This window comes from Tistrella arctica (assembly GCF_039630945.1).
Classification (GTDB): domain Bacteria; phylum Pseudomonadota; class Alphaproteobacteria; order Tistrellales; family Tistrellaceae; genus Tistrella; species Tistrella bauzanensis.
The window spans coordinates 115,344-173,014 of the sequence record NZ_JBBKTV010000008.1 but is presented as its reverse complement, the minus strand read 5'-3'; the positions used below and the strand labels follow the sequence as shown (position 1 = coordinate 173,014).

49 protein-coding genes (2 of these 49 cut by a window edge) are annotated in these 57,671 nt (G+C 66.8%); 30 read left to right on the top strand and 19 right to left on the bottom strand.

Translation table 11 applies throughout. The features are described 5' to 3' along the window. Window positions 1–478: the final stretch of a 3-hydroxyacyl-CoA dehydrogenase gene (locus tag WG924_RS19110; RefSeq protein ID WP_435369389.1), read on the top strand. Its footprint begins 1,100 nt before the window's first position; 478 of the gene's 1,578 nt are visible here — the last part of the coding sequence; its start codon lies off the left edge, out of view; it ends in the stop codon at window positions 476–478. A 60-nt stretch (window positions 479–538) separates the two neighbouring features. After that, window positions 539–1,744, top strand: coding sequence for a 3-oxoadipyl-CoA thiolase (locus WG924_RS19105; RefSeq protein ID WP_345934693.1), 1,206 nt, complete (start codon window positions 539–541; stop codon window positions 1,742–1,744). Window positions 1,745–1,777: 33 nt separating this feature from the next. Here WG924_RS19105 and WG924_RS19100 read toward each other — a convergent pair whose 3' ends face one another. Both WG924_RS19100 and WG924_RS19095 read right to left on the bottom strand, forming a co-directional pair. Continuing rightward, a complete protein-coding gene (locus WG924_RS19100; RefSeq protein WP_345934692.1) occupies window positions 1,778–2,026 on the bottom strand; it encodes a hypothetical protein in 249 nt (82 codons plus the stop codon). Between the two features lie 75 nt (window positions 2,027–2,101). Further along, window positions 2,102–3,358, bottom strand: a complete 1,257-nt coding sequence (locus WG924_RS19095; protein ID WP_345934691.1) for an MFS transporter — start codon at window positions 3,356–3,358, stop codon at window positions 2,102–2,104. Between the two features lie 403 nt (window positions 3,359–3,761). Between WG924_RS19095 and WG924_RS19090 the strand changes: the two genes are divergently transcribed. Together WG924_RS19090 and WG924_RS19085 are read left to right on the top strand one after the other, a co-directional pair. Then, a complete protein-coding gene (locus tag WG924_RS19090; RefSeq protein WP_345934690.1) occupies window positions 3,762–4,982 on the top strand; it encodes an OpgC family protein in 1,221 nt (406 codons plus the stop codon). Between the two features lie 8 nt (window positions 4,983–4,990). Then, window positions 4,991–5,974 (top strand): SGNH/GDSL hydrolase family protein, encoded by a 984-nt coding sequence (locus WG924_RS19085; RefSeq protein WP_345934689.1) that lies wholly within the window; start codon window positions 4,991–4,993, stop codon window positions 5,972–5,974. Here WG924_RS19085 and WG924_RS19080 read toward each other — a convergent pair. Then, complete coding sequence (locus tag WG924_RS19080; RefSeq protein WP_345934688.1) at window positions 5,896–6,870, bottom strand: LysR family transcriptional regulator; 975 nt, start codon at window positions 6,868–6,870, stop codon at window positions 5,896–5,898. The two genes, WG924_RS19085 and WG924_RS19080, sit on opposite strands and share 79 nt — an antisense overlap. Window positions 6,871–7,204: 334 nt before the next feature. Here WG924_RS19080 and WG924_RS19075 point away from each other — a divergent pair, with 334 nt between their 5' ends. Both WG924_RS19075 and WG924_RS19070 read left to right on the top strand, forming a co-directional pair. Continuing rightward, on the top strand, window positions 7,205–9,208 hold the full coding sequence (locus tag WG924_RS19075; RefSeq protein WP_345934687.1) for an autotransporter assembly complex protein TamA: 2,004 nt from the start codon (window positions 7,205–7,207) through the stop codon (window positions 9,206–9,208). A gap of 15 nt (window positions 9,209–9,223) precedes the next feature. Beyond that, on the top strand, window positions 9,224–14,023 hold the full coding sequence (locus WG924_RS19070) for a translocation/assembly module TamB domain-containing protein (RefSeq protein ID WP_345934686.1): 4,800 nt from the start codon (window positions 9,224–9,226) through the stop codon (window positions 14,021–14,023). Between the two features lie 21 nt (window positions 14,024–14,044). On the opposite strand, the gene WG924_RS19065 is transcribed toward WG924_RS19070, so the two are convergent. Continuing rightward, entirely contained in the window at window positions 14,045–14,617 is a 573-nt protein-coding gene (locus WG924_RS19065; protein WP_345934685.1) for an HD domain-containing protein, read from the bottom strand. Between the two features lie 241 nt (window positions 14,618–14,858). Next, window positions 14,859–15,923 carry an NAD(P)/FAD-dependent oxidoreductase gene (locus WG924_RS19060; protein ID WP_345934684.1) on the bottom strand — a complete coding sequence of 355 codons (1,065 nt, stop codon included), beginning with the start codon at window positions 15,921–15,923 and terminating at the stop codon, window positions 14,859–14,861. 115 nt (window positions 15,924–16,038) lie between these two features. Between WG924_RS19060 and WG924_RS19055 the strand changes: the two genes are divergently transcribed. Then, window positions 16,039–16,719 carry a DUF6134 family protein gene (locus WG924_RS19055; RefSeq protein WP_345934683.1) on the top strand — a complete coding sequence of 227 codons (681 nt, stop codon included), beginning with the start codon at window positions 16,039–16,041 and terminating at the stop codon, window positions 16,717–16,719. Between the two features lie 12 nt (window positions 16,720–16,731). Here the strand turns inward: WG924_RS19055 and WG924_RS19050 are convergent, their stop codons facing one another. The 6 genes from WG924_RS19050 to WG924_RS19025 form a co-directional block, all read right to left on the bottom strand. Further along, the gene (locus WG924_RS19050) at window positions 16,732–17,739 is read right to left on the bottom strand and encodes a magnesium transporter CorA family protein (protein WP_345934682.1); all 1,008 of its coding nucleotides are present in this window, start codon (window positions 17,737–17,739) and stop codon (window positions 16,732–16,734) included. A gap of 105 nt (window positions 17,740–17,844) precedes the next feature. Continuing rightward, the gene (locus tag WG924_RS19045) at window positions 17,845–18,342 is read right to left on the bottom strand and encodes a DUF3833 domain-containing protein (RefSeq protein WP_345934681.1); all 498 of its coding nucleotides are present in this window, start codon (window positions 18,340–18,342) and stop codon (window positions 17,845–17,847) included. Further along, window positions 18,339–19,025 (bottom strand): MFS transporter, encoded by a 687-nt coding sequence (locus tag WG924_RS19040; protein ID WP_345934680.1) that lies wholly within the window; start codon window positions 19,023–19,025, stop codon window positions 18,339–18,341. Before WG924_RS19040 ends, WG924_RS19045 begins: the two co-directional genes overlap by 4 nt. After that, entirely contained in the window at window positions 18,968–19,300 is a 333-nt protein-coding gene (locus WG924_RS19035; protein WP_345934679.1) for an MFS transporter, read from the bottom strand. The genes WG924_RS19040 and WG924_RS19035 overlap by 58 nt, the downstream gene beginning before the upstream one ends. A gap of 148 nt (window positions 19,301–19,448) precedes the next feature. Then, window positions 19,449–21,116 carry a cisplatin damage response ATP-dependent DNA ligase gene (locus WG924_RS19030; protein ID WP_345934678.1) on the bottom strand — a complete coding sequence of 556 codons (1,668 nt, stop codon included), beginning with the start codon at window positions 21,114–21,116 and terminating at the stop codon, window positions 19,449–19,451. Window positions 21,117–21,122: 6 nt separating this feature from the next. Next, window positions 21,123–22,259: a ligase-associated DNA damage response exonuclease gene (locus tag WG924_RS19025; protein ID WP_345934677.1), complete on the bottom strand. Its 1,137-nt coding sequence runs from the start codon at window positions 22,257–22,259 to the stop codon at window positions 21,123–21,125. A gap of 146 nt (window positions 22,260–22,405) precedes the next feature. Between WG924_RS19025 and WG924_RS19020 the strand changes: the two genes are divergently transcribed. The 6 genes from WG924_RS19020 (at window position 22,406) to WG924_RS18995 (ending at window position 30,546) form a co-directional block, all read left to right on the top strand. Beyond that, window positions 22,406–24,889: a ligase-associated DNA damage response DEXH box helicase gene (locus tag WG924_RS19020; protein WP_345934676.1), complete on the top strand. Its 2,484-nt coding sequence runs from the start codon at window positions 22,406–22,408 to the stop codon at window positions 24,887–24,889. 5 nt (window positions 24,890–24,894) lie between these two features. Next, window positions 24,895–25,695, top strand: a complete 801-nt coding sequence (gene pdeM / locus WG924_RS19015) for a ligase-associated DNA damage response endonuclease PdeM (protein WP_345934877.1) — start codon at window positions 24,895–24,897, stop codon at window positions 25,693–25,695. Window positions 25,696–25,816: 121 nt separating this feature from the next. Then, the gene (locus WG924_RS19010) at window positions 25,817–27,523 is read left to right on the top strand and encodes a UGSC family (seleno)protein (RefSeq protein WP_345934675.1); all 1,707 of its coding nucleotides are present in this window, start codon (window positions 25,817–25,819) and stop codon (window positions 27,521–27,523) included. 27 nt (window positions 27,524–27,550) lie between these two features. Next, complete coding sequence (locus tag WG924_RS19005) at window positions 27,551–28,645, top strand: TRAP transporter substrate-binding protein (RefSeq protein ID WP_345934674.1); 1,095 nt, start codon at window positions 27,551–27,553, stop codon at window positions 28,643–28,645. Window position 28,646: 1 nt separating this feature from the next. Beyond that, window positions 28,647–29,240, top strand: a complete 594-nt coding sequence (locus WG924_RS19000) for a TRAP transporter small permease subunit (protein ID WP_345934673.1) — start codon at window positions 28,647–28,649, stop codon at window positions 29,238–29,240. A gap of 31 nt (window positions 29,241–29,271) precedes the next feature. Beyond that, window positions 29,272–30,546 carry a TRAP transporter large permease gene (locus WG924_RS18995; protein ID WP_345934672.1) on the top strand — a complete coding sequence of 425 codons (1,275 nt, stop codon included), beginning with the start codon at window positions 29,272–29,274 and terminating at the stop codon, window positions 30,544–30,546. 86 nt (window positions 30,547–30,632) lie between these two features. On the opposite strand, the gene WG924_RS18990 is transcribed toward WG924_RS18995, so the two are convergent. Beyond that, window positions 30,633–32,165, bottom strand: coding sequence for a long-chain-fatty-acid--CoA ligase (locus tag WG924_RS18990; RefSeq protein ID WP_345934671.1), 1,533 nt, complete (start codon window positions 32,163–32,165; stop codon window positions 30,633–30,635). Window positions 32,166–32,595: 430 nt separating this feature from the next. Between WG924_RS18990 and WG924_RS18985 the strand changes: the two genes are divergently transcribed. Then, window positions 32,596–33,495, top strand: a complete 900-nt coding sequence (locus tag WG924_RS18985) for a helix-turn-helix transcriptional regulator (protein WP_345934670.1) — start codon at window positions 32,596–32,598, stop codon at window positions 33,493–33,495. Window positions 33,496–33,512: 17 nt separating this feature from the next. Here WG924_RS18985 and WG924_RS18980 read toward each other — a convergent pair whose 3' ends face one another. Further along, window positions 33,513–33,818 (bottom strand): hypothetical protein, encoded by a 306-nt coding sequence (locus WG924_RS18980; protein ID WP_345934669.1) that lies wholly within the window; start codon window positions 33,816–33,818, stop codon window positions 33,513–33,515. 279 nt (window positions 33,819–34,097) lie between these two features. Further along, window positions 34,098–34,628 carry a hypothetical protein gene (locus WG924_RS18975; RefSeq protein ID WP_345934667.1) on the bottom strand — a complete coding sequence of 177 codons (531 nt, stop codon included), beginning with the start codon at window positions 34,626–34,628 and terminating at the stop codon, window positions 34,098–34,100. Window positions 34,629–34,920: 292 nt separating this feature from the next. On the opposite strand from WG924_RS18975, the gene WG924_RS18970 reads away from it, so the two are divergent. From WG924_RS18970 to WG924_RS18945, 6 genes are all read left to right on the top strand, one after another. Continuing rightward, complete coding sequence (locus WG924_RS18970; RefSeq protein ID WP_345934666.1) at window positions 34,921–35,676, top strand: hypothetical protein; 756 nt, start codon at window positions 34,921–34,923, stop codon at window positions 35,674–35,676. Next, a complete protein-coding gene (locus WG924_RS18965; RefSeq protein WP_345934665.1) occupies window positions 35,660–36,496 on the top strand; it encodes a response regulator transcription factor in 837 nt (278 codons plus the stop codon). The genes WG924_RS18970 and WG924_RS18965 overlap by 17 nt, the downstream gene beginning before the upstream one ends. Before the next feature lie 13 nt (window positions 36,497–36,509). Further along, entirely contained in the window at window positions 36,510–38,012 is a 1,503-nt protein-coding gene (locus tag WG924_RS18960; RefSeq protein ID WP_345934664.1) for a sensor histidine kinase, read from the top strand. Between the two features lie 225 nt (window positions 38,013–38,237). Then, a complete protein-coding gene (locus tag WG924_RS18955; RefSeq protein ID WP_345934663.1) occupies window positions 38,238–38,696 on the top strand; it encodes a hypothetical protein in 459 nt (152 codons plus the stop codon). Between the two features lie 244 nt (window positions 38,697–38,940). Next, window positions 38,941–39,813 (top strand): glucosaminidase domain-containing protein, encoded by an 873-nt coding sequence (locus WG924_RS18950; protein ID WP_345934662.1) that lies wholly within the window; start codon window positions 38,941–38,943, stop codon window positions 39,811–39,813. Between the two features lie 17 nt (window positions 39,814–39,830). Continuing rightward, window positions 39,831–40,901, top strand: a complete 1,071-nt coding sequence (locus WG924_RS18945; protein WP_345934661.1) for an NUDIX hydrolase — start codon at window positions 39,831–39,833, stop codon at window positions 40,899–40,901. A 69-nt stretch (window positions 40,902–40,970) separates the two neighbouring features. Here the strand turns inward: WG924_RS18945 and WG924_RS18940 are convergent, their stop codons facing one another. Beyond that, window positions 40,971–43,097: an autotransporter family protein gene (locus WG924_RS18940; RefSeq protein ID WP_345934660.1), complete on the bottom strand. Its 2,127-nt coding sequence runs from the start codon at window positions 43,095–43,097 to the stop codon at window positions 40,971–40,973. Window positions 43,098–43,408: 311 nt separating this feature from the next. Between WG924_RS18940 and WG924_RS18935 the strand changes: the two genes are divergently transcribed. The 10 genes from WG924_RS18935 to WG924_RS18890 all read left to right on the top strand — a co-directional run bounded on the left by WG924_RS18935 (window position 43,409) and on the right by WG924_RS18890 (window position 54,666). Then, window positions 43,409–46,054 (top strand): ABC transporter transmembrane domain-containing protein, encoded by a 2,646-nt coding sequence (locus WG924_RS18935; protein ID WP_345934659.1) that lies wholly within the window; start codon window positions 43,409–43,411, stop codon window positions 46,052–46,054. Window positions 46,055–46,117: 63 nt separating this feature from the next. Then, window positions 46,118–46,618, top strand: coding sequence for a cyclic nucleotide-binding domain-containing protein (locus WG924_RS18930; protein ID WP_188580469.1), 501 nt, complete (start codon window positions 46,118–46,120; stop codon window positions 46,616–46,618). Window positions 46,619–46,953: 335 nt separating this feature from the next. Then, window positions 46,954–48,180 carry a 5-aminolevulinate synthase gene (gene hemA / locus WG924_RS18925; RefSeq protein WP_345934658.1) on the top strand — a complete coding sequence of 409 codons (1,227 nt, stop codon included), beginning with the start codon at window positions 46,954–46,956 and terminating at the stop codon, window positions 48,178–48,180. Between the two features lie 199 nt (window positions 48,181–48,379). Continuing rightward, complete coding sequence (locus WG924_RS18920; protein WP_345934657.1) at window positions 48,380–48,637, top strand: DUF6898 family protein; 258 nt, start codon at window positions 48,380–48,382, stop codon at window positions 48,635–48,637. A gap of 521 nt (window positions 48,638–49,158) precedes the next feature. Beyond that, window positions 49,159–50,073 (top strand): high-affinity branched-chain amino acid ABC transporter permease LivH, encoded by a 915-nt coding sequence (gene livH, locus WG924_RS18915; protein WP_188580462.1) that lies wholly within the window; start codon window positions 49,159–49,161, stop codon window positions 50,071–50,073. Then, a complete protein-coding gene (gene livM, locus WG924_RS18910; RefSeq protein WP_345934656.1) occupies window positions 50,073–51,395 on the top strand; it encodes a high-affinity branched-chain amino acid ABC transporter permease LivM in 1,323 nt (440 codons plus the stop codon). Before livH ends, livM begins: the two co-directional genes overlap by 1 nt. Before the next feature lie 19 nt (window positions 51,396–51,414). Further along, window positions 51,415–52,308 carry an ABC transporter ATP-binding protein gene (locus tag WG924_RS18905; protein WP_345934655.1) on the top strand — a complete coding sequence of 298 codons (894 nt, stop codon included), beginning with the start codon at window positions 51,415–51,417 and terminating at the stop codon, window positions 52,306–52,308. After that, on the top strand, window positions 52,308–53,018 hold the full coding sequence (locus WG924_RS18900; RefSeq protein WP_345934654.1) for an ABC transporter ATP-binding protein: 711 nt from the start codon (window positions 52,308–52,310) through the stop codon (window positions 53,016–53,018). The genes WG924_RS18905 and WG924_RS18900 overlap by 1 nt, the downstream gene beginning before the upstream one ends. 79 nt (window positions 53,019–53,097) lie before the next feature. Then, window positions 53,098–53,451, top strand: a complete 354-nt coding sequence (locus WG924_RS18895; protein WP_345934653.1) for a DUF6867 family protein — start codon at window positions 53,098–53,100, stop codon at window positions 53,449–53,451. A 99-nt stretch (window positions 53,452–53,550) separates the two neighbouring features. Next, on the top strand, window positions 53,551–54,666 hold the full coding sequence (locus WG924_RS18890; RefSeq protein WP_345934652.1) for a branched-chain amino acid ABC transporter substrate-binding protein: 1,116 nt from the start codon (window positions 53,551–53,553) through the stop codon (window positions 54,664–54,666). 123 nt (window positions 54,667–54,789) lie between these two features. Here the strand turns inward: WG924_RS18890 and WG924_RS18885 are convergent, their stop codons facing one another. From WG924_RS18885 to dusA, 4 genes are all read right to left on the bottom strand, one after another. Next, complete coding sequence (locus tag WG924_RS18885) at window positions 54,790–56,106, bottom strand: DUF1835 domain-containing protein (protein WP_345934651.1); 1,317 nt, start codon at window positions 56,104–56,106, stop codon at window positions 54,790–54,792. A gap of 168 nt (window positions 56,107–56,274) precedes the next feature. Continuing rightward, complete coding sequence (locus WG924_RS18880) at window positions 56,275–56,661, bottom strand: AzlD domain-containing protein (protein ID WP_345934650.1); 387 nt, start codon at window positions 56,659–56,661, stop codon at window positions 56,275–56,277. After that, window positions 56,658–57,383: an AzlC family ABC transporter permease gene (locus WG924_RS18875; protein WP_345934649.1), complete on the bottom strand. Its 726-nt coding sequence runs from the start codon at window positions 57,381–57,383 to the stop codon at window positions 56,658–56,660. The genes WG924_RS18880 and WG924_RS18875 overlap by 4 nt, the downstream gene beginning before the upstream one ends. Before the next feature lie 123 nt (window positions 57,384–57,506). Beyond that, a protein-coding gene (gene dusA, locus WG924_RS18870; RefSeq protein ID WP_345934648.1) for a tRNA dihydrouridine(20/20a) synthase DusA crosses the window boundary here: on the bottom strand, window positions 57,507–57,671 show its end. 861 nt of this gene lie beyond the right edge of the window; 165 of the gene's 1,026 nt are visible here — the last part of the coding sequence; its start codon lies beyond the right edge, outside the window; it ends in the stop codon at window positions 57,507–57,509.

Sequence of the window (57,671 nt, the reverse complement as noted above, 5' to 3'; positions counted from 1 at the left end):
GTTGGGCCAGGACTGCACCGGCGCCGCGCTGGCGCAGGATGTCGACCCGCGCCGGGCGATCGCGATCGACCCGATGTTCGGTGTCGGCCGGCGGTTGACCCTGATGACCTCTCCCGCCACCGATCCGGCGCTGGCCGAGGGCATGGCGGTGCGGCTGGGCGCCGGCGATGTCGCGGTCACCCGCATTCGCGACAGCGTGGGCTTCGTCGCCCAGCGCATCACCGCCCAGATCATCAATGTCGGCTGCGAGATTGCCCAGATGCGCATCGCAGCACCCGGCGATATCGATCCGGCGGTGGAAATGGGGCTGGGCTACCCCACCGGACCGCTGGCACTGGGCGACAGGTTGGGGCCGTTGCATGTGCTGGCGGTGCTGGAGGGTCTGTTCGGCGCCACCGGCGATCCGCGCTATCGGCCCAGCCCGTGGTTGTCGCGTCGCGCGCGGCTGGGCCTGTCGCTCACCCACGACGAAGCCTGACATTGTACAATCTGTCCCGCCGATCCCTCGTTCATTCCGCCAGCAGGAGCCATGCCCCCGATGTCCGATCAGGCCTTTATCTTCGACGGTGTGCGCAGCCCCTTCGGTCGCCAGGGCGGCGCGCTCGCCAATATCCGCCCCGATGATCTGCTGGGGCAGGTGATCCGGGCGCTGATCGCGCGCACCGGCATCGATCCGACCGCGATCGAGGATGTCGTCGCCGGCTGCGCCTGTCAGGCGGGCGAGGATGCGCGCAATGTCGCCCGCCATGGCGCGCTGCTGGCGGGGCTGCCGATCGAGGTGGCCGGCCAGACCGTCAACCGGCTGTGCGGCAGCGGCATGGCGGCGGTGATCGATGCCGCGCGCGCGATCCGGCTGGGCGATGGCGACCTGATGATCGCGGGCGGGGTGGAATCGATGACCCGAGCGCCCTTCGTGGTCGCCAAAGCGGAGCAGGCCTTCGGTCGTGATTTCAAGGTCTATGACAGCGCCATCGGCGCCCGGTTCCCCAACCCGAAGGTGATTGCCGCCTATGGTGGCGACACCATGCCCGAGACCGCCGACAATATCGCGCGTGATCTGGGCATCGGCCGCGAGGACAGCGACATCTTCGCGGCGCGCTCGCAGGCCGGGTATGAGACGGCGCGCGCGGCCGGCTTCTATGACGACGAGATCACCGTGATTTCGGTGGATCAGGGCCGCAAGGCGCCGCCGCGCGAAGTGGCGGCCGACGAACACCCCCGGCCGGCCAGCGATCTGGCAGCGCTCGGCAAGCTGCGGCCGTTGGCGGCGGATGGTGTGGTGACGGCCGGCAATGCGTCGGGCATCAATGATGGCGCGGGCGCGCTGCTGCTGGGGACCGAAGCCGCCGGCGGGCGTTTCGGGCTGACGCCGCGGGCGCGGATCATCTCGGCGGCGGTGGCCGGGGTGGCGCCGCGGGTGATGGGGCTGGGGCCGGTGCCGGCGATGCAGAAGGCGCTGGCGCGCGCCGGGCTGTCGACGGCCGATCTGGACGTGATCGAGATCAACGAGGCCTTCGCCACCCAGGTTCTGGGCTGCCTGAAGCAGATGGACATCGCCTTCGACGACAGCCGTGTGAACCCGAATGGCGGCGCGATCGCGATCGGCCACCCCTTGGGTGCCTCGGGCGCGCGGCTGACCCTGACGGCGCTGCGCGAGTTGGAGCGGCGTGGCGGGCGTTATGCCGCCGTGTCGATGTGCATCGGCATCGGCCAGGGCATCGCGCTGATCATGGAGCGTTGCTGACCGCTTGGGATCGTCCGTGGCCGCAAAGCGCGGTCAGCCACAGAGCATCGTGACCCAGTCCATCGAGATCAGGGCCGCATATCGGCCCCAGCCATAGAGGGCGATAGCGAGCACCAGCCCCAGCGCACCGGCCACGGCATAGGGCAGCCAGGCCGGTGCCGGTCCATCATCGGCCGGGGCATCATCGGCCGGCACACCATCGGCACGCGGCAAGCCATCGACAGCCGGGGACATGTCCGTCCGGCGGGTGATGGCGGCGAGGTGTGACGGTTGAGCACTCATGCCGGTCCCTCCGATGTCGGGCTGTGACGCGGGACGTGGTGACACGTTTGATCATACCCGGTTTCGGCCGGCGGTTCATGTGGCCTTTGCTGCCGCGTGAACCACCGGCCGGTCCGAAATCGGCAGATGGATGATCGCGGCCACCGCCGACAGCCCGGCCATGGCCATCCAGACGGCATCGTAAGACCCCAGAAGATCATAGATATAGCCGCCACCCCAGGCGCCCAGAAAGGCGCCGACCTGATGGCTGAGAAACACGATGCCATAGAGGGTGGAGAGATAGCGCGGGCCGAAGATCCGCGCGACCAGTGTGCTGGTGAGCGGAATGGTGCCGAGCCAGGTGAAGCCGAAACAGGCGGCAAAGGCCAGAATGACCGCCGGCGATGGCGGCAGCAGCACCACTGCCAGCACGAAAACCGTCCGCAGCGCATAGACCACGACCAGAACGTTCCGGCTGCGAAACCGGCTGCCCAGGCTGCCGATGATATAGGCGCCGGCGATGTTGCAGGCGCCGATCAGCCCCAGCGCCCAGGCGGCGACCCAGCCGGCGACGCCGACATCGCCCACATAGGCCGGTAGATGGGTGCCGATGAAGGTGATCTGGAAGCCGCAGACACCGAAACCCAGGCTCAACAGCCAGAAACTGCCGCTGCCGCGGGCCTCGGTCATCGCCTGCGACAGCGACACGGCACCGGCTGGCTGAGCCGGAGGAGGGCTGCCGGCGGTGGCGGTCAGACGATCGCGGCGGCGGCTGCCGTCGAGCGCGAAGCCAAAGGCGATCATGGTGCTCGCCACCAGCGCCAGCAGCAGGATGGCATCGCGCCAGCCGAAGGCGTCGAGCATGGCATAGGCCCCGGGCACAACCGCGAACATGCCGAGCGATCCGCCGGCGGTGACCAGCGCGAAGCATTGCGGGCGGCGTGCTTCCGGCACCACCCGGCCGACGGCGCCCAGAACCACCACGAAACTGGTTCCGGCAAGGCCGATGCCGACGGCAATTCCCAATGTGACCAGCAGCCCGGTCGGATCGGCGGTCGAGGCGGCGAACACCAGACCCGCCACATAAGCGACGGTGCCGGCCACGACCACGCGCGAGGGGCCGAAGCGATCGGCGATCATGCCGATGAACGGCTGGATCAGCCCGAACAACAGGTTCTGCAGCGCGATCGCAAAGCCGAAAACCTCGCGCCCGATGCCCAGTTCCTGAACCACCGGGGTCAGGAACACGCCGAAGGCCTGGCGGACGCCCATCGAGATGGTCACCACCAGGGCCGCCGCGATCAGCACCGTGCGGGCGGTATTGTCCAGCTTTGGCCTCGATGGTGTCGGCATCGTCGCCGGTGTCGATACTGGGGCGGTCGCGTCACGATCACCGGCCATTGCGTCCTCGCGTGTATCATTGGCTTGAATATTGCGCGTAAGTTGAAGTTTCCGGAGGGAAAAATCCCCGCCACACCGCCCCTTGGGAGAGCGTCGTGGCGGGGATGAAGTCAACCATACCGGGAACACAAGAAGAGCATAATGCCGAAACAGATCATGTTTCCAATGCATAATGAACATAATGATCATTACCGGATCGGCATGGATCCGCGGCCCTCGCGGGCGCTGTGACCACGGTCTGCCCCGGATTTGCCCCGGGCGATCCACAATATGCCCCTGTTCGTGATGATGGCCCGGGCGCTTCAATGGTGTTGCTGATAAAGCAGCGTGGCACAATCACCAAGGACACGGACCAATGGGCGCGATCAGGCGTGGGCGACTGGATGAGATCGATACGGTGCGGGGCCTTGCCCTGGCCACGATCTTTATCGACCACGTGCCGGGCAATCCTCTGGATCAGTTGACCATTCGCAATTTCGGTCTGTCGGACGCAACCGAGATGTTCGTGTTCCTGGCCGGTCTTGCCGCGGCTTTGGCCTATTTCCGCAAATTCACCACCGGTCAGCCGTGGACGGCCGCGGCCCGGGCCGCCAAGCGCGGCTTCGACCTCTATGTGGTGCATCTGTTCTGCATCGTGGTGGTGACCGCGATGGTGGCGCTGACCGCCAGCGTCACGCTGAACCCCGACAAGCTGGACTGGATCAATCTGGGCGCGGTTTTCAAGGATCCGGCGCAAGCGCTGATCGGCCTGGTCGCGCTGACCCACCAGCCCGGCTATTTCAATATTCTGCCGATGTATATCTGCTTCATGCTGATGCTGCCGGTGATGATGCTGATCGCGCGTGCCAGTGTCGGCGCGATGCTGGCCGCGTCGGCAACCGTCTGGGCCATCGCCAACATCACCGGCCTGAACGCGCCGCAATGGCCGAATGACGGCGGCTGGTTCTTCAATCCGCTGGCCTGGCAGTTCGTGTTCGCCATCGGCTTCACGGTCGGTGCCGGTATCATGGGCCGCGCCCAGATCGTGCCCTATCGCGCCTGGATCTGGTGGCTGGCGGTGGCCTGGCTGGTGGTGTCGCTGGCGATGAAGCTGGCCGCCTTCTATCCTGAGCCCGGCATGCTGCCGATCCCGTTCTTCCTGTATGGCCAGGACAAGACCTTCGCGACCCTGCCGCGCATCCTGCACATGCTGGCCATGGTCTATGTGGTCGCCTATTCGCCGCTGGGCGCGCGGCTGCGCAGCTTCGGCGCCGGCAACCCCTTCGCGATCATGGGCCGTCAGGGCCTGCCGGTCTTCGCCACCGGCTCGGTGCTGGCCGTGGGCGCGCAGCTCATCCGCGATCCGCTCGGTGGAGGCTGGATGCTGGATATGGTATTGGTGCTCTCCGGTCTCGTCGCACTGGTTGTTCTTGCCGGGAGCCTGGAATGGTTGAAGCGCCGTGCCGCCGCCAAGCCTGCCGTCACGCCCGCTGGCGCGCCGAAGGCCGGTCTGCCGCGCCCGGTTGCGTCACCCCAGCCCGCGACCATGCGGTCGCAGCCGGCGGCGACCCGCGGCCTTGGCCCCATCGGCGCCTGATATCCTTGATGGTTCAGCGTTCCCGACATCTGACCGCCGCCATGCTGGTTCTGGGCGTGGCGGCGGTCGTGCCTTTGGCAGCCGCCGCCGCCCAGACGGCGGCGCCATCCCAGACCCGGGAGCCGGTGCGACAGGAAGACGCGCGCCAGTTCGGCGACCGGTTGGACGGCCAGATCGCCGGCGTCTGCCCGGTGCCGGGCGATGGCCCGCCGATCGGCGGACCGGGCGATCGCGCGCCCTTGCCGCACACCCGCCAGCGTCTGGCCGAGGGCGGACCGCTGGTGATCCTGGCGATCGGGTCATCCTCCACCCAGGGCTATGGCGCGCCGCGGCCCGAGGCGAGCTATCCGTTCCGGTTGGAGCGCGATCTGGCGCGTCGCTATCCCGACAGCCGCATTCAGGTGATCAATGCCGGCGTCGGTGGCGAGATCGCGGCCGATCAGTTGGCGCGGCTGGACAAGCTTCTGGCCGGGAACCGGCCCGATCTGGTGATCTGGCAGGCCGGCACGAATGATGCGCTGCGTGCCGTCGATCGTGTGAGGTTCGCAGGCGAGGTGCGCGACGGGCTGGCGCGCATCCGCGCCCATGGCGCCGATGCGCTGCTGATGGATCTTCAGGTTTATCCCGGCGCCCGCGACCCTGAGACCTATGCGGCCTATGTGGCGTTGATGCGACGGCTGGCCACGGAAACGGCGACGCCGCTCTATTCCCGCTTCGATCTGATGACCGCATGGGAGAATGATCGTGCCCATCCGTCGCCCGACCTGTTGTTCACCGACCGGTTCCACCTGAACACCATCGGCTATGCCTGTATCGCCCGGGCGTTGGGATCGGCGATCGCCCACGCGGTTGATCGGGCACCGGCCGATCGGGCACCGGCTGATCGGACACCGGCTGATCGGACACCGGCAGATCAGGCCTCGGCTGCAGTGTCAGCGCCGACGTCGCCGGCCGGATCCGACCAGAGGATGGCGAGAGATGCCGCCAGATGATCGATGGCCGGGCTGAGCCGGCTGGACAGGGATGATCGCAGAACCCACACCGCGAGCGACAGGTTCAGGCCCGCGACATTCAACTGACGCAGGTCGTTCGCGGCGGCGCTCTGCGCCACCCGCCGCCCCGGCACCAGCCCCAGCCCCACGCCCCGCGCGATCAGCGATAGCTGGATATCGGGCCCCAGAACCTCGGCCGCGACGTTCAACCGGCCGCCCATCCGCTCCAGATGGCGCTGGATGACCATGTGATAGCCGCAGCCTTCCGGGTTCAGCACCCAGCTTGCCTTCATCAGCGCCTCGACCGGCAGCGGATGGGCGGCGTCGCCCGCCAGGCCATTCAGGATCAGCCCGGCTGGTGTCGCATGGGCGGCGGCGACGATCCACACCGGCTCGGTCCCGACCCGCACCGCCTGGAGATCCTGTGGCGGCTGGTCGTCCTGGTCGATCAGCACCACAGCGGCATCCAGGGCACCATCGCGAACCTGATCGATCAACTCGCCCGTCCAGCCGCTGCCGATCTGCAGCGCGACCATCGGAAAGGCGGTCCGCAGGTCGTCGATCGGCCGGGTGACGGCCAGATCGACCACCCCATGCGCGAAGCCCAGGCGCAGCCGGCCGGCGGTGCCGCCATCGCCGGCCCCCAGTGCTTTCAGGTCGTCGACGGCGTCCAGAATCCGGCGGCATTGTTCGATGGCATCGCGCCCGGCGGCGGTCAGCACCGGCGGCTTGCTGCGGCGGTCGAGCAGGATCAGGCCGAGTTCGGCTTCCAGCCGCTGGACCTGACGGGTGACTGCGGGCTGCGTCAGGTTGAGGCGCCGCGCCGCGCCATTGATCGATCCGGCCTCGGCCACCGCCAGGAATGTCGCGATTTCGCTGAGCTTGATACCGAGCACTGATGGTCCTCTGGAACGAGGGGGGCGCCCGTCCTGACACAAGCCGCCCCACCTATTACGACAGACAGATTGGGTATTATCATCGCTTGGCGCGAAATGTTCCAAGGCAAATGCGCCAAGGCGAATGCGCCAAGGCAAATGCGACTCTGGCAGGCGCGGTGGCCCGGAGCGGGCCGAATCCCAAATTCGTCACGAGCTTCTGCCGGGCCCCGCCTTGCGGTATTGTCGCGGGCGTGGCTAAGGTGGATGGGTCAAGGATGCTGCGACAGAGATGCCTGCCGCCATCCGCACCGGCCGATATCATATCCGCCCCCCGACCGGAGATCCCCCGAACGTGCCGATCCGCAAACCCGCCCTGGCCCCGATCGTGTCTGCCCTGCTTTGCGCGACGGTGCTCGCCGGCTGCGGAACCATCGACGGGGTCGGCAAAAGCCTTGGGCTGGTGGACGACGAGGTGCGGCAGACGGATGAAGGCGAACCGCTGTTCCAGGACGTGGGCGGCGTTGCCTACACCACCGACATCGTCGTCGAGGGGCTGGAACCCGAGGACGCCGCCGAGGAGCAGAAGCGGGCCGAGGCCCGCGCCGAGAAGCGCGCAGCCGAAGAGGCCGGCCGTACCCCGCCGGCTTCCGCCACCGGCAGCGAGCCGGGCGCGGACCCGCTGGCCGACGCGCCGCTGGATGAACTGCTGGGCGCGTTGTCGGAGCTGCGGCGGCTGGAAGAGCGCCCGCCGACCAGCCTGGCGGCTTTGCGCCGGCGCGGGCAGGGCGATGTCGAGCTGTTCCAGCGCGCGCTGCGGTCGCGAGGCTATTTCAGCGCCGATGTCCGGCTGCGCATCGATCGCGACGCCGAGCCGCCGGTTGCCCGGATCACGGTCAATCCCGGGCCGCGCTATCGGCTGGCGGACTGGAATATCGACTGGGCAGGCGGCCAACCACCGCAGGTTCCCGCCGACAAGATCGATCCGGAAGCGCTTGGCGTGCCGCTGGGGGCCGCCGCCGAGGCGGGCGAGGTGGTGAGCGGGGAACGGCGCCTGCTGACCGTGCTGGCAGCCAATGGCTATCCTTTTGCCCGCCAGACGAACCGGCGGGCGGTGGTCGATCATGACACCCGCGAGATGGCGGTGACGCTGTCGATCGATTCCGGCCCCTTCACCCGCTTCGGCCCGACCAGTGTCGAGGGCTTGGACGACGTGCTGCCATCGGTGGTCGAGGGCAAGCAGCCCTGGTCGGAAGGCGATACCTATGATGCCGGTGCGGTCGAGACCTATCGTGCCGATCTTCTGGCGACGGGGCTGTTTTCATCGGCGGTGATCAAGAGCCCCGAGCAGCCGACCGGCGACGGATCGCTGCCGATCAACCTGACCGTCGCCGAGGGGCCGCCGCGCAGCATCGGTGCCGGCGCGCGCTATTCAACCGACATCGGACCGGAGCTGCGCACCTTCTGGGAGCATCGCAACCTCACCGGCCGGGCCGATCGCCTGCGGGCCGAACTCGACGTCTCGCCGGTGCTTCAGGAAATCGAGGTCACCTATCGCCGGCCGCATCCGCGCTTCGACCGGTTCAATTTCGGCAGCATCCGCCTGTTGAATGAAGACACCGACGCCTTCCAGCAGACCGGTATCGAGACCCGGTTCGGTCAGGAACGGTCGCTGGGCGACGACTGGCGCGGCTCGGTGGCGCTGGCGCCGGAATACAAGATCATCGACGACGAGAAGGGGGAACGGACCAGCTATCTGCTGGGTCTGCCGGTCACCCTGTCACGCGACAAATCCGACAGCCTGCTGGATCCACGGCGCGGCTATCGGCTGTCGGCCGAAGTGACGCCCTATACCGGGGCGATCGAGGATACCGCGATCACCTTCCTGCGCACCGAGCTCAGCGGCTCGGTCTATGTGCCGCTTGACGATCTGGCACGTTGGGTGCTGGCCGGGCGGGCGCGGATCGGATCGATCGCCGGTGCGTCGCGTGGCACGCTGCCGGCCGACAAGCGGTTCTATTCCGGCGGCGGCGGGTCGGTGCGCGGCTATGGCTATCGGATGCTGGGGCCGCTGGATGGCGACGACGATCCGCTTGGCGGCCGCTCGGTCGCCGAGGCCGGTATCGAACTCAGGGTGCCGGTCACCGATGACATCGCGGTGGTCCCGTTCCTCGACGCCGGCCAGATTTCCGAAGAACCATGGCCCGATCTGTCGACCGATGTCCGGACCGGCGCCGGTCTTGGCCTGCGCTATTACACGCCGCTCGGTCCGTTCCGCTTCGATGTTGCCGTGCCGCTCGATCGCCGCGATGCCGACGACCCCTATCAGTTCTATATCAGTCTCGGACAGGCGTTCTGAGGCGGAGCGAGTTCATTGACCGATCATACCCCACCACCTCCTGCCAGCCCCGAGGCCGGCAAGCCGCACCCCGCATCCGGCCCCGACGGCCCCGCACCACAGAACCAGCCACCGGGCGACCGGAAGCCCGCGGCCGGCCGTGGCCGGCGGCGCCGGGGGCGTGTGCGCCGCGTCATCGGCATCGGCCTGCTCGGGCTTGGCGTGGTGCTGGTCGGCGGGGTCGCCGGCGGGCTGATCTGGGCCGACAGCGACAGTGGCCGCGAGACCATCGCTGTGCTTGCCCGTGACGGTATCGAGGCGGCGGGGCTGGGGCCGGTCGACCTGCCCGCCATCGAGGGCAGCCTGTTCGGGCGCCTGCATCTGCCAAGGCTGCGGATCGGCGATCCCGGCGATCCGTGGCTTGAGGCCGAGGACGTCACCCTGAACTGGCGGCCATCGGCGCTGCTCCAGGGGCGGGTGGAGATCCGCACGCTGAATGCCGGGCGCATCGCGGTGGCGCCGCCGCCCGATGACGGCACGCCACCGCCGCCGTCGGAACCCTTCGATCCGCGCAATCTGCGCCTGCCCGATGGCGGCATGCTGCCGCCGGTGTCGATCGACCTGCGCCAGTTGTCGATCGACCTTCTGGAACTGGACCCGAGGCTGACCGGGCTTTCGGCACCGGCGCTGCTGGGCGTCGACGGTGCCGCGCGCATCGGGCGCGGCGATCCGTCCTGGGCGCGGCTGGACGTCCATCGGCTGGACGAGCCGGGCGGGCGGGTTTCGGCGGCGGTTGAAATCGCCTTCGATACCGGCACGCTCGACATCGAGGCGGTTGCCGAGGAAGCGGCCGGCGGGCTGGTCGCCAGCATGGCGGGGCTGCCGGGCCAGCCGCCGGTGACGGCGCGGCTGGAAGGCCGGGGGCCGCTGGACGGCTGGACCGGACGGCTGACCGCGACGGCGGGAGAGCTGATCGACCTCGACACCACCATCGATCTGGCGTTGCGGCCCGATCCGTCGATCGCGATCGACGGCCGGCTGGACTGGTCGGGGATGGGCCGCGCGATGGCCGGGCTCGATCTGGCGCCGGATGCGGCGACCGAACCGCCCGCCGAAAGTGTTGCCGGCGCCGCGGTCGACGTGGTGGCGGATGCCGCCGCCGATGCGGTCGCGGAGGCCGCGGATCAGGTCGCGGCCGACGAGGCCGCACGCACGCCAGAGACGGCGGACGACAACATGGGTGGTGCGGAGCCGCCGCCGCCATTGGTGCTGGTTTCGGCTGATCCATGGCATTTCGCCCTGGCGGCCCGTCAGAATGCCGACGGGGTTGTCGCGGTCGACCGGCTGACGCTGTCGACCACCGGCGTGATGCTGGACGGCACCGCCGGCATCGCAACCGATACCGGCGCGGTTCAGGCCCAACTGACCGGTAGTGCCGCGCCGGGAGCACCGCTGCTGACCCTGGCGCGTCCGGCATCGATGAGCGCGCTGACACTGACGCTGGAGGCCGAAGGCACATGGCCGCAGATCGATGCCCGGCTTGCCGCCACGGCCGCGGCGCCGCGTCTGGCGGGGATCGGCGATGGCGGCCCCTTCGCGTCGGCCATGCGGTTGAACGCCAGCGTCTCGGGCCGCGCGCCTGATGATACGGCGCCGGCCGATCTGGATCTGGCGGTGGATCTGGACCTGGATGCGCCGCGCCCCGTGGCTCTGGGCCTGCCGCCGGAAGCCGCCGACGGCGTGCTGTCGTTAAGCGCGCGCGGCGATTTCGACGGTGCCGACAATCTGCTGACCATCGATGCGGCGATGTTGGATGTGGGCACGGCCAATCTCAGCGCCACCGGCTCCTATGATCTGACCCAAGGCACGGTCGACGGCCAACTGGGCCTGTCGGCCGAGACGCTGAGCCGGCTGGCCAGCCTGTCGGGCCTGCCCGAGCTTGCCGGCACATTGGGGGTGGAGGCCAAGGTCTCGGGCAACCCGACGACAGGCATGACCGCCGATATCAGCGCGACGGGCCGTTCGATGCGCCTCGGCATCCCGGCCGCGGATGCCACGCTGGGTGGCCGGGTTGATCTTGCGACCCGGGTGGTTGTGGGCGCTGACGGCGGCGTCGCGGCCGAAAATCTGTCGCTCGCCACCAATACGCTCAAGCTGGGCGGGCGGGCGGCGTTGGGGGCGCAGGGTGCGCTGGACGGCACCAGCCTGTCACTGGCTGTTGCCCGTCTGGCGCCGATCGCCGAGGCCACCGGTGCGCCGGTGGCCGGCCGGTTTGACGCCGACATCGATCTGTCGGGGTCGATGAACGACCCGGCAGCACGGATTGCCGCCACGCTCACCGACGGCCAGCTCGGCAGCATCGCGGTGCCGCGACTGGTGGTCGATCTGGACGGTCGCAATCTGCTGACCGCGCCCACCGGCCAGTTGGCGGTAACCGGCGACACCGCCGAGGGTCCGCTTGCCCTGCGCGCCAATGCCACGGCCGCCGATGGCGGCAAGCGGATCGATGTCAGCGACCTGTCGCTCGACTTCGCGGGCACCACGGTGCGCGGCGAGGCGGCGGTGACGCTGGCAACGGCCCTGGCGCGCGGCCGACTGGATGTGACGGCGCCAAGTCTGGCGCCGATCGGCCGGCTGGCCGGCCTCGATCTTGGTGGCAGCCTGGACCTCGATCTGCGCTTCGATGCGGATAATCGCGGCCGCCAGCGGGTCAGGGCGGACGGCACCGCCGATGACATCGCCCTCGGCCAGGGGGCCGGCACGGTCGCGGCCGTGGACCAACTGACCCTGACTGCCGATATGGTGCTGGCAGATGGCGCCCCGGCCGGCCGTGCCCGTATCGCCGCCACGCAGGTGACGGCGGGGCCGGTGACGCTTCAGACCGTCACCCTGACCGCCACCCCGCAGAGCAGGGCGGGGGGGCGTATGGCCACGGCATTCGATGTCGAGACCGCCGGCAATTTCCGCGGCCGGCTGCGCCTGGCGGCCGGCGGCAATATCGCCACCGACCCACAGGGTGCAATGGTCGTGACCCTGGATGACCTGGATGGTCAGGTGCTGGGCACCAGCCTGGGGCTTGGCGCACCGGCAACCGTTCAACTGGCCGAGGCGGCCCGGCTCGATCTGCCCGATCTCAGGATCGGCAAAGACGGGCGGGTTACCCTGCAGGCGGTGATGGCCGCCGACCGGATGACCGCCGAAGGCCGCCTGGACGACCTGCCGCTCGACCCGCTGCGCCGGTTCCAGGCGCCGATCGGCCAGGGTGGCAAGCTGTCGGGCAGCATCGACGTCGCCATGGGGCCGCGCGGCCGCGAAGGCCGGATTGCGCTCACCATTGCCGATCTTCCGGTCGATGCCGAGGTGGAGGGCATGCAGACGCCGGTCATTTCGGGCGATGCCGGTCTGACACTCGGCAACCGCAGCGCCGATCTGACCCTGAAGATCAACGGTCTGGGCGACCAGCCGTTGTCGGTCGAAGCCGATCTGCCGCTGGCGCCGTTCAGCAGCAGCGCGCCGACCGCGATTGCGCTCGATGACGACGGTCCGGTTTCGGGCCGTCTGCAATGGGCTGGCGATCTGGGCAAGCTTGCCCTGGCCGTGGGTGTGGACGGCCACCGGCTGGCCGGGCGGATCGATGCCGATATGTCGGTCGACGGTACGATGTCGGCGCCGGATGTGTCGGGCGGCATTCAACTGCGTGACGCCGCTTACGAAAACCTCGACATGGGCACCTTGATCACCGACATCCGCGGCGATATCGGCGTGGCGGGCCGGTGCTGCCTGTCGATCAGGATCGATGGCCGCGATGGCGGCAGCGGCACGGTGGGTGTGGACGGGACGTTGAATCTGACCGATCTGGCCGACCCGCAGATGGACATCAAGGTGAATGTCAATCAGGCCCGGCTGGTGCGGCGCGATGAGGCCGACGCCACGCTCGACGGGGCGCTGACCATGACCGGCGGTCTGGACGATGGCCGGCTGGACGGTACGCTGACCGTGCGTCAGGCCGAAATCCGGCTGCCGGAAAGCATGCCGCCATCTGTGCGCACGATCGAGGTGGTCGAGACGCGCGGCGGGCGCATCGTCGCCGATCCCGGCACCACAGCCGAACAGGAAGCCCGCGCCGGCGGGCTCAATCTTGCGGTCGAGGTGCGGGCGCCCGGGCGGATCTTCGTGCGTGGCCGTGGCCTCGATACCGAATGGGAAGGCACGCTGAACATCACCGGCACCAGCAATACGCCGATCATCAGGGGCACCTTGTCGGTGGTGCGCGGCGAGGCCGATGTCATCGGCCGCACGCTGACCTTCTCGAAGGGCGTCATCACCTTCGACGGCCTGGCCGATCCCGACCCGCGGCTGGATATCGAGGCGACGCTGGCCGGCTCGGACGTGACCGCCATCGTTCAGGTCACCGGGCGCGCATCGGAACCGGAACTGACCCTGACCTCGAACCCGGTGCTGCCGCAGGACGAGGTGCTGGCCCGCGCCTTCTTCGGCAAGCCCGGTGCCAAGCTGTCGGCGCTGGACGCGATCCGTGTCGGACAGGGATTGGCGACCCTGACCGGCGGCGGCGGTGGCGGCTTCGATCCGACCGGCTTCGCCCGCGACCTGTTCGGGCTGGATGTTCTGGATATCGGCGCCGCCGACAGTGGCGATGCCCCGTCGGTCAGGGCCGGCAAATATCTGAGCGACGACCTGTTCGTGGGCGTCGAGCAGGGCGCCGGGTCGAGCAAGGCGACGGTGGAACTGGAGGTGATGCCGAATATCAGCGTCGATACGGAAGTCGGCGGCGAGGGAGGCGCCTCGGCCGGTATCACCTGGAGTTATGACTACTGATGGCCAGTCGCGAAATGATGGTCAGTCGCGGCGGGCCGAGGCATCGACATGGCGCGCGAAGTGGCGGAAGCCCGGCACAGTCAGATTGCGCTGCTTCGCCCGGTCGCAATAGCGTCTGAGGCGGATGGCGGCGTCGGCATGGGGCCGGGCGCGGAAACGCGCGGCCTCGTCGATGGTCATCGCCCCGCCGCAGAGCACCAGAGCCATGCGGGCGGCCGGGGTGAGAGTCGCAGGGTATCCGGCTTCTGTGGTCGACAGGAAGCGTTTTGCCTGGACATGCAGGCGCACCGCGCCCGCAACTTCGGGCAGAAAATAGCTGGCAAGGAAATCACCACCGACGCGGGCATGATCCTCGTCGTCGGCGAAGCGGACGGCGTCTTCGGCAGCCCCCCTGATCAACTGCCCGACATCATGCAGCAATGCCGCGGTGATCAGGCTCGACGGCGCCCCATCGAGTTCGGCGATCGTCGCCGACTGAAGCGCATGGTCATAGACCGTCACCGGCTCCCCCAGATACAGATCATTGGCGCGCCGGCCATAGAGGCTGGTGACGAGATCGGACAGATCGGAGGACGGGGCGAACAGGACGGACATCGGCGGCAGCCATGAACGGGGGGGAGCGCCACTGCCATCATGCATCATTCCCGGGTGTGCCGCTGGCCGACACGGAGCAGAGAGATGCATCGGGCCCGGACCGTCCGGTGGCGCCTGAACCTCATTCTTATCCGTCCAACCCCCGGAAAAGAAATGAAGTCTTGGTGACAGGCGGCCGGTATGGACAAAGCTGATGGCCGCTTTGGCCGCTTTGGCCGCTTTGGCCGCTTTGGCCGCAGGATCAGCCGGCCAGTGCCAGCGCCGCCGCCCGGCCGCTGTCGACTGCGGCTTCGGCACGGCCACCGATGCACCAGTCGCCCGCGATGGCGAGCCCGGCCGCGCGATCGGCAAGACAGGGGATGCCGAGCGGCAGTTCCACCAGCGCGTGACGCCAGCGATGCGCCTGGGCGTGCAATGGCATGATCGTGGTGCCGGTCAGCCGCCCGATCTCGCCGGTCAGCAGACCGGCGACCACGCCGGCATCCCGTTCCAGATGCACCCGGCTCCAATGCGGGCTGGCGTGCACGACATAGGCCGGACTGTCGTGGTCATGGCCGGGCAGGGCGCGCTGGTCGCTGATCCAGGCGATCGCCGCATCATCGGGCCGCCAACGTGGCGCCGGCAGCGGCAGGGGCTGTGCCGTGGTCAGCATCAACGCCCAGCACGGCGCGACCAGGGTGCCGGCAATCCGCCGGCGCCAGCCTTCCGGCAGCACGGTGTCGATCAGCAGGTCGAGCGTCTGTTCCGGCGGTGTCGTGACGATCAGCCGCCGGCCGCGACCGATCACCGCGTCCTGGTCGTCGGTCAGAGTCCAGATGCCGGCATCGCGGCCGATGCGTGCCACCCGCACGGCGGGCCAGATCTCCAGCCCGTGGGCCAGGGCTTTGACAAGGGCGGTCATCGCCCCCACCCCCACCCAGCGGGGATACCCTCCTACCCAGCGGGGGTCCTGCGTGTCGTCGGCATCCAGCCGGCGAACGGCACCATCCGCTTCAGCCGCGACCATCCGCGCGATCAGGGCGGGGGAGCGTGCGGTCATGAACTGGGCGCCATGGTCGAAGCTGATCGTGCGACCATCGTCCAGAACCACGCGCCGGCTGGCCATCCGTCCGCCGATGCCGCGGCCCTTGTCGATGACGATGGCGTGCAGCCCCTGCGCGGCGGCGCTCTGTGCGGCAGCGATGCCGGCCAGCCCGGCGCCGATGATCAGCAGATCCGCGACGGCGTCATCGGCGCGGACGGCAACCGTCCGGTGATCTGCGGCAGGTGCCGGCGGCGGTGCGGGGGCGGGGGGGACTGGCGGCACGTCAATACTCCCTGATCGACACCACCGGGTGATCCGATGGCGGTCGCGCAAGGGTATATGGGATGATGATCCCGGCTTGCCAGCCGGGATGCCCCAGGCCACCAGGAGGCGGACCATGCCGTACACGCGCCGGAGGCCCGATCTGCCGATCACATCATGCGCGGCGGAGCCCGCATCGGAGGATGGCGTGCTGGCCTTCGACGTCTTTCGTGGAGCGGCGCCGATGGGGCGGCATGTCCTGCGCTTCACAAGCGGCTCCGACGGCGTGTTGATGGTGGATGTAGCGATCGATCTGGCGGTGTCGCTGGGGCCGATCACCGTGTTTCGCTATACCCATCGCAACCTGGAACGCTGGCGTGACGGCCGGCTGATCGCGATCGCGACCACCACCGACGACGACGGCACCCGCTTCACGGTCGACGGCCGGGCGGATGGCGACAGGTTCATCGTCGATGGCGGTGCCGGCCGGGTCGAGGCGCCGGCCGGAATTCTGCCCACCAGTTATTGGCATCCTGAAACCACGCAGCGCCGCCTGTGGCTCGACACCCAGCGCGGCCGGCTGATCACGCCGCAGATCGTGCCACTGGGGTCTGTCGAGCGGCCGGCGCCCGATGACGGCACCATCGATGCCCGTGGCTTCGCGGTCAGCGGCGATCTGACGATGACGCTCTGGTACCGGCGCCTTGAGCCGCGCTGGCTGGGCGTGGCCTTCGACGGCCGGGGTCGCGCGGTGACCTATCGCCTTGCCCGCGACACCGCGCCCTCGGCCGCATGGCTGGCGGCGGCCGGCATATGACGCGGCGTCGGGTCAGAGCCAGCCGCGCCGCTTGAACAACCAATAGGGCATGATTGCCGACCCCACCATCAGCATCAGCGCCAGCGGGTAGCCGATCGTCCATGACAGCTCGGGCATCACCTCGAAGTTCATGCCGTAGATGCTGGCGATCAGGGTTGGCGGCAGGAACACCACCGCCACGACCGAGAAGATCTTGATGATGCCGTTCTGCTCGATCTGGATCAGGCCCAGAGTGGCATCCAGCATGAAGGACAGCTTGTTGGCCAGATAGCTCGCATGGTCCGACAGCGAGACCACGTCGCGGGTGATGGTCTTGATCGCGGCAAGCCCGGTCTTGCTGGCACGACCGCGCAGATTGCGGCCGGCAAACCCCGCCAGCCGGCCGATCGATACCAGGCTTTCCCGAATTTTCGAGGTCAGATCCCCCATCCGGCCGATCGAGGCGATCATCGCCTCGTAATCCGGCGCGGGCCCGCGCGGTTTGCGCGACCGCGCGCCGCCCGGGGTGATGCCACGGGTGCGGTTGCCGGCGGCGAACACCGTCTGCGACACCTGATCGATTTCGGCGCCCACCACCTCCAGCACATCGGCCAGGCGGTCGACGATGGCTTCAAGCAAGCCGAACAACGCGCCCTCGGCGCTGGTCACCGCGCTGGGATGGCGGTCGATATGGGCTGCGAACGACCGGAAGGGCAGCGGATCGGTATGGCGCAGGGTCACCAGCCGGCCATGGGTCAGCACGAAGGTGACCGCGTTGGCGACCGGGCTGCCGGTCTCCACCGCGCTCAGCACCGTCGCGGTCATGTACAGCGCGCCGTCTTCCTCGTACAGCCGGCTCGACGCCTCGATCTCGCGCATTTCCTCGCGGGTCGGCATCTCGACGCCCAGCGCCAGATCGACACGTCTGATCTCGTCGATCGAGGGGTCGACCATGTCGACCCAGACCACGCGCTCATCGATCGGGCCGCCCTCGGGCGCGCGGCGCAGCGCCCCGGGCTCGGTGCTGTACAGATGGATCATGCGTCGTCTCCCGCCGTCTCCGGACGTGACCGGCAGCGTTTGCGGCCGGTCATCGGGGTTTAGGGGGCAGCGGCCGGGGTTGCAAATGAAAACTCGGCGTCGCCGTCAGTCGACCGTCGCGTCATTGGCCGGCGGTGGATCTTTCTGGAAGAAGATCGTTGCCGTGCCCAGTTCGATGCCGAATTTGGTCACCGTCGCCCGGTTCAGCAGCACGCCGTCTTCCGACAGGAACATCCAGTCGTCGAACCGCACCTCGACCTCGCGACCGCCGATCGCCAGATTCATGCGATAGGTCCAGTTCAAGACATTGCCATAGGCGGCGCCGCGCGCCTCTCCCAGAACGTCGCCGGCCCGGCCGACATAGCCGTTCGGACCGTCGGGGCGGATCGTCCAGACGCGGCGGTCGGTTTCGCCGTCGGTATAGCGGAAGCGCTCGTCCAGGATCAGGTCGGTGCCGCTCCAGGCGCCGTCGATATCGACAACGAACTGGCGGCGCAGAGTGCCGAAGCGATCCTCGAACATGCCCCAGGCACGGGTATGACCGGCGAAATATGTTTCCAGCCGGAAGTGCGGCGTGCCGTCGGCGAAGTCCTTGACGTTCATCTGACTGCATCCAGCGAGGGCGAAGAGGGCCGCGACCGCGACGACGGTGCCTCTGGCGTGGCGGAGGAGGCTGCGCATGATTTCGTTCCTGCGGAGGGTGTGGCGGTGGCGGTGGCGTGCCCGGCATGGCCGCCGGCCAGGGCGATGCGGCCGGCGATGCCGGTCTGGGTGGCGCGGTCCAGCGGGAAGCGCCGCACCAGAATGACGGCCAGGATCTTGAACGGCACCGGCAGCGCGCCATAGATCAGCGCCAGCGCCCAAAGACCTGGAACGGTCGCGCCGGCGGCGGCAGGTGCCGTGCTGATTGCGGGATTGAAGCCCGCGGCCTCAAGCAGCGGGAAGGCCAGCCCGACGCCCAGGGCAAGCGATGCCTTGGTGGCGAAACCCCACAGGGCGAAGAACAGCCCGGCCCGTTCCCGGCCACTGTCCAGCCGGTCCAGATCGATGACATCGGCCTGCATGGCATTGGGCAGGGCCAGATCGGCGCCGAGCGTCAGCCCGGTGACGATGCAGATCGCCAGGAACACCGGCAGATCGCCGGTTCCCAGCAGGGCCGCCGGCAGAAAGCCGGTCGCGGCCAGCAGCATCGCCAGACTCCAGGCCCGGTGCTTGCCGATCCGGGTGCTCAGCCACAGCCAGCCGGGCGCGCCCAGAATGCCGGCGGCGAAATAAACGAACAGCAATGGCCCGGCCAGATCCAGACCCGGTCGGCGGCGATGCCGACCACCGGATCGGTGATCATGTCCCAGGCGCGTGCCGCCAGCAGCACCATACCCACGGTGCCAAGGCCCAGCCCCAGCGTATCGGCATAATAGGTCGGCAGATAGATGTGGAGCGGCAGGGTCAGCGCCGCGAGCGGCAGCCCCGGCAACCCGAAGGCGGCCCGTATCGGCAGGCTGAGCCGTGGCTGGGCCGCCTTATGCGCATGCCGGCCGATTGTGCTGACGCCGTCGCTCAACCCCCGTCTCCCTCAACGCATCCATGGCGTCTGCCCGCAGCCCCAGGCCCCGGTGATCATGCCCGGATCGGCCGGGTGTTCTGAGGGTGGATACGCAAGGCTGGCCCGATCGGATCGGTGCCGGCCGTTCATGGGATGCGATCGGACGTCAGTCGCCGTGCGTGTCGGCCCCGACCATCAGGCGGGCGGCATCTTCCAGCCGGTCGGCCTCTGATGCCGGCTTGTCCCAGCGGATGCGGGCGATGCGCGGGAAGCGCAGGGCCAGCCCGGCCTTGTGCCGGGGGCTTGGCTGCACGCTGTCGAAGGCCACTTCCAGCACCAGACCGGCGGCGACCGCGCGCACCGGCCCGAAGCGATCGATGGTGTTGTCCCGCACCCACCGGTCCAGCGCGATCAGATCCTGATCGGTGACACCGGAACCGGCCTTGCCGACCGGCACCAGCACCGGCCCGTGCCAAACGCCGAAGGTATAGTCGCTATGGATCGACGATTGCAGGCTATGGCCGGGCTGGGCATGGCCGGGCTGGGCATGGTCGCGCTGGCCATGGCCGCGCTGAACATACATCAGCACGACATCCAGGGTCAGTGGCGCGCGCTTCCATTTGAACCACGGCCCTGTCGGCCGGCCGGCTGAATAGGGCGCATCGCGACGTTTCAGCATCACGCCTTCGATGGTGGCGGATGGTGGATCGCGGCGCAGTGCCGCCAGGGCCGGCCAGTCGTCGAAGGCGATCAGGGGCGACAGGTCGAACCGTGCCGCCGGATGTTCTGCGACCAGTGCCGCCAGCCGTGCGCGCCGGGCCGCGAAGCCCAGCGGCCGCAGATCCTCGCCCGCCACCGACAGCAGGTCATAGAGCCGCAGATGCGCCGGCAGCCGCTTCAGCAGCGTCGCACCGACCGTGCGCCGGTTGATCCGCGTCTGAAGGTCGCCGAAGGGGCGGGGCAGGCCATCCGCGGCCATGACGAGCAACTCGCCATCGACCACGGCATCGCCGAATGGCCATGCGGCGACCAGATCGGGAAAGCCGGCGCTGATATCGTCGCCTGAACGGGCATAGAGCCGGATGGCGCCACCCTCGGCCACCATCTGGGCGCGGATGCCGTCCCATTTCCATTCGGCCAGGAAATCCGCCGGATCCAGCCGCGCCAGATCACCCTCGTCAAGCGAGGTCGCCAGCATGACCGGTCGGAAATGCGGCAGGCCGGCCGGGTCGGGCCGGGGCGCGGTGCCGGCGGCCCAGGCGAACAGGGCCGCATAGGGTGGGGCTACGGCATGCCAGATCTCGTCGACTTCGGCCGGGTCCAGCCCGGCCCAGTCGGCGAAAGCGGCTTTGGCAAGCCCGGTCGAGACGCCGGTGCGCAGGCCGCCGGTCGCCAGCTTTAGCAGCACCCGGCGCCCGCCGGTGTCCAGGCCGTCCATCCAGCCGGCGATGTCGTCCATGGCGCGGGCGGCGCTGCCGGCCGCCATCAGCGTGTCGACGACCTGGGTCAGTGTCACACCGGGATCGTTGCGCAATCCCTCGACGTCGGGCATGGCGCGCAGCGGCTCCGGCCACATCAGGGCCGCGGTCTCGGCCAGGTCGCCGACATAGTCATAAGACAGCGCGAACAGCACCGGATCGGTGCGGGCACCGATCAATGCGCGGATCGCAGTTGGCCGCGCGGGCTTCAGTGTCAGCCTGCCTGCCAGCGCCGCCAGTGTCCAGCCACGATCGGGATCCGCCGTGCGGTCGAGATAGTCGCCGATCAGGCGGATCCTGGCGCCGCGCGACCGGGTGAAGGCCAGCCGATCGAGCAGTTCGGCAAAGTGGCGCATCCGGGGTCAGGCTCCGGCCGGCCCGGCGATCGGGGCATCGCCGCCGGGCGCGTCGCCATCCTCGTCGCCATAACCGACCAGACGCAGCGGCCGCGCGAAAATGCCCATGGTCCGCGCGGCATGGGCCAGCGCATCCTCGCGGCCATGGGTGATCCAGACTTCCTCGGGCCTGAGTTCGCCCAGCGTCATCAGCAATTCGTCCCAGTCGGCATGGTCGGAAATCACCAGCGGCAGTTCGACGTCGCGCTGACGGGCCCGCGCCCGCACGCCCATCCAGCCCGAGGCCATCGCCACCAGCGGGTCGGGCAGGTGCCGCGCCCAGCGCTCGGTTATGGCGCCCGGCGGCGCCAGAACCAGCGCGCCTTTCAGATCGCCGGCTGTGGCCCCTGACGCCGGCAGCAGCGTGCCCAGCGCCACGCCATGAGCCTCATACAAGGCCGAGATGTCGGCCAGCGCATCATGGATGTGGATCGGCCGGTCATAGCCGGCGTCGCGGATCATCCGGATCACCCGCTGGCATTTGCCCAGCGCATAGACCCCGACCAGATGCGCCCGCTCGGGAAACACGCTCAAACCGTGCAGCAGGCGGGCAATCTCGCGGGTTGCAGGCGGATGACGGAACACCGGCAGGGCGAAGGTCGCCTCGGTCACGAACAGATCGGCCGGCACCGGCTCGAAGGCCGCACAGGTCGGATCGGCACGACGCTTGTAATCGCCGGAGATCACCGCACGGCGGCCGCGATACTCGATCGCGACCTGCGCCGATCCCAGCACATGGCCGGCCGGCGCCAGAAACACGGTCACATCCCCCACCCGCAACCGCTGACCATAGGGCAGGGGTTGTCCGTGCACCGCCTCGGCGCCGAAGCGGCCGCGCATGATCGCCAGGGTCTCGGGCGTGGCCAGCACCGCGCCATGGCCGGGGCGGGCATGATCGGTATGGCCATGGGTGATGATCGCCCGCGGCTTTGCCCTGACCGGATCGATCCAGACATCCCCCGGCGGGCAGTACAGCCCGTGCGGCAGCGGCACCAGCCAGTCGATGCCGGCCCCGGCCGATGATGACGACAGGCCGGATGCGGGCAGGCCGGGCGCGGGCAGGCCGGGCGCGGGCATGGCGGGTGATGGCGCGGGACGGGCCATGGGCGGGCGGCTTTCGGCGATGACGGCACAGGCGACGGGGCGGGTGTCTCACGACATCCGGGCCGCCTGGAGAATCTGGGATCATCTGATCGCCGATCCAGCCCGGGGGCTCGCCTTCCGTCGCGGTCACGCCATACTATCCGGCCATGACCATCCGCGAACCCCGTCTGCCGGTGCCCCTGCAACCGGATGCCGACCTGCCGGCGCCGGCGCTTCTGCCCGATCGGGTGGCGGCGTGGTTCGCCGCGCGTGGCTGGCTGCCGCATCCGCATCAACTGCGCATGCTGGCCGCGGCCGAAGCCGGGCTGCCGGTGCTGCTGATCGCGCCGACCGGCGCCGGCAAGACACTCGCGGGCTTTCTGCCGGCGCTGGTGCGGTCGGCCGCCGGCGAGGGCGGCGGCCGGCTCGATACGCTGTATATCTCGCCGTTGAAGGCGCTGGCCGCCGACATCGCCCGAAATCTGGAGCAGCCGATCGCCGGGATGGGGCTGGCGCTGAACGTGGGTATCCGCACCGGCGACACCGATCAGCGCACCCGCGAACGACAGCGCAAGGCGCCACCGGAACTGCTGCTGACCACGCCTGAATCGCTGGCATTGATGCTGTCCTATGCCGACGCACCCCGGATCTTCGGGCGGCTGGCGACGGTGATCGTCGACGAGATCCATGCGATTTCGGGCACCAAGCGCGGCGATCTTCTGGCCCTGGGTCTGGCGCGGCTGAAAGCGCTGTCGCCTGGGCTTCGCGTCGTGGGTCTGTCGGCGACCGTGGCGGATGAAGAGGCGGTGCGCCGCTGGGTGGACGGGCGGGCGGTGGTGGTGCGCGGCCAGGAGGCCGCCCGCGCCGAGGTGACGATGCTCATCCCCGAAGATGAGCGCGTGCCCTGGGCGGGGCATCTGGCCCGCCATGCGATGGCCGGTGTGTATGAGGCGATCCGCGGCCACGGCACGACGCTGGTGTTCGTGAACACCCGCGCGCAGGCGGAGCTTGTGTTCCAGGAATTGTGGCGGCTGAACGATGACGGGCTGGCTATCGCCCTGCATCATGGCAGCCTGGCGGCGGAGCAGCGCCGCAAGGTGGAGGCGGCGATGGCCGCCGGCCGGCTGCGCGCCGTGGTCGCGACCTCGTCGCTGGATCTGGGCATCGACTGGGCGGCGGTGGATCTGGTGATGCAGATCGGCGCGCCCAAGGGCGTGTCGCGGCTGGTGCAGCGCATCGGCCGGGCCAATCACCGGCTGGATCTGGCGTCGAAGGCGATCCTGGTGCCGGCCAACCGGTTCGAGGTGCTGGAATGTCGTGCGGCCCTTGAAGCGGTGGCCGATGGCGAGCTGGATGGAGAGCCGCCGCGCAGCGGCGCGCTCGATGTTCTGGCCCAGCATATTCTGGGCCGCGCCTGCACGGCGCCGTTCGATGCCGTAGAGCTGTATGACGAGGTGCGCGGTGCTGCGCCCTATGCGGATCTTGCCCGCGCCGATTTCGATGCCGTGCTCGATTTCGTCGCGACCGGCGGCTATGCCCTCAGGGCCTATGAGCGGTTCCGCCGGATCGAACAGGACGAGGCCGGGCTGTGGCGGGTGTCGGGTCCGGTCGCGGCGCGGCAGTACCGGATGAATGTCGGCACGATCGTGGAACTGCCGATGCTGAATGTCCGGCTGACCAGGGCGGGCGGCAAGGGCTATGGCGGCCGGGTTCTGGGCCGGATCGAGGAATGGTTCGTCCAGGGGCTGGCGCCGGGCGACAGCTTCGTCTTCGCCGGCGAACTGCTGGTCTATGAGGCGCTGCGCGAGACCGATGTGATCGTCAGTCGCGGCCGCGGCGGCGACCCGAAGGTGCCGTCTTATGGCGGCGGCCGGTTCCCGATCTCGGCGTCCCTGGCCCGGCGGGTGCGGGCGATGCTCGCCGATCCGGCACACCGCCCCCTGCTGCCGGTGGCGGTTGCCGACTGGCTGGCGATGCAGGATCTGCGCTCGGTGATGCCCGGCCCCGACGGCCTGCTGGTCGAGACCTTTCCCCGTGGCGAGCGTTGGTTTCTGGTCGCCTATGGTTTTGCCGGCCGCAACGCGCACCAGACCCTGGGCATGCTGCTGACACGGCGGATGGAGCGCTTCGGCCAGCGGCCGATGGGCTTCGTTGCCAATGACTATGCGATCGCGGTCTGGAGCCTGGATGAAGCGGCGCGCATCGACGAGCTGTTCGGCCAGGACATGATGGGCGAGGATCTGGAGGCGTGGATGGCCGAAAGCAGCATGCTGCGCCGAACGTTTCGCAATGTCGCGGTGATCGCGGGTCTGATCGAGCAACGCTATCCGGGCCAGGAAAAAACCGGACGACAGGTGACATTCAGCGCCGATCTGATCTATGACGTGCTGCGCCGCCACCAGCCCGACCACGTGCTGCTGAAGGCGACCTGGGCCGACGCCGCCGGTGGCTTGACCGATCTGGCGCGGCTGAACGGCATGCTGTCCGACATTCAGGGGCGCATCCAGCATCGGTCCCTGCCAAGGGTATCGCCGCTGGCCGTGCCGCTGTTGCTGGAGGTGGGCCGCGAAAGCGTGCCCGGCCGCGCCGATGACGACCTGCTGGGCGAAGCGGCCGCCCTGATCCACGAGGCGACGGACCCGACAGCGTGACCGGTATGATGCCCCCCATCGCCCCCCATGCCAGCGCCACTGTCCGTCTGGGCGGTCATGATTTCCTGGCGGACCGTTCTGGCGCGCTGATCTGGCCGGCGGCGGCGGCGCTGCTGGTCGCCGATCTGCATCTGGAAAAGGGATCGGCCTTTGCCGGGCGGGGCGTGCTGCTGCCGCCCTATGACAGCCGTCAGACGCTGATCAACCTGGAAGTGGCCGTGGCACGCCATCGGCCGCGGCGGATCATCTGCCTGGGCGACAGTTTCCACGATCGCGGCGGACCGCAGCGTCTGCCGGCCGATGACCGGCGGCGGTTGCAGGCATTGATCGCCGCCCATGACTGGCTGTGGATCACCGGCAACCATGACGAGAATGCCGCAGGGGTGCTTGGCGGTGAGGTCGCCCGATCGGTGATCGAACAGGGCGTGGCTCTGCGCCACGAGGCATCGGGCGCCGCGGAGCCGGGCGAACGGCTGGAGATCAGCGGCCATTTCCATCCCAAGGCCATCATCCGGGTGCGCGGGCGGCGCCTGTCGCGGCGATGCTTCGCCGCGGGGACGGCCGATGCGGTACCGGGCGGAGACGGCCTGGGACCGGTGGGGCTTGCGCGTGACGGCAAGGAGCGCGCGCGCCTGATCCTGCCGGCCTTCGGTGCCTATACCGGCGGGCTGAACGTGCTGGATCCGGCGATCCGGCCGTTATTCCGGGGCGGGTTCGAGGCCTGGATGCTGGGCACCGACGGCGTGCACCGCCTGCCATCGACACGCCTGGACCCGGATGTGCAGCGTCAGACGAACCGTCATTGAGCGCAATCCGCGCCGAGGGGCAGGTCAAGGCGTTGGGAGCGCTGTTTTTTTCCAAGATCATTCAATAAACGGGTGAGGTTCTCGGCGCAGAGTCATGTGAGCATCAATTCAGGAGCCACGCATGACCGCCACCCAACAGTTTGAAGCAGTCTGGCCCGGTGGCCAACCCGCAGTCGAGGTGTTCTCTCCCGCCAGCCGACCAGCAGAATTGAACGGGCTGCGGATCGCCTTCGTCTGGGATTACCTGTTCCGGGGCGACGAGATCTTCGCAATTCTGGAGGAAACACTTGGGCAGGCCTATCCTGACGCGACATTTCTGAGCTATGGCCTGTTTGGCAATACACTGGGCGCCGATGATCACCGGGTTCTGAGCGAGCTTCCGGCGAAACTGGCAGAGCACAAGGTCGACGTGGTCATTTCCGGCGTCGGTTGCTGTGGCGCCTGCACCCCGGCCGTGATCCGCGCAAGCGCGATCGCCGAGAAGGCCGGCGTGCCGACGGCGTCTCTGGTCTGCGAGGGATTCGCCGGTCAGGCCCGCGCCGTCTCGCCGGGGCTGGGATGTGCCTGGCTTCCCGTCGTGGAGATGCCCGGCTACGTCGAAAGTCAGAGCGATGCCGAGCTGCGGGAGATGATCCTGTCTCACACCCGCGATGCGGTCGTGCGGTGCCTGACCGAGGCGCCGGTCGACACAAATACACAGGGTGCGTCGTCCTGCGCCGCACGCAGGATCGTGGCGATCGGGGACTTTGCCGGGATCAACCGGCGCTACCTCGACGAAGGCTGGTCCGACGGGTTGCCGATCGTGCCGCCGACCATCGCGGCCGTGGAAGCATTCCTGCGCCACACCCCGGATTCGCCGGATCGCCTGATCGGGGGCCTGCAGCCCTCTGGCGCAAGCGTCACGGCATGGAACGTGGCCGTCAACGGTGTCATGGCCGGCTGCGAGCCGACCTATATGCCGGTCCTGATCGCGATCGCAGAGATCATGGTCAACCCGGCCTACGGGATAGAACACAGCGGCGATACCACCGGCGGCGACCCGCTGATCGTGCTGAACGGCCCGGTGATCACGCAACTTGGTTTCAACACCGGCAATGGCGCGATGCGAGACGGCGCGCGGGCGAACTCCACCGTCGGCCGGTTCCTGCGGCTGTTCATGCGCAATGTCGCCGGCTTGCGTCCGGGCGGCGCGGATAAGAGCACCTTCGGGCGGAGTGCGCGCATCGTCCTTGCCGAACAGGAAGGCGAACTGGAGACGCTCGGCTGGACGACCTATGGCGATCGCCTCGGCTATCCGAAGGGGACCAACCTGGTGACCATCGCGCGTTACACCGGCGACGTCACCGTGGGGTCGATCTATGGCCGGGATCCGGAAGACATTGCCCGATATCTCGCCGACGGCCTCGTCCGGCAAAGCGGCTGGGAACTGGTTTTCACCGCCGGCCTCGCGCCCGGCACCTGTCGCCCGCTGGTGGCGATCAGCCCGATGGTGGCAAAGACCCTCGCCAAGGCTGGCAGCGACCCGCAAGACCTGCGGGAGCGGCTGTTCCGGCTCGCCAGGATCCCGGCGTCGAGGTTCGAGTCCTATATCGGCAAATTCTCCAACATGGTGCCGGGCCGCCGCACTCTGCTCCAGTTGCACGAAGCGGGACTGGCTGCCGACATCTTCGCCTTGTCCGACGATCCGCATCGTCTGGTGCCGGTGGTGACCCGGCCCGAGGACATCCTGATCGCCGTCTCCGGCGACCCTTTCCGTTCCAACGGCATGGTTTTCGGGAGCAATGGCGTCCACGGCTTCCTGACCAGTCAGGAGATCAGGATGGCCTGACCGGCGCGAGACATCCAACGAAGATCTGTGAAGAACAAGAAGATCGCTCCGCAGCCTGCCAATCACGGGGGAAAAGTCATGGGATCGAAATTTCTGCAAATCTGCGTCGCAGCAGTCCTGATCGGACTGCCGTCCATGTCGATCGCCAAAGACCTGGACCACACCGAGTTGAATGTCGTCGCCGGCGTGTCGACGATGAACCAGTATTTACTAGGTGAAAAGCCGTTCTACGAGACGGTGATCGTCGAGGACTCGGAAGGTGCCGTCTCCGCCAACGTCACCTCGCTTGACTCGCTGAATATCGGTGGCACGGATGTCATGCGGCTGATCGAGTCAGGCGCCACCGACATCGGAACCAGCGCCTTTGCCTATTTCGGCAACGAGGTTCCGGCGGCATCCGGCGTAGACCTGCCCGGTCTCTTCTCCACCCTGGACGAGTTGCGGGCGGGGGTCGACGCCTATCGCCCCGTCCTCGACAAGACGCTGGCCGAACAATACAACGCCAAGCTTCTCGGTGTCTGGGGGATCTCCAACATCATGGTGTTCTGCCGCGGCGAGGTGACCTCACTGGCGGATCTGAAGGGAAAGAACATCCGCTCCTACGGCACGATGCTGAGCGCGCTCTATGAAGGGCTCGGCGCCAATCCCATCACGCTGGCTTATGCGGAAGTCGTGCCCGCGCTGGAGCGCGGCACGCTCGACTGCGCGACGACCGGCGCCCTGTCCGGCAATGTCTCGAAATGGGGTGAGGTGTCCGACACGCTCTACCAACTGCCGATCGGCCCGTCCAACTGGTTCACGGCGATGAACCTCGACAGGTGGAGCGCCCTGTCGCCCGAACTCCAGACCTTTCTGGCAGCCGAATTCACCAAGCTGGAAGATCGGCAGTGGGAACTTGCCAGGCGCGAGAACATCGAGGCGCTGTCCTGCGCCGCCGGCAAACAACCCTGCACCCTGGGCGTGCTGGACGACATGACTGTCGTCGCCTTCGACGAGGCCGACATGCCCGCCTTCCGCGCGGTGGTGAAGACCAAGGTTCTGCCGGTCTGGTTTGAATTGTGTGGTGCGGAATGCGAGGCGACCTGGCGCGGGATCGTCGGACCTCTGGTGCACGGAGACTGACATGAGCGGACCAATGGAACGGTTCGCGACCGTATCGTCGGCCTGGGCGGCACGGGCGGCCGGAAGCATCGTTTTTCTGACCGCCTTCCTCATATGCGGTGACGTCCTTGGCCGGTTTCTTGTCGACCGGCCGGTCAAGGGCACGTTCGATCTCACCGGATACATGCTGGCCATTTCGACGGCCTGGTCCTTCGCCTATGCACATGTCCAGCGGGCGAACATTCGGGTCGACATCGCCTATGCGCGGTTTCCACGGCGCGCCCGCGCGGTTCTTGACATCGCGGCCGCCGCGTCGGTCGTCGTGATGGCGTTCATGCTGACCTGTTATGCCTATGAAACCTTCGAGGGCACGTTCCGGCGCGGCAGTCGCGTGCCTTTCTCGGTCGGCCTGCACTTGTGGTATTTCCAGGCGGCATGGCTGGCGGGCCTGCTCTTCTTTTCAGCCGTGTCGCTGTTGGTTCTGTTGCTTGGTCTGCGGGCACTGTTTGGCGGGCGACTGGATGCGCTGCGTGTCCTGATCGGCATCAAGTCGATGGATGACGAAGTGACCGATGCGCTGAGGGCGGCATCGAATATCCGGCAAACCCGCACGTAAGGGCCGGAAAATCCGCACGTAAAGGAATGAGATGACAATCTTCCTGTCTATCCTGGCCGGGCTTCTGATCGCCGGCCTGCCGGTTGCCGCGGTGATCCTGCTTTGCGCCCTGGCGATATCCGGGCAGTCACCGCTGCCGGTGGTTCGCGCCCTTGGCAACCTGACCTGGTCGACCTCGACCTCGTTCCTGCTGGTCAGCGTTCCGCTATACGTCATGCTGGGGCAGATCCTGCTGGAATCCGGGGTGGCCGGCCGGATGTACGAGGCGATCCGCAAATGGCTGCACTGGCTGCCCGGTGGCGTGATGCATGCCAATATCGGTGCGTCCGCGCTTTTTGCGGCGACATCCGGGTCCAGTACCGCAACAGCCGCGACCATCGGAATCGTCGCACTGCCGCAGATGGAGAAGCACAACTATCACGAGAGGACGTTTCTGGGCACGCTGGCAGCCGGTGGGACGTTGGGAATCCTGATCCCGCCTTCATTGGCACTGATCTTGTACGGCGCCCTGACGAACACCTCCATCCCCAAGCTCTATGCGGCGGCACTTGTGCCCGCAGCTCTGCTCGTGGCGATGTTCATGGTGTTGACTGTGTTGTCCAGTCTGATCTTCAGATCAAAGGAAGGCGATGGTGGCGTCCATTCGCTTGGCGAGCTTGTACGTTGCGTACCAGACCTGCTGCCGCCGATCCTGATCTTCGCCATTATTGTCGGCACGATCTATTCCGGCGTGGCGACGGCCACGGAGTCCGCGGCCTTCGGCGTGCTGGCGGCGTTCTTGATCGCGCTCGCCCGAGGGCGCGTGTCCGCCAGGATGCTGGGCCGGGTATTCGAGGGGACGATGGTCACGACCTCGATGATCATGCTGATCGTGATCGCGTCGTTCTTCCTGAACTGGACGATGAACGCCGTCGGGCTGGCGCGGGAGATAAACGGGCTGATCGAGCAGCTCGACGTCGACCCGGTCACGCTCATGGGCTTCATCGTGCTTTTCTATCTGGTTCTCGGCCTGTTCATGGAAAGTATTTCGATCACCGTGATGACATTGCCGATCATTGCGCCCATCGTCGTCTCCGCCGGGTTCGACCCGATCTGGTTCGGCGTCGTCTTCGTGATCCTGCTTGAATGCGCCTTGATCACGCCCCCGGTGGGCATGAACCTGTTCGTGGTTCAGGGGTTGCGCGCGAAGGGCACGGTTCTGGATGTGGCGGTCGGCGCGCTGCCGTTCGTGCTTGTCATGATCGCCCTGATCGGTGTGCTGATCCTCTTTCCGCAGATCGCGCTTTACCTTCCCTCGCTGGCCTGAGGCTGCGCTTGTGATCATCTGGCGAGCGTGCCGATCCGGCACGCTCGTCAAATTGACATGACCGCCTGTGACCGCCTGCCAGCACGCTACCGATAGCGTTCGCGCAAGGTGGTCTTCTGCACCTTTCCGGTGGAGGTCAGCGGCAGAGCATCAACAAACTCCATGCTGCGCGGCACCTTATAGCCGGCGACGAACTGGCGGGCATGGTCGCGCAGCTCGCTTTCCGTGGCGGCCTCTCCGGCCTTCAGCACCACCACCGCATGGACCCGCTCGCCCCATTTGTCGTCGCGCAGGCCGATCACCGCGCAAGCCGCGACGGCCCGGTGTTTGGCAAGCGCGTTTTCGACTTCGGCCGAGAACACATTCTCTCCGCCGGAGATGACCATGTCCTTCAGGCGATCCACGACAAAGAGATAGCCGTCCTGGTCCAGATAACCGAGATCGCCGCTGTGCAGCCAGCCGTCGCGGATGGCTTGCGCGGTCTCTTCCGGCCTGTTCCAGTAGCCAAGCATGACGTGCCCGCCGCGCGACACGATTTCGCCCACCTCATTCGGCGGCAGCGTCGCGCCACTGGCAGGATCGACGATGCGGATCTCGCTGTGCGGCGCCGCGACGCCTGCCGAGCGGAGCCGCGTCTTCGGCGCGGGAGCGACATGGTCCCGCGGTCCCAGCAGGGCCGTGACGGGCGACAGCTCCGTCTGGCCGTATGCCTGCACGAACGCGACATGCGGCCACGCGTCTTGAGCGCGCTCCAGCACAGCCTGGGTTATGGTGGAGCCGCCATAGCTGATCTGCCGGAGCGACCGCATATCGGCATGCGGCCGCAGTGGTGAATCGACCAGCATCTGCAGCATCGCCGGGACCAGCAGCGTGTGGGTGACGTTGTGCCGCCGGATCGCCTCAAACACCTGTTCCGGCTCGAAACTCGGGGCGGAAACGTGGACGCCGCCGGTTAGCGTCGTGATCGCCCACGCCCCGAAATCGGCCAGGTGGAACATCGGGGCCGTATGCAGAAAGATGGCGCCAGGCGTCACGAAGCGCCCGATACAAGAGCCGAGCGCGCCCACGAAAAGATTGGCATGGCTCAGCATCACCCCTTTGGGAAAGCCGGTCGTGCCGCCGGTGTAGAACAACCCTGCCAGGCTCTCGCCGCCCCGCCGCGCATCGGCGACCGGTGTCGCGCCGTCAAGGACATCCTCGTAGAGGATCGCGCCGGCGGGCGCCGGTTCCGACCCGGTCCAGATCAGGGCCCGCACATGCGGATAAAGCGCGCGTATCTCGTCGAGATGCGGACGTATCGTCTCGTCAGCCATGATCACCCGCGTGCTGGAATCGTCCAGAGAATAGGCGATCTCCTTGGCGGACCATCGGGTATTCACAGGGTTTACCACGGCATCGGCCCAGAAGGTTCCCAGGTAGAACTCGTGGAAATAGTCTGAATTGCGCCCGAGATAGGCCACGCGGTCATCTTTGGAGATACCCAGCCGCTGCAGCGCGCCGGCAAGACGTGAGACGCGGTCATGCAGTTCGCGGACAGTACGACGGCGGTCGCCGGTGATGGTTGCGATGTCATCGGGACGCGTCAGCATGTCGCGATGCAAGGATTGAGTCAGATACATGATCTCCCTTTCAAATGGCGCGCCCTGTGATGAGGATCTGGTCCCGGCCCGTCCACCGCGCCGTTCGGCAATCGCGGCCCCGATCGACCGCCTCCACAGAGCGCGATTGACCTTGCAAGATTGAATCCGGCTGCGATCAAAGTCTTGAACAGGCTTGGACAAGTCCTCGGGCCTTCCCGCGATCGCCGCATCAAACCGCACGGGTGTCGCAATGAGCCGCCTGTCTCTCCCTGCGTGCCGCTCCAGGGTCGAGCCGCGTCAATAGGGGCCGGGACTGCATAGTCGTTGTGCCCGCGGGACGAAATATCCCCGGTGGACATACGCCTTCTCGTAGAAAAAAATTGAACAGGATTGGAAAATCTGTTGGTGAGCATCCGAAAGGAAAGCCCGGCACTTGACCGGCAACGGCGAGGCGCCCTAGCTTTTTCTTATGCTGGACATCGATGCACTGCCACGCGGGTTGAAGCTGCACTACCTCGGCGGGCTTGAGGTCGTCGCGGGCCGTTATCGCGACCATACGCTCCCGCGCCACAGCCATGATGGTCTGATGCTGTCATTGCTGGGCGACGGCATCCAGAAGGTGCACTACAAGGGCGCCTCTCACAATGCCGGTGCCGGTTCGATCGTCGCCATCCCGCCGCACGGCGTTCATGGCGCCGAGCCCGAGGGCAGTGATGGATGGATGTTCCACTCGATCACTGTTCCGGTGGATGTGCTGGAGAGCGTGCACCCCGAAGGCGGCCGCTTTGCCTGCCAGTCGGTTATGGTGGATGATGTGCTCTCGCACCTGTTCAAGTGTCTCTTCAGAAGCTTCACCGGCGAAAGCGCGCTGCATCAGGAGACCGCGCTGTTCCGCCTCGTCGAACATTTTCTGAAAGCCCATACGCATATCTCCGACTTTCCGCAGCATCGCCATACGGAGAAGCGCGCTGTCGAGATCAGCAAGGATTACCTCGCGGACAATCTGGACCGGAACGTGATGCTTGACGAACTGGCAAAGGTCGCGCGGATGGACAAGTTTCTGCTGGTCCGCTGTTTTACCGACATCCTCGGCATCTCTCCTCATGCCTGGCATCGTCAGCGCCAGTTCCAGAAGAGCCTGGAACTGCTGTCGCGTGGAGCCCGGATCGCCGAAGTCGCCGCCCAGACCGGGTTTGCCGATCAATCGCATCTGACCCGCGTCTTCAAGAAGATGACGGGGATCACCCCGGGCACCTACCGCAAAGACCACCTGACGCTTCTGACCGGTCGCGGCAGCGTGGTGCCGCCGGACATCTGGCCGCGTCTGCATGATCTGCCGGGGAAAGACAACCAGGCGGTCAGCTCATAAGATCTGCCGCAAACTCGTCAGACGTGCCGTGGCCGGCCGCGCAGTCGCATGAACAACCAGATCAGCGGCGCTGGAAACGGGCGTGCGCTGTGCGCGCGGGCACCGGGGCCGCGGCGCAATGCCAGACCTGCCGACAATGTCCAGTGACGGCGGGTGCTGGTCCACGACACCGATAGCAGGACACGCGCCGGGCCGTCGCCCGGTGCTGGCCGGGTCATCAGCCGCAGGCGGGTTTGCGGTCGGGAGCGCTGTGGTGCCGGCAGCCGGCGGCCGGCGGGCGTCAGGCCGTCGGCGTGCCGGATGGACGCGGGCAACTGCGACATGGCGCTGATCTCCGGCAAGAGGGGCGGGCACCCCGGGGGACCGGCGGCCGGCCGAAAAAGTCCGGGCGGACCTGCGGTGCCGTTTCCGGCGACGCAGGTCCACCCGCAAGTTTTGGATCGGTCAGCACTGGCTTGGTCCGTGGAGTGCGGGGGCCGCATCCGTCCGCGCTTCCGGTATGGCCCCCGCCACCGGAACGGGCTTCACCCCGGACGGATGTCTGGTGATGTTCCAAATCGGTGTCGGTCGAAAAATTCGCCGGCATTCCTGGAACGAATTGGTCAGTTCGCCGTTGTCTCGTCTGTCACGTCACGACCACGGAACAGATTGTCGATGGCCGAGAGCAGGCTTTCCCCCAGACCCTGTTCATCCGCAGTCTGGTCCGATTCATCGTCGATCTGTTTCCGGGCGACCGCCGACGCGGCCGGCGTGCCGGTGGTCGAGGCGCCAGTGGTCGAGGCATTGAGCGACGAGGTGTCGGCAACGGACGGTGTCCCGGCGGGCATGCCGGAATCAGAAGCACCGGCTGGATCGGACAAGTTGCCGGTCGGGGCAGGCGAGGTATCGGGATGGGAAAGAGTGTGCTGTCCGCGCAGTTCGCCGACAAGGCGCATCAGCGCGGGATCGTTGCGGGCCATAGCGTCGTCGATGACAATGTCGGCCTTGCGGGCCGGCTCGATCGCTGCAGCCGCGGCCGTTGCCACCAGACGGCCCTGCGTTGTCCCGGGCGCGGCATGCCAGGCAGGCGCCGCGATCAGGGCAAAAGCCGCGGCGGTGGCGGCCGGCAGCAGCAGAGAGCGATAAGTCGCCATCGGTTTTCTCCTCAGCGGGGGCCGGCACCTGTGTCGACCCCCGACGGTAGAGCGTTCTGAAGCCGCCATACCGTTCGGCCATGACTATCCGAAATTCGCCATGGCGTCGCACGCGGCAAACTTGTGGCAATTCCGCGCGTGCCGGGGTCACGGACACTTGTTGCGACATGTTGTCTGGAGGCTGCCAGTATTCGCTGCATGGTCGGTCAATAACAGCGGACAGGGCGTTCTGCATCAGGCGCGGCGATTGCATTGCGTGCAACGCAACGCAAGAACGCATGACAACGCAACCTTGGCTATTCCATCGCCCGTCGCTTCGGCTAGAATGCTCGTCACACCCGCCGCGGCGATCGCGGAAGAGGTGGACAAAAAACAGGCGAAGGCGGTCGGGCGAAACCGCGTTCCGGATCGAGAGGCTGAGGTGACGGCATTTTCCGTCGGGCGTAGAGCACGGCATCGCATCACTGCGGCCGCACTGCTCGCGAGCACCATTCTATTGTCGGGCTGCACGACACCCTCGTCGCGGCCGGGTCCGGCACGTGCGCAATCGATGGTCGAGCCCGCCCGCCCCGATCCGGTGATCGCGGCGGCCGCGGGCATGCGCGGCGGCGACGTTCTTGTGCCGGCCGCCAAACCCGAGGCACCACCACCACCGGCCCGGCCAGTGGGGCAGGCTGGCGCCACGGAAGGCGGGTCGGGCGCATCCGGAGCGTCGGCGCCGGTCGCGCAACCTGCCTCTGACGACCCCCAGATCGCCCTGGCCCCGGTGATGCCGGATATCGGGCCTGAGGATCTTCAGGGATTGTCACCGGGGCGGGTCCGCGCTCTGATGGGCGGCCCCGTGGCCGTGACTGAAGAGCCGCCTGCCACGGTGTGGCAGTACCGCACGGGATCTTGTGCGGCGGATCTGTTTTTCTATCTGGACATCACCTCGCAGGAACTGCGTGTCGTGACGCTGGCCGTACGGGGTAAGGACAACACCGATACGGCGCGGCGCGCGTGCCTCGCCGACATCAGAGCAAGGAACCGGAATGGCGGACGAAGCTGAACACGGCATGGCCGGGACGACCGTCGCGGATGATCTTCATGTCGCGATCGTCGATGACGATGACCTGTTCCGGGAGTCGATTGCCCAGAACCTGGTTGATGCCGGTTTCGCGGTTGCCGACTTTCCAAGCGGCCCGGGATTCCTGTCCTATCTGTCGGATGGTGGTGCGCCCGGTCTGATCCTTCTGGACTGGAAGATGCCCGAGATGAACGGCATCGAGGTGTTGCGGCGCCTGCGGTCGGATGGGTGCGAGATCCCGGTGATCTTCCTGACCGTGCTGTCGGACCAGATCTATGAAGAGGCGGCGCTGACCAGCGGCGCCGTCGATTTCGTCGAGAAGTCGCGCAGCTTTTCAATTCTGCGCCGGCGGATCGAATTGATTCTGGGCGGACAGAAGCGTCGTGGCGAGGCTGCCGCCGCCCAGGCTGAGGGGGGGGGGCCCGCGGCCGACGCCGGCGACGACACCCTGCGCAATGGCGAGATCGAGCTGAAGATCGAGACCCACCGTGCCTATTGGCGCGGCAAGGAAGTGCCGCTGACCGTCACCGAGTTCCGCATGGTGCTGCATATGGTGGAGCGTGCCGGGCTCGATGTCCGCTATCGCGACCTCTATGATCTCGTGCATGGCGCGGGCTTCATGGCCGGGGATGGTTCCGAAGGCTATCGCTCCAACGTCCGGACCTTCATCAAGCGTATTCGTCAGAAATTCCGTGACCTGGATGCCGATTTCGGCCAGATCGAGAACTATCCGGGCTTCGGATACCGGTGGCTCGATGCCGAACAGCCGCGTTCGGCCGATCGCTCGGCACATGAAGACTGACGGCGACTGATCGATGACCCTGCTGCGCGCGCTCCGGCGCACCGTCGACAGCTTCGCCGTGAAGCTGGGCATTCTGATGGTCGTGTTCGTCAGCGTACCGATGATCCTGTATGACCAGTTTCAGGAAGCCGACCGCCAGCAGCGCGCCCTGCTGCTCGACAGCGTCCAGCGCCAGGGCAATCTGGTCGCCCAGGCACTGGTGCCGCTGTTGAGCCAGTTCGATGCGGCGGCCGTGCCGCAGGTCCGCCAGACGATCGAGCGGATGGCCCAGCCGGATGTGTCGATCAAGCTGTTGCTGCGCCCGACCGGCGGTGCTGCGACCGACGCCTTTTTCTATATCGCCTCGGTCCCGACGGTGCCGGTCGACTATCTTCAGGAAGAGCGTGCGGAGCTGATCGAAACCGGCGTGCTCGACCGGCTTGCCGACACCTGTGGCGGCGGCCGGCCGCTGGCGGTTGAATACACCAACCCCAATGGCCGGGTCGAGGTGCTGACCTCGCTGACCCCGATCGACGCCCCGATGGGCTGCTGGGTGGTGATCACCGCCCATGCGACCGACAGTATCGTGGGTCAGAGCCTGGCGCGGCCCTATTGGCAGATGCCCGAGGTGCGCTTCGCGGGTGCTGTCTATCTGACGCTGGCCCTGGTGGTTTTGTGGCTGTTCACCAGTATCTGGCGCAATATCCGCGGCTTCGCCGGCGTCGCGCGGCGTATCCGCAAGGATCCTGGCACCGAGCGCTCGTTCTCGGACATGAACCGGGTGCCGGAGCTGAACGATGTCGCCGGCGCCTTCGATGACATGGTGCGCGACCTGCGCGGCACGGCGGAAACCATGCGGCGCACGGCTGAAGAAAACGCCCATGCATTCAAGACGCCGATCGCGGTGATCGCGCAGAGCGTCGAGCCGCTGAAGCGGTTGATTCCTGAAGACGATCTGCGGGCGCGCCGGTCGGTCGATCTGATCGAGCGGTCGGTGCAGCGTCTGGACGTGCTGGTCAATGCGGCACGGCGGATCGAGGAAACGGTGGCCGATCTGCTGAACCCACCGCGCAAGGCGCTTAATCTGTCGGCGCTGGTCGAGGACATTGTGGACGAATATCAGGAGAATGCCCACACCATCGGCGATCGCCGGGTGGTCGGGCGCATCGACCGCAACGTCATGGTGCGGGTCGGTGACGACATGATCGAGACCGTGATGCAGAACCTGCTCGACAACGCCTTGAGTTTCACCAGGCCGGGCACCGAGGTGACCGTCTCGTTGACGGCTGTCGGTGGACAGGCGCAGGTGATGGTCGAGGATCGCGGCCCGGGTGTGCAGCCAGGTGACCTGGAACGGATCTTCGAACGCTATGTGTCGATCCGTGACGAGGGCCAGCGTATGTCGGGCGCCGGCAATTTCGGCATCGGGCTGTGGATCGTGCGGCGGAACGTCGAGGCGGCGGGCGGCCGGATCCGCGCCGAGAACCGCAAGGATGGTGGCTTGCGGATGACGGTCGAGCTGCCGCTGTCGCGCTGAACACCCGCGTCATATGCGTGATTGCGCCACGATCATGTTGCCTTGTGCGCCATCCCGCCCGATATTGGGGCGACTTGTCTGATAAAGCCCTGTTGATATGGGGCTCCGCCTGTATGTCTGTGATGATAGTGGGAACCGTGAGCGGTGGGGCCCTGTTTTGCCCCATCGTCGATCCGGTTATCACTCCGAGGCCCGGCGGACGAAGAAGAGGACCAGCCCCCGACCATGCGTGCTCCCGATTGCCTGCTTGCCGAACCTTTGCCTTCCGCTCATCCGCGCCGGTTGCCGGTGCCCGTGGCCGCCGCTGTGGCACTGGCCGTTGTCGTTGTGATGCAGGGGCCGTCCGCGCACGCCCAGGAGGTACCCGCTGGTACCTGCGCTGCTCCTGCGCTGATCACGCCGGCGCTTCAGGGAATCTTCACCGACGATATCGCCGACCGCCTGAGCGAACAGGACATGCGCTGCGTCAACAAGGTTCTCGACGAAGCGCCCCCCGGGCAGACGGCACGCTGGCGGCTGGAGGACGGCTCGCTGTTCCTGATGACGGCCGGCCGGCCACTCGGATCCTATGGCGTTCGCCTTTGCCGCAATCTGCGGATCACCGTGGTGGATGGGGTCGAGCGGGCGCGTAATTTTGTCGTCGCCTGCAGGGTCGGGGTGTCGCCCTGGGGGCCAACCGGCTGATAATGCCGGCAGCTCCAGTCAGGCATGCTTCATGCCGACGGCGATTTCCGCTGGACCATCCTGTGCGGCTCGGCTATCCAGTTGGGCCATGCGTGACATATCGAGCCGACCTCCGATCGCAACCCGTTGCTGTGACCGCCATCCGGACTGCGCCCGCACCGGCGGGCGGGCCGGCGCTCTATGGCTGTTGCCGGTGGTGACGATGACCACGACGGCGCTTGCGGCCCGCCGGTGCGCCCTTGTCATGGCTTGCCTTCTGGCGACCGTGGTCTCGACAGCCGGCATTGCCATGGCCTCATCGGATGTCATCCGCCATCTACCGCCACGCACGCCGCTCGTGTCGATGCCGTGGGGCGGCGATGACGGGCTTGGCGATGTGGCCGTGCTCAGCATGCCGCCGGCACACAATCTGGCTGTCGTCGCCGATGCGGTGGCACCGCAGCGGACCCAGTCGGGGCGACCCTTGCCGGTGATCCGGCTGCCGGGCGATATCGATGCCGCAATGGGCGACGACCGGAAATCCCGCTTCCTCAGCGTGGTGTTACCAGCGATCGTGGCCGTGAACAATGCGGTGCTGGGCGAACGGGCCCGGTTGCAGGCTGTCATGCGTGATCAGGCGGCAGGCATCGCGCCAAGCCCGCGCGATCAGCAATGGCTGGCACAGGTCGCCCGCTTCTATCGTGGCAAGGCGTCCGATCTGCCGGACCTTCTGAACCGCATCGATGCCATTCCGACCTCGCTGGCCCTGGGGCAGGCGGCGCTGGAATCCGGGTGGGGCACCTCGCGGGTCGCACGCGAAGGAAACGCCTTGTTCGGTGTGATGACCTGGAACAATGCGGTGTTCGAGGTCAAGCCCTATGAGACGATCGTCGAGTCGGTGATCGACTATGTACGGACCCTGAACAGTCATCCGGCCTATGCTGAATTCCGCGCCGAGCGCAGCCTGATGCGCAAGGTGGGGGCGCCAATGAACGGCGGGTTGCTGTTGCGGCATCTGACACGGTATTCAGAACTGGGCAGCGATTACATCGAGCGGGTCACGGTGGTGATCGAACAGAACGGCTTTGCCGGCTATGATCGGATGGATCTGCTGGCGCCCTGGGTGCCGCAGGGCTGAACGGCGGGGAGGCCGGCATGATCGGGCAGGACGGCAGGGGCGCCGGGCAGGCGCGCGGCGTGGTGCACGGCCGTCCTGGCACAGCCACCACGGTCAGCGATCAGGCGCCCGACGGGCCGGTAGTCATCGGCCTCAGTGCCGCCATCGTCGCGGTCACCGACGACGAGCCACGGGTGCTGGTGGTGCGTGATGACGGGCCCGATGCATTGCCGGCCGGTCCGTTCAGGCCGGATGCCCATCGCACCCTCGATATCGGGCTGCGCGCCTGGGTCACTGCCCAGACCCGGCTGCCGCTCGGCTATGTCGAACAGCTCTACACCTTTGCCGATCGGGGGCGCGACCCGCGTGAATGGCAGGGGGGGCCGCGCATCGTGTCGATCGGCTATCTGGCGCTGGTGCGCGAGGCGATGCCGCCGGCCGATACCGCCGCCGCATGGCGCTGCTGGTACGACTTCTTTCCCTGGGAAGACCGCCGCGCCGGTGCGGCACCGGTGGTGGCCGAACTGATCCGCCCGCGGCTGGCGGCCTGGATCGCGGCGGCCGCGATCCCGGAACGTAATCGGCGTCGCGCCCGTGTCGATCATGCATTCGGGCCCGAGGACGATGCCCATTGGCATGAAGACCTGGTGCTTGAACGCTATGAACTGTTGTACGAAGCCGGGCTGGTGGCAGAGGCAGAGCGCGACCGCAGCCTGAGCGCCGCCGCCGCGGCCGGCGGTGGCGAGATGACGGCCGATGGCGATCTGGTGCCGGCCCTGGGGCGGCCGATGCGCTTCGATCATCGCCGGATTCTGGCGACGGCGATTGGACGGATTCGCGGCAAGCTGGGCTATCGGCCGCTGGTGTTCGAAGTGATGCCGCCGGCCTTTACGCTGACCGGGCTTCAGACAGCGGTGGAGGCCCTGGCGGGACGGCGGCTGCACAAGCAGAATTTCCGCCGGCTGGTGGCACAGGCCGGGCTGGTGGAGGCGACCGGGCGGATGACCCATGAAACCGGCGGGCGGCCGGCGGAATTGTACAGCTTCCGCGCCGAGGTGATGCAGGAGCGCGGCGGCGCGGGGTTGAGACTGCCCGGCAGGCGCGGCTGATGGGCGGTCCGGGTCCCGCCGGCCCCTGTATGACCGCGCGGACACCGGCCTGCCCGGGCGGTCAACCTGTCAGAAGCCCAGCCGCAGCCGCAGCCGGCCGGTATGTTCCTGGCGATACGTGTCGCCGGCGATCGTCGCGTAATCGGCCGTGACCGCAATGCCGCTGCCGACCAGCGCGGTCATACCCACTTCCAGACGGGCATAGTTTGGATCGACCTTGTCGATGCGGGCTGTCCCGCTCGACAGGCGCACCTGATCGGCGCCATCCTCGTATTCATGCTCCCAGGCCATGCGGCCGCTGAACACCAGCGCGCCCCAGTCTGTGCTGCGCATCACCGCAGCGTGCATGCCCACTTGCGAGGTGACCGATTTGGCCGTCTGATCGGCGAAGGTGGTGCCGCCTGGTCCCTGTTCGGTGAAGCCGTCGATCTCCGCCTTCAGGTACTGTCCCTGAATGAAGGGGCCGAAGACCCAGCGGGTGGGCGAGAACCGGCTGACCCGCGGCCGGACGTCATAGCCCACACGCAATGTGCCGCCCCATTCGCGACCATCGGGTGTCGCCGTCAGGTCGCTGGCGCCGGCATCGCGCGTGTAATCATAATCGAGCCAGCTATGCGCCAGCGTGATGTCGGCATAGGCCGACTTGGCGAAGGTCGCCGATCCATAGAGCATGGCCGTATAGCCACTGGTGTCGATGCGGGTATCGGTGTTGTCGATCTTGCCGTCATAACTGCCATAGCCGATGCCGGCGCCCAGCAGCAGGCTGTCGAAGCCGGCTTCATCGCGCAGTACCTCATAATCGATGCCACCGACAAGATTGATGGCATCGTAGTCGACCGTCTCGCCGCTTGCGCGGGTGCCGTCGATCTCGCCCACGGTATAAGACGCGGTGATATAACTGCGCAGCCCGTCGATGCCACCCATGTTCCGGGCCTGGGCCGTGGCGGCGCCGTCGTCCGAAACATTGGCCGCCGAGCGGGCCAGTTGCGCCAGTCGCACCCCGCCATCGCTATCGGCGGCGGCAAGCTGTGCCAGCGGTGCCGTGAGGGCGGTGATCATGCCATTGGCGCCGCCCCAGAAATGTTCCAGCCCTTCACCGCCATGGGACAGCCCGGTCAGGCGCTGCGAGACCAGCCGCATGTGCTCGCGCGCCATGGCAAAGGCCATCTGTCGGAAGGCGTTGGCATGGCTGATGGTCGGACCACCACCGCCGCCGCCGCCACCGATCGGCGTGCCGCCGACGCCGGCGAAGGCGAAGATGAAGGTGTTGGGCGTGCCGGCCTCGGCATCGCTGCCGGCGCCGTCGCGCGGCTTGCCCAGTGAATAGATTTCAGCGCCGACGGCTTTCAGCGCGTCGAGCGCCTCGGCCTCGTTGCCGGCGGCACCGTAATAGATGGTGAAGGTGATCTCCTCACCGGCCGGCACACTGCCGAAATCGAAGTCGAACACGGCGCCGTGGTCGGAGGGGCCGGCATTGGTGAAGTTGCCGTTCACCGCGGCGCCGGTGCCGGCGATGTCGCCCTGGGGCGTGTTGGGATTGCCATCGGCGAAGCCGTTATTGCTGGAGGCGATCAGCTTGCTGGCAGGCCAGCCCTGCAGGGTGACCACCTCGCTGAACTGGGTGGGCGGAATGTCCCAGTCCATGGCCCGGCGATAGATCAGCCGCGCGACATCGCCGGCTGCCGTGGCGGTGATGTTCTTCACGGTGACATCGACCCGATACAGGTTGTCGACGCCGTCGATGGTCTTGAAGTCATGGGTGACCCGCAGAACCCGGCCGCCGGCGCCGGGTTCGACGACGTTGACCACCGATCGCGCGGCACTGCCGGTTGATCCGGCGGCGGTGCCGGTACCGGTGACGGTCAGGTCCACACTGGTCGGATCGATATTGGCCGTGCCGAAACTCTCGCCCGCTTTGCCGAACAGGTCCGTGCCGAGATCGGCGATGCCCCAACCTTCACAGGCACAGCCTGGCCCCAGGGCTTCGCCGGCGCCGGGCCGGCCTTTGTTGGGCACATAGGTCAAGCCCACCGGCGGAGAGCCGGAGCCCGGCACCACAAGATTGCCTTCCGGGTTGATGCCGAGCTGAACCGTGCCGTTGTCGATGATCGCCTGTGCCGATGCGCCGGTCGCCGACATGGCGACCGCGATTGCCGCCAGCGAGGCGGTTCCCCTCAGCCGGATGGACATCTTCATATGCGTGGCTCCCCCTCGCGTGGCCCGTGATGCCGGCCGGTATGGTTAACGATTGTTTCGCGAACCATGACACCGGCCGGGAAAGGCTCACAATCATCTGAACAGGGGGGGGCAGGCATCTGAACAGGGGGGCGACAGGCAGGCGGACCCTGTGCGTGACCTGCATCTTCCGCGGTCGCTCGCCGTCGGCGGGCTTGCAGGGAGGGGCGGTGATGCTTAGGCTAAGCCGCCGCCGCACCATGATGTGCATCTGTGATGCATCTGGCAGCGGCAGTGTGTTTCCGGCTGGGCGAGGAAAGGGTTGAGCGACGATGGAGCATTCCCTGTTCCGCTATATCGTACGCCACAGCCTCAGGCAGCAGATCGTCCTGCTGATCATGACCGTGGCGTCCTTTCCTTTCCTCTACATCTTCCTGGATCTGCCCAAGATCATTCTGAATGAGGCGATTCAGGGAAAGGATTTTCCGAAGACATTTTTCGGCTTCAACTTCGATCAGATGGAATATCTGATCGTGCTCTGCGGCATATTCCTGCTGCTGGTGATCGTCAATCAGGCCTTCAAATATATTATCAACGTCTATAAGGGCCTGTTAGGCGAGCGGATGTTGCGGCGCCTGCGTTATGACCTGTTCATGCGGGTTTTACGCTTCCCCTTGCCGCATTTCCGACGCACCAGCGCCGGCGAAACCATCCCGATGATCACCAGCGAGGTGGAACCCTTGGGTGGTTATGTGGCCGAAGCGATTGCGACGCCGGCCTATCAGGGCGGCACGCTGCTGACCATTCTGGCCTTCCTGTTCATTCAGGATCCGCTGATGGGGCTGGCGGCGGTTTCGTTGTACCCGATCCAGATCTACCTGATTCCCAAGCTGCAGCGTAAGGTCAACAATCTCGGAAAGACCCGCGTGCGACTGATGCGCAAGGTCTCGGACCGGATCGGAGAGACCATCGGCGGCATTCAGGAGATCAGATCGAACGACACGGCTGCCTATGAACTGGCGGATTTTTCCGACCGGATGAACGGTGTGTTCAAGGTCCGGTACGAGATCTATATTCGAAAATTCTTCATCAAATTTCTGAATAATTTTATATCGCAGTTGGGGCCATTCTTCTTCTTCGCGATCGGCGGCTGGCTGGTGATCCGTGGCGAATTGTCGGTGGGTGCGCTGGTGGCGGTGCTCAGCGCCTATAAGGAATTGTATGCGCCCTGGAAGGAACTGCTCGCCTATTACCAGATGAAGGAAGACGCCCGCATCAAATACGAGCAGGTGGTGGCACAGTTCGAACCGGCGGGCATGGTCGAAGCGGAGCGCCTGCTGAACGATCCGGCCGCGATCGAACCGTTCACGGGCGAGGTGGTGCTGTCGAACGTCCGTCTGGCCGATGAGGGCGAGATCCAGTTGCTGGATGGCGTGTCCCTGCATCTGCCGCTCGACAGCCATACGGCGATCGTCGGCGGTGCCGGCAGCGGCAAGCACGAGCTTGCGCTGACGCTGGCGCGGCTGGCCGATCCGCAATCGGGCCGCATCACCATCGGCGGCAAGGATCTGGCGACCCTGCCTGATGCCGTGGTTGGTCGCCGGATCGCTTTTGTCGGATCCTCGACCGCCTTCTTCAATATGTCGCTCGCAGACAACCTGCTCTATGGCCTGAAGCACCGGCCATTGACCCCGCGTGAGCTTGACGACGAGAGCCGGCCGATCTGGGAACGTGACCTGAACGAGGCAAAACGGTCGGGCAATTGTGAATACGACGTGCGGGCCGACTGGATCGATTATGAGGCGGTGGGCGGCAAAGGTACCGAGGCGGTGGAGCGCCGGCTGGTCGAGGTACTGAAGATCGTGCGGCTGGACGACGACGTCTTCGCGTTGGGCCTGCGTGGCCGGCTGGACCCCGCGGCTGAGCCCGAGCGGGCCGAACGGGTGCTGAAGGGGCGCGAGACCTTTCATCAAGCCCTGGCTGATGAGGGGTTGGGCAAGCTGGTCGAGCCGTTCGAGGTGGACCGCTGGAACGACAATGCGAGTGTCGCCGAAAACCTGCTGTTCGGTGCGCCACGTGGCGATGGCGAAGATCTTGAAACCCTGACCGAACACCCGTTCGTGGCCGAGGTGCTGTCGGAGGGCGGGCTCGACGCCGATCTGGTCGAGGCCGGGCGCCGCATCGCCGCCACCATGATCGAACTCTTCGCCGACCTGCCGGCCGATCACGAGTTCTTCGAACAGTACAGCTTCATTTCATCCGAGGATCTGCCGGTCTATCAGGTGCTGTTGAACCGGATCGAGCGCGAGGGCGTGGGGACTCTGGATGCGCAGGAGCGCCGGCGTCTGGCGGGTCTGGCCTTCCGCCTGGTTCCGGCACGGCACCGGCTGGACGTTCTCGATGATCGTGTCCGCGATCGTATGCTGACGGCGCGCAGACGCCTGATGGACAACAGCCCTGACGACCTGAAGGGACGAATCGAGTTCTTCGACAGAACGAAGTATCATGCGCAGAGTTCGATTCAGGACAACATCCTGTTCGGACGGGTGGTTTACGGCCAGGCTCAGGCGCGTGGCCGGGTGGGGCAGAAACTGGCCCAGGTGGTTGACGATGCCGGGCTGCGCGACATGGTGATGGTGGTGGGCTTGAGCTTCCATGTCGGCTCGGGCGGGTCGCGGCTGTCGAACGCCCAGCGTCAGAAGGCGGCCATCGCCCGGGCACTGCTGAAACGCCCCGACATGATGGTGCTGTCCGAGCCGACATCGGCCGTCGATGCGCTGGAGCAGGTGGAGATTATCGAGCGGCTGCGCGAGGCGATGGCAGGACATGCCATGGTCTGGTCCGTGCAGCGGCCGGTTCTGGCCCGGTCCTTCGATCGGGTGGTGGTCATGCAGGGTGGACGGGTGGTGCAGTCGGGGACGCCCGACGAGGTGGATATCGACGGCAGCGCGTATCGGCGCCTGGTCGGCGACGCGTGACGTCATGCAAGGCCCCGGAGCCGCGGGCCCATGGCCGCGGCCCGGGCATCGTTAGTTGTCCCGATGAGGGCATCGGGATGTGATCTGCTCCAGGTGCAGGAGGCGACAGTGAGCCTGATCCGTGACGTGGAGGTGCTGCGCAATGTGCCGATGTTCGCGAACATCGAGCCGGCGAAGCTCAAGCTCGTCGCCTTTACCAGCGAGAGGCTGACCTTCGATCCGGGCGACACGGTGTTCTCGGAAGGCGAGGTGGGCGATGCGGTCTATATCATCGTCGAGGGCAGCGCCGAGGTGCAGGTGGCGACACCGCGCGGGCCGCTGAAGGTGGCGGATCTGGGCCGAAACGACGTGGTGGGTGAAATCGCCATCCTGTGCGATGTGCCGCGCACGGCGACGGTGGTCGCGGCCTCGCCGGTCACGGCTCTCAGGATTTCCAAGGAGCTGTTTTATCAGCTGATCGCCCAGGTACCGCAGATGGCGATCGAGATCATGCGCGAGCTGGCGCGTCGCGTGGACCGCACCACTGAACGCTATCGTCTGGCGGTCAGCGGCGATGACCAGTGATCCGACCGGGTGAACGGCCCCGGTCGGGCGATCCGGTCCCGGCCCTGACGGCCGATCCGGCGGGTCACGATGCCAACGCGGCGTTGTGTCGCGTTGGCGCCCGGCCTATGTTTATGGCATCAACATGTCACGCCTCGGGCGACGCCGGTCTGGTCGACCGCAACGCCGGTCCGGTGCGTGGCGTGTCCGCAGCAAGAGGAAGCGGCCGGTCTCAAGGGGACATCGGATCTCCGATGCAACCATGCACCGGTTCAAGTCTTCCCGGCACGTGGGTCTGAAGCTCGCGGATGAACCGACGGGCAGACCACGTCACGACGTGTTGTGTGAGGTTTGTGATGGACTATCAGGCGTTCTTCGAGGCAGCCCTCGCCGATCTCAGGCGAGAGGGGCGTTACCGCGTCTTCGCGGATCTTGAACGCCGCGCCGGCGCATTTCCGCGGGCAACCCATCACGGCGCCGAGGGGCCGCGCGACATCACGGTCTGGTGCAGCAACGACTATCTGGGCATGGGCCAGCATCCCAAAGTGCTCGCCGCCATGCAGGATGCCGTGCGTGCCATGGGCGCCGGGGCCGGCGGCACCCGCAACATTTCGGGTACCAATCACCTGCACGTCCTGCTGGAAGCGGAACTGGCCGATCTGCACGGCAAGCAGGCGGCGCTGCTGTTCACCTCGGGCTACAACGCCAATGAAGCCGCGCTGTCGACGCTGGCACGCGGCATGCCCGGCTGCCATATCTTTTCCGATGCGCTGAACCATGCGTCGATGATCGCCGGCATCCGCCATTCGGGTGCGGCGCGCCATGTGTTCAAGCACAACGATCCGGCCGATCTTGAGGCGAAGCTCGCCTCGGTCGATCCGGCGGCGCCCAAGATCGTGGCCTTCGAGTCGGTGTATTCGATGGATGGCGACATTGCGCCGATCGCCGAGATTCTGGATGTCTGCGAGCGCCATGGCGCGTTCTCATATATCGATGAGGTCCATGCAGTCGGCCTTTATGGCCCGCGCGGTGGTGGCGTTGCCGAGGCCCGTGGCCTGATGGACCGGATCGATCTGATCCAGGGCACGCTGGCCAAGGCATTCGGGGTGATCGGCGGCTATGTCGCGGCCTCGGCGGCGACGATCGATTTCATCCGCAGCAACGCCCCGGGCTTCATCTTCTCGACCGCGGTGCCGCCGGCGGTGGCGGGCGGGGCGCTGGCCAGCGTCCGTCACCTGAAGGAAAGCACCGTGGAGCGGACCCGCCATCAGGACCGCGCGGCCCGGCTGAAGCGGCTGCTGGCCGAAGCCGGCCTGCCGGTGATGCCGTCGGAAAGCCATATCGTGCCGGTGATGGTCGGCGATCCGGTGCTGTGCAAGGCGGCGACCGACATGCTGCTCGACGAGCATGGCATCTATGTCCAGCCGATCAATTATCCGACCGTGCCGCGCGGCACCGAACGCCTGCGCTTCACGCCGTCGCCGTTCCACGACGACGCGATGATGGATCAGCTTGTCACCGCGCTGACCGCGGTCTGGGCGGCACTCGGGCTGGCGCGGGATCGCGATGTGGCGGTCGCCTGACCGGGATCGTTCCCCCTGACCTCATGACCAACGACCAGCGGGCGCCGGATGATGTCTTCCGGCGCCCGTTCGCTTTTGCATTGGCCTGTTCGCGTTGGCCTGTGGTCGCGCCGGATGGCGGCTTGTCGCTTGCGCCCGCCGGGGCGTGGGAGGACACTTCGGAAGACCAGTCTTCCCGTCGCTGCCGGAGCCGACAGCCATGACCACGCCGCCCGACGACATTCTGCTGGAAATCACGGCCGCCGGTGTGTCGCTCAGAGTGGCGGCGATCGATGCGGCGACGGGCGAGGAGGTCACCTTCATCGCACCGCATGGCACCGCCGAGGCGGCGCTCGCGCGGTTGGCACGCGACAAGCTTGCCTATGTCCGCGCCCGCAGGGCCAGGGCGGCCCCGACCCCGGCGGCGGAGCCGCGCGCTGTCCCCGGACGCAAGGGCGGACGGTCGATCATCGCTTGAACGGCGCCTGCCCGATCGTGATGGCGGGTCTATCCACCGGCAGTGGATTGATGCGCCCGGGATGATCGAGTTGTGCGTGATGCGGACGCTTGCCGGAATGATTGCGATTGTGCAGGCCGGTTCTGGCAAATCTTCATCACCCGGCCAATCGATGCTTGCCGCGCCGGTTCCCGCATGGCTACTCTTTTGTGAAGATCGATGACAGGGGATCGAGACCGCGGCGGCATGCCGCAGAGAAGTCTCGACACCGGGGGCTGCAAGACGTTTGCGGAATAACGGGCGATCTCGGATGACCAGGGGGAAGGTGTCATCCGTTCGGGCGCGGGTTTGATCGCATGTGGCGGCGCGGGCAGGCATGCCGGCACGTCATGCGCGTGGACGGGGCGATGTCGCGGGACGGGGCAGTCCGGCATGACGCCCTTAATCCGTCCGGACGGACGCGACATCGACATATTCCGGTTCAGAGACGTTCAGATGACCGCCCGTCGAACCGGCCGTGACCAAGACCGTATCGGGGGGTCATGGACTATTTTCTTCAGCAATTGGTCAACGGGCTCACGCTCGGCGGCATCTACGGGCTGATCGCCATCGGGTACACGATGGTGTACGGCATCATCGGCATGATCAACTTCGCCCATGGCGAGGTCTACATGATCGGTGCCTTCATTTCGCTCATCGCCTTCGCGGTGCTGGGCATGGCCGGCATCACCTATGTGCCGCTGGCCCTGCTGATGGTGCTGCTGATTGCCATGGCATTCACCGCCGCCTATGGCTGGGCGATCGAGCGGGTGGCCTATCGGCCGTTGCGCGGGTCATTCCGGCTGGCGCCGCTGATCTCGGCCATCGGCATGTCGATCTTCCTGCAGAACTACGTCCAGATCGTGCAGGGCGCGCGAACCAAGGCGTTGCAGCCGGTGATCTCAGGCGGAATCAGCCTGCATGGCTTCGGCGAGAATGCGGTGACCATCTCGTATATCCAACTGCTGATCCTGTTGACGACGGTCGCCTCGATGACCGCCTTCACGCTGGTGATCAAGCGCACGCCGCTCGGGCGTGCTCAGCGGGCTTGCGAGCAGGACATGAAGATGGCGTCTCTGCTGGGCATCGATGTCAACCGCACGGTCTCGCTGACCTTCGTGATGGGGGCGGCGCTCGCGGCCGTGGCCGGGCTGATGGTCACGCTCTATTACGGTGTCATCGACTTCTATATCGGCTTTCTGGCGGGGCTCAAGGCGTTCACGGCGGCGGTGCTGGGCGGCATCGGCTCGCTGCCTGGCGCCATGCTCGGCGGGCTGCTGCTGGGCCTGATCGAAGCCTTCTGGTCGGGGTATTTCTCGGCCGAATACAAGGATGTCGCGGCATTCACGATCCTGGTGGCGGTGCTGATCTTCCGCCCGACCGGTCTGCTGGGTCAGCCTGAGGTCGAGAAGGTTTGATGGCGATGACCACGACAACCAAAACCGCGGCCGGCCCCAGCCCTGTCGGCGCGGCGCTCAAGGATGCAGGGCTGGCGGCCTTCGTGGCCCTGGTCATCGCCCTGCCTATGCTGGGCTTGCGAACCGTGGCCGAAGGCGCCGTGGTGGTGGTGGAACCGCGCTGGAGCTGGGTGATCATCGCCGTCGCGGTGGTGTTCGCCGGCCGGTTGGCGCTGTCGCTGTGGACCGGCGTCCGGGGCCCCGGCGCCGGGCGCCGCAACCCGGCGAATGCCGGGCAGGGCGTTGCCAGATACCTGAAGGCGATCGGTTGGGGCGGTGCCGTGGTGGCGTTGGTGCTGCCGATGCTGCCGTTCATGGACCGCACCTCGGTCGATCTGGCAACCCTGGTGCTGATCTATGTGATGCTGGGCTGGGGGCTGAACATCGTGGTCGGCCTGGCCGGCCTGCTCGATCTGGGCTATGTCGCGTTCTATGCCGTGGGCGCCTATTCCTATGCCCTGCTGAACGCCTATTTCGGCTGGTCGTTCTGGGTCTGCCTGCCATTGGCGGGGGTGTTCGCGGCCTCGTTCGGCATCGCCCTCGGCTATCCGGTGCTGCGTCTGCGCGGCGACTATCTGGCGATCGTGACACTCGGTTTCGGCGAGATCATCCGTGTGGTGCTGCTGAACTGGAGCTGGTTCACCGGCGGCCCCAACGGCGTCGCCAATATCCCGCGTCCCAGTTTCTTCGGGTTCGATTTCACCCGACGGCCAGACGAGGGCGAGGTCGCCTTTCACCAGTTGTTCGGGCTCGACTATTCCTCTGAACACCGGGTGGTGTTCCTGTACTACGTCATCCTGGTGCTGGCGATGATCACCAATCTGGTGGTGCTCCGCCTGCGCAAACTGCCGATCGGCCGCGCCTGGGAGGCCTTGCGGGAAGACGAGATCGCCTGCCGGTCGCTGGGGATCAACCCGACCAACGTCAAACTGTCGGCCTTCGCGCTGGGCGCCACCTTCGGCGGCTTCGCCGGGGCGTTCTTCGCCACCCGCCAGGGCTTCATCAGCCCTGAAAGCTTCGTCTTCACCGAAAGTGCCGTCATCCTGGCGATCGTGGTGCTGGGCGGCATGGGCAGCCAGGTCGGCGTGGTTCTGGCGGCGATCCTGCTGATCCTGCTGCCGGAACTGGCGCGCGATCTGCAGCAGTTCCGCATGCTGTTCTTTGGCGGTGCCATGGTGCTGATCATGATCTGGCGGCCGCGCGGCCTGCTCGCCTTCCGCGAGCCGACCATGCAGCTTTCCCGGCTGAAATCGAGGCTCGGCCTCGACGGACGGTATCAGTGACGCGCGGGGGCCTGACAGAATGACCGGATCCATCACCACCGATGTCGGCCGGCCGGCGTCCGCGACCGCGGCGCCGCTGCTGGAGGTCGAGCATCTCACCATGCGTTTCGGTGGCCTGACCGCCATCGACAATCTGAGCTTCACCGCCCGGCAGAACGAGATCACCGCCCTGATCGGCCCCAATGGCGCCGGCAAGACCACGGTGTTCAACTGCCTCACCGGGTTCTATCGCCCGACCGCCGGGGCCCTGACGCTGCATACGGCGACCGGCGCCCATAAGCTGGAACGGATGGATGGTTTCCGCATCGCGCGGGCCGGTGTGGGCCGCACCTTCCAGAATATCCGCCTGTTTCCCAGCCTGTCGGTGCTGGAGAATCTGCTGATCGCCCAGCACAACCGGTTGATGGCGGCGTCCGCCTTCTCGGTCGCCGGCCTGTTCGGCCTGCCATCCTATCGCAAGGTCGAGAGCGAAGCTCTTGATCTGGCGGCCAACTGGCTGCGGCGCATCGACCTGCTCGACCATGCCGACCGGCTGGCCAGCGAATTGCCCTATGGTCATCAGCGGCGGCTGGAGATCGCGCGCGCGATGTGCACCCGTCCGGCGGTGCTGTGCCTGGACGAGCCGGCCGCCGGGTTGAACCCGCGCGAATCGCTGGAACTGAACAACCTGCTGCTGTCGATCCGCGATCAGGATCAGGTGGGCCTGATGCTGATCGAGCATGACATGAGCGTGGTGATGGCGATTTCCGATCATGTCGTGGTGCTCGACTATGGCCGCAAGATCGCCGATGACCGTCCTGAAGCGGTCAGGAACGACCCGAACGTGATCCGCGCCTATCTGGGCGAGGAGGAAGACGAGGCGTTGCCCGACGCGGTTGCGGCCGACCTCGGCATCGACCGGGGGACGCATTGATGCTCGAAATTTCCGGGATCGAAACTTATTACGGCAACATCCAGGCGCTGAAAGGCGTGTCGATGTCGGTTGCCGAAGGCGAGATCGTGTCGTTGATCGGCGCCAACGGCGCCGGCAAGTCGACCCTTCTGATGAGCATCTGCGGCAATCCACGGGCGCGGACCGGCAGCATCCATTTCTGTGGCGAGGACATCACCCGGCGCGAGACCCACGATATCGTTCGTCGGGGCATCGCGCAGTCGCCTGAAGGCCGGCGGGTGTTTCCGCGCATGACGGTGATGGAGAACCTGCAACTGGGGGCGGTGACCACCGACCCTAAATACTTCGAGCAGGATATCGAGCGGGTGCTGACCTTGTTCCCGCGCCTGAAGGAACGCCGCAACCAGCGCGGCGGCACCCTGTCGGGCGGCGAACAGCAGATGCTGGCGATCGGCCGCGCGCTGATGAGCCGGCCGCGGCTTCTGCTGCTGGATGAACCATCGCTGGGTCTGGCGCCGCTGGTGGTGAAGCAGATCTTCTCGATCATCCGCGAGATCAACGAGACCGAAAAGATCACGATCTTTCTGGTCGAGCAGAACGCCTTTCATGCCCTGAAACTGGCCCATCGCGGCTATGTGATGGCGACCGGACAGATCGTGACCTCGGGCACCGGCCAGGCGCTTCTGGCCGATCCGGAGGTGCGGCGGGCCTATCTGGAAGGAGGGCACTGATGATGATCCTCGTCCATATCCGGGCCATGCCGCGCAATCGGGCAGCCCCGTTGCGCAGCAGCCTTGAAGGGAGCCGGCAATGGAGAGCATGATCGGCAGCACATGGCCCGTGTTCATCGGCGTGACGCTGGTGCTGACCGGGTTCTGCGCCTTCATGACCGGGCGGGCATTGGCGACGACCTGGCGGCCGGTGTGGCACGTCGTGCCCTATGGCGTGCTGCTGGCGGCGGCGAGCCGGTTTCTGAAATATGCGCTCTATGACGGTGTTCTGCTGTCGGGCGGCGGGTTCGTTCTGGATGCGGTGGTGCTGATCGCGATTGCGGCGATCGTCTATCGTGCCTATCAGGCGAAAATGATGGTAAAGCAGTATCCATGGGCTTTCGAGCGCGCCGGCATTTTCGGCTGGCGCGACAAGGGCGGGGCGGCAGGCTGACCGTCTGGATATCCAGACAGGCCAGCCGTTCAGACGGGTTTCCGCACCGGGGGAACGGGCATCAACGGCCTGTCGGTGCGGGTCAACAGGGAGACGACCATGACCAGGACTTCGATCAATCGCGGTCTCAAGGGCGCGCTGCTCGGCGCGGTGGCGACGCTGGCGCTGGCCGGTGCGGCGCAGGCCGAGATCGTGATTTCGGTGGCGGGGCCGATGACCGGCCAGTATGCCGTGATCGGCACCCAGATGCGCAACGGCGCCGAGATGGCGGTGAAGGACATCAATGCCGCGGGCGGCGTGAACGGCGAACAGCTGAAGCTGGTGGTCGGCGACGATGCCTGCGACCCCAAGCAGGCGGTGTCTCTGGCCAACAAGCTGGTGTCGGATGACGTGGTCTTCGTGGCGGGCCATTGGTGCTCGTCGTCGTCGATCCCGGCCTCGGACATCTATAACGAGGAAGGCATCGTCCAGATCTCGCCCGGCTCGACCAATCCGCAGCTCACCGAGCGTGGCCTGGAAGGCGTGTTCCGCACCTGCGGTCGCGACGATCAGCAGGGCGAAGTGGCGGCCGCCTTCATTGCCGAGCATTTCAAGGACAAGAAGGTCGCGATCCTTCACGACAAGACCACTTATGGCCAGGGCCTGGCCGACGAGACCCGCAAGAGCCTCGACAAGCTGGGCTTCAAGGAGGCCATGTACGAGGCCTATACCGCCGGTGAGAAGGATTATTCGGCCCTCGTCACCAAGATGAAGTCCGAGAATATCGACCTGATCTATGTCGGCGGCTATCACACCGAGTCGGCGCTGATCCAGCGTCAGGCCAAGGAAGCGGGCCTCGACGCCGTGCTGATGTCGGGCGATGCCATGGTCACCGAGGAATGGTGGTCGATCACCGGCCCCGCCGGCGAAGGCGCGCTGATGACTTTCAGCCCCGATCCGAAGCGCAACCCGGCCGCCGCCCCGGTGGTGGAGAAGTTCACCGCTGCCGGCTTCGATCCGGAAGGCTATACGCTCTATACCTATGGGGCGGTTCAGGCCTGGGCCCAGGCCGCCAATGCCGCCAAGTCGGTGGAGCTGGAGCCGGTCTCGGCCAAGCTGCACGAGATGACCTTCGACACCGTGCTCGGCAGCATCGGTTTCGATGCCAAGGGTGACGTCGCCGCTCCCGGCTACGTGGTCTATAAGTGGAGCAACGGCAAGTACGACTATTATTGACCGGACAGATCGCGGCCGGCTTGCGCCGGCCGCGCCTGACCTGTCGATGAAGGCCCCGTGGCGGAGACGCCCGGGGCCTTTCTCGTACAGGACCGGTTCGGACGATCGACAACGCCGTGGTGGTCAGAGGATGGCGGGATGCAGGACCGGCCGATCCGCCTGCCGGTCCCAGCGCCAATGGGGTGCCGCCGGATCGATGCGGCAGCCGCCGACCCAGCGCACCGGCGGCGCCAGGGCCACGGCATCCAGCCCCTGGTCGAGCACCGCGCGCCCGGCATCGGTGAGGGTGACGGCGGCGGTGAACGGGTCTGTGGCCGGCGCCAGCGTGATCGTGGGCTGTGCGGCCCGGGCCAGTTCGGCGATGATCGCCAGATACATCACATCCCCCAGGGCGGGCAGGGGGTCGCGCTCGCGCATCATCCGGCCGAACAGGCGCCCGATGGTCAGCGGTGTATCGCCGGCCTCGGCCACAAGGTCGAGCGTCAGGCGTTCGGTCAGCGACAGCCCGTCCTCAACGCCCGGAAGCTCGGCGAGATGGCGCCGCAGGGCCGGCGCCATCACCGGCAACGGTACGGTGCCGTCCCGGGCAAGCCGGGCGAGGGGTTCGGGTGACGGATCGCGGAGGGCTGCCCACACCCTGTGGCCCAATGCCAGATGGCGCGCGTCGAGCGGCACGCGTTCCGTCCACAACATCCGCAGCGCTTCCGGGTCGAGCTGCCCAAGGCCGATGAATCGCGCACGGCCGGGGAAGCGATCGCGCTGGATCAGCTCAAGACTGGCAGGCGCGCCATGCTCGGCGAAGACAGCCAGGCAGCGGGCCAGGATCAACTGATCATAGGCGTCATGTTCCATCCACAGCACCAACCGCCGGTCTTGGCCGGCGGCGGCGCGAAGCGCACGCTCCGCCGCGGTCAGCTTGTCGGTCACCCCGTCCACATCCAGTGGCAGCACCGCGCCATATTGGGCAACGATGAACGCGGCGCGGATGGCGATCAGGTCGCCGTCGGCCGGAACCGGGCCGTGGCAGAGCGGGTCGGATACCTCAAGAAAGTCGCCCGCGAAGCCTGCCTGCCGCAACCCATCGCGGATATCGCTGCCACAGCGGATATGCAGTGTGTCGCGATCGGCATCAGGCGCTGGATCGCCATGGCGGATGGCCGCGCGTGCCCGGTCGATCGCCAGAATATGGGCCTTGAGCCTTGGCCAGGATGCCAGCCCCAATTCGCGGGCGATGGCATGCTGGGCGTCGGTCAGTGTCGGCGGCTGGCCCGCGCGCGGGTGATGGTGGCGCAGGTGGTGTTCCGCCGCCGCATCACCCTTCAGACAGGCGCGCAGCAAATCCCGGGCGCGCTTGCGCTGTTGATCGAGATTGAGATGGAACGGGTGGTCTGCGGCCGGCGGCACAACAGGGCCGGGCACGTCAGGGCAATGGTCGTCCATGATGGGATCCCTTATCCGATCTCATCCGTATCCGCCGGCAGATGAGGACAAGGGCAGATGCAGGGATCGGCCGGATCGTCGTCAGGATCGCGGGCGCAGCCCTTTCCGCGGATGGGCGGGACCGACCGGGCCCGGTCCCCCGACCTTAGACAGTGCCCCGGTCTCGCGTCAAGCCACCAGCAGCATCGTCAGCAATGCGTGGCTGGCCAGCCCCAGCGGCACGATCAGCAGCGGCCGGTCCAGCCGCCGCGCGATCAGGAAGCACGCCACCACCACCACCACCGATACCAGCGTGGCGCCATGGGCATAGCCCATCAGCGCGCGGCCGGGCAGGGGGGTGAACAGCGCGCTGCCGATGATGCCGCCCAGAACGGCGAAGGCGGCGTAATCGAAGAACCGGAACAGCGGGCTCGCCGCCGCGTTCTCAGGCGGGCGCAGCACCACGAAGGGCAGCATGCGCAGGGCATGACTGACGACACCGGCCAGCAGGATCGCCGCCCAGACCAGCGGGTCGCCGGCCACACCGGCCATGGCGGCTGGATCGATGGCGGTCATATGTGATGCCTCCGGGCCAGTTCCTCGACCGCGACGATGACAAGGCCGGTGCCCCCCGCCACGATCATCAGACCGAATCCCGGTGCCATCTGGTCCACGGGATCGACCAGGACGAACCCGGTCAGGCCGGCGAGGAAGGGGGCAATCCGGCGGGCGGCCTTGGCCAGCAGGGTGGTGAAATACACCGGCATGACCAGCAGCAGCAGGGCGTTCAGCGCCGGCGGCAGAACATCGGCGACCACGAAACCGGCCGCGGAGCCGCCGGCTGCCAGCGGCAGAGATATCGCCACGACCCCCAGATAATAGCGGAATTTGAGGCCCGCGCCGATTTCCGGGTGGCCTGCGGCATAGGTGTAGCCCAGCGCGAAGGTGCTGGCCGACAGGAACATCAAGGGCGGCAGGACATGGCGCTTCGCCAGCCCGCCATAATGCGGCACCAGGGCCGCCCCCATCAGCAGGAAGCGGAAATTCACCACCAGCGCGATCCCGGCGACGGTCGCCCAGGCATGGACGGTCAAGGGTTCCAGAATGACGAATTGCGCGGGGGCCGCGAACACCGCCACGGTCACCGCCACCGCCTGAGCGATACCGAGCCCGGCATCGCGCGCCACCGCGCCATAGGCGGTGAAGATGAACAGGAAGGTCACCGCCACCGGAATGGCGTCGGTCAGGCCCTGGCGGAAGGGCTGCGGCGCTGTGCTGACGGATGATATCGCTGGCATGTCCACTCCCGCCCGGATGGTGATGGCGGCTGCAGTATGGAAGCAGGCGGCACGCCCTGCCAAGCGGGTAATGTGCGCAAAGGTTGCAGGCCTGCCGCGCGCAGAGCCGTATGGCGCGAGCTTCTATGCGGCGTCGCGGCGCCGGCTGCTGACTTCTTCGAGGGCTGCGACCAGAACCTCCGGGCCGGCGCCTTTGCGAGCGTGATTCTCGCTCAACGATCGTCGGAAGCGCCGCGCCCCGGGCAGGCCCTGAAACAGCCCCAGCATATGACGGGTGATCGCGATGAG

Bases quoted from the DNA above. Each gene is read 5' to 3' on its own strand.
- WG924_RS18940 (WP_345934660.1), bottom strand. From the start codon at position 43,097: ATGAAGATGTCCATCCGGCTGAGGGGAACCGCCTCGCTGGCGGCAATC.
- WG924_RS19025 (WP_345934677.1), bottom strand. From the start codon at position 22,259: ATGGCCCGTCCCGCGCCATCACCCGCCATGCCCGCGCCCGGCCTGCCC.
- WG924_RS19085 (WP_345934689.1), top strand. From the start codon at position 4,991: ATGGTTCAGCGTTCCCGACATCTGACCGCCGCCATGCTGGTTCTGGGC.
- WG924_RS18985 (WP_345934670.1), top strand. From the start codon at position 32,596: ATGCTGGACATCGATGCACTGCCACGCGGGTTGAAGCTGCACTACCTC.
- WG924_RS18930 (WP_188580469.1), top strand. From the start codon at position 46,118: ATGAGGGCATCGGGATGTGATCTGCTCCAGGTGCAGGAGGCGACAGTG.
- WG924_RS19090 (WP_345934690.1), top strand. From the start codon at position 3,762: ATGGGCGCGATCAGGCGTGGGCGACTGGATGAGATCGATACGGTGCGG.
- WG924_RS18880 (WP_345934650.1), bottom strand. From the start codon at position 56,661: ATGACCGCCATCGATCCAGCCGCCATGGCCGGTGTGGCCGGCGACCCG.
- WG924_RS19030 (WP_345934678.1), bottom strand. From the start codon at position 21,116: ATGCGCCACTTTGCCGAACTGCTCGATCGGCTGGCCTTCACCCGGTCG.
- WG924_RS18875 (WP_345934649.1), bottom strand. From the start codon at position 57,383: ATGCCAGCGATATCATCCGTCAGCACAGCGCCGCAGCCCTTCCGCCAG.
- hemA (WP_345934658.1), top strand. From the start codon at position 46,954: ATGGACTATCAGGCGTTCTTCGAGGCAGCCCTCGCCGATCTCAGGCGA.
- WG924_RS18945 (WP_345934661.1), top strand. From the start codon at position 39,831: ATGATCGGGCAGGACGGCAGGGGCGCCGGGCAGGCGCGCGGCGTGGTG.
- WG924_RS19010 (WP_345934675.1), top strand. From the start codon at position 25,817: ATGACCGCCACCCAACAGTTTGAAGCAGTCTGGCCCGGTGGCCAACCC.
- WG924_RS18995 (WP_345934672.1), top strand. From the start codon at position 29,272: ATGACAATCTTCCTGTCTATCCTGGCCGGGCTTCTGATCGCCGGCCTG.
- WG924_RS18990 (WP_345934671.1), bottom strand. From the start codon at position 32,165: ATGTATCTGACTCAATCCTTGCATCGCGACATGCTGACGCGTCCCGAT.
- WG924_RS18900 (WP_345934654.1), top strand. From the start codon at position 52,308: ATGCTCGAAATTTCCGGGATCGAAACTTATTACGGCAACATCCAGGCG.
- livM (WP_345934656.1), top strand. From the start codon at position 50,073: ATGGCGATGACCACGACAACCAAAACCGCGGCCGGCCCCAGCCCTGTC.
- WG924_RS19065 (WP_345934685.1), bottom strand. From the start codon at position 14,617: ATGTCCGTCCTGTTCGCCCCGTCCTCCGATCTGTCCGATCTCGTCACC.
- WG924_RS18890 (WP_345934652.1), top strand. From the start codon at position 53,551: ATGACCAGGACTTCGATCAATCGCGGTCTCAAGGGCGCGCTGCTCGGC.
- livH (WP_188580462.1), top strand. From the start codon at position 49,159: ATGGACTATTTTCTTCAGCAATTGGTCAACGGGCTCACGCTCGGCGGC.
- WG924_RS18905 (WP_345934655.1), top strand. From the start codon at position 51,415: ATGACCGGATCCATCACCACCGATGTCGGCCGGCCGGCGTCCGCGACC.
- WG924_RS19050 (WP_345934682.1), bottom strand. From the start codon at position 17,739: ATGATCCATCTGTACAGCACCGAGCCCGGGGCGCTGCGCCGCGCGCCC.
- WG924_RS19020 (WP_345934676.1), top strand. From the start codon at position 22,406: ATGACCATCCGCGAACCCCGTCTGCCGGTGCCCCTGCAACCGGATGCC.
- WG924_RS18960 (WP_345934664.1), top strand. From the start codon at position 36,510: ATGACCCTGCTGCGCGCGCTCCGGCGCACCGTCGACAGCTTCGCCGTG.
- WG924_RS19000 (WP_345934673.1), top strand. From the start codon at position 28,647: ATGAGCGGACCAATGGAACGGTTCGCGACCGTATCGTCGGCCTGGGCG.
- WG924_RS19100 (WP_345934692.1), bottom strand. From the start codon at position 2,026: ATGAGTGCTCAACCGTCACACCTCGCCGCCATCACCCGCCGGACGGAC.
- pdeM (WP_345934877.1), top strand. From the start codon at position 24,895: ATGATGCCCCCCATCGCCCCCCATGCCAGCGCCACTGTCCGTCTGGGC.
- WG924_RS18980 (WP_345934669.1), bottom strand. From the start codon at position 33,818: ATGTCGCAGTTGCCCGCGTCCATCCGGCACGCCGACGGCCTGACGCCC.
- WG924_RS18955 (WP_345934663.1), top strand. From the start codon at position 38,238: ATGCGTGCTCCCGATTGCCTGCTTGCCGAACCTTTGCCTTCCGCTCAT.
- WG924_RS19105 (WP_345934693.1), top strand. From the start codon at position 539: ATGTCCGATCAGGCCTTTATCTTCGACGGTGTGCGCAGCCCCTTCGGT.
- WG924_RS18950 (WP_345934662.1), top strand. From the start codon at position 38,941: ATGGCTTGCCTTCTGGCGACCGTGGTCTCGACAGCCGGCATTGCCATG.
- WG924_RS18920 (WP_345934657.1), top strand. From the start codon at position 48,380: ATGACCACGCCGCCCGACGACATTCTGCTGGAAATCACGGCCGCCGGT.
- WG924_RS18935 (WP_345934659.1), top strand. From the start codon at position 43,409: ATGGAGCATTCCCTGTTCCGCTATATCGTACGCCACAGCCTCAGGCAG.
- WG924_RS18975 (WP_345934667.1), bottom strand. From the start codon at position 34,628: ATGGCGACTTATCGCTCTCTGCTGCTGCCGGCCGCCACCGCCGCGGCT.
- WG924_RS18965 (WP_345934665.1), top strand. From the start codon at position 35,660: ATGGCGGACGAAGCTGAACACGGCATGGCCGGGACGACCGTCGCGGAT.
- WG924_RS18895 (WP_345934653.1), top strand. From the start codon at position 53,098: ATGGAGAGCATGATCGGCAGCACATGGCCCGTGTTCATCGGCGTGACG.
- WG924_RS19055 (WP_345934683.1), top strand. From the start codon at position 16,039: ATGCCGTACACGCGCCGGAGGCCCGATCTGCCGATCACATCATGCGCG.
- WG924_RS19045 (WP_345934681.1), bottom strand. From the start codon at position 18,342: ATGAACGTCAAGGACTTCGCCGACGGCACGCCGCACTTCCGGCTGGAA.
- WG924_RS18885 (WP_345934651.1), bottom strand. From the start codon at position 56,106: ATGGACGACCATTGCCCTGACGTGCCCGGCCCTGTTGTGCCGCCGGCC.
- WG924_RS19095 (WP_345934691.1), bottom strand. From the start codon at position 3,358: ATGCCGACACCATCGAGGCCAAAGCTGGACAATACCGCCCGCACGGTG.